A 50,291-nucleotide genomic window follows, 5' to 3' on the forward strand; every position below is an offset into this window, starting at 1 on the left:
GCCGCGGCTTGTTGCCGGTGGAGGGCGCGTTGATTGAACAGGTCACCATACGCCATCACGGCCTGCGCTGGCCGATTCCTGCCGACTTGCCGCAGCACCTGCAAGGGCAGCGCTTGCTCAAGCTGACGCGCCGGGCAAAATATATTCTGGCCGAGATCGGCACCGATGCGACCGCGGGCGTGTTGTTATTACACTTGGGCATGTCTGGCCGCCTGTGCCTGCTAGAGCGCGATTTCCCCGCAGAAAAACATGATCACTTTGATATCCGTTTTGCCGATGGCCGGGTGATCCGTTTGCGTGATCCGCGCCGCTTTGGTGCCGTGTTGTGGTTGGGGCAGGATCCGCTGCAACATGCGCTGCTGAACCGTCTTGGACCGGAGCCGCTTGAGGCTGGATTTAACGCCCAATATCTCTACAAGCAATTACGCACGCGCAATGCGCCGATCAAGACCACTATCATGGATGGACATCTGGTGGTGGGGGTCGGCAATATTTATGCGAGTGAATCACTCTTCCGTGCACGAATTCATCCCGAAACGCCCGCCAAGGCCTTGACCGAGGCGCAGTGTGCCTTGCTGGTACAAGAAATCAAGGCGACGTTGCAGTCGGCACTCGCGGCGGGGGGCAGTAGTTTGCGCGATTTTTTTGGCGCAGACGGCAATCCAGGCTATTTCCAGCAAACCTATACGGTCTATGGACGCACCGGAGAGCCCTGCCGTATATGCGCCCGCCCGATTCAGAATATCCGCCTTGGGCAACGTTCAACGTTCTATTGTGCGCATTGTCAGCCCAGACCAGCGGAGCTGGGCTTGATAAAGCCTTGATCAAGCAGCCTTAGGCTTCATCCGTATCTGGCCGGATGCAGTTGCGCCCGGCGCGTTTGGCGGCATACAAATGATGGTCAGCCCGTTCAACTACTTGTCCCAGCGTTTCATCATTGTGCATCTCGGCCAGGCCGGCACTCACCGTAATTTGCACCACCTGGTTGCTAAAGTGAAACTGCAATCCGGCCACCGCGGAACGGATCAACTCGGTGATGTCGCGCGCATGCTGCATATTGCATCCCGACAGCAACAGTAAAAATTCCTCGCCGCCCCAACGGCACACCACATCCTCTTCGCGCACATGCGATTTGATCAGTTGTGCCACGCGAGACAGCACACGGTCACCTGCTTCGTGGCCATAGGTGTCATTCACCTGCTTGAACAGGTCAATATCAATCAGAACCAGCGACAAGGCTTCATCGCGGCGCTTGCGGCGGGCCACGGCCTGCTTGAAGTAAAACTCAAATACCTGGCGACTGGTGACCCCGGTCAGTTTATCCTGCGTGGCCATGGTCTCCAGTTTGTCGTGGTAACCGCGTACTGCGACATGGGCGAGGAACAACACAATGGCACTAATCACCAGTGCCACGGCCAGGTTAATCATAAACGCGGTTTCAATACGCTCGGAACTTGGGTCGTTCACTTGCTCCACAATCAGATACCAGTCAAACTCCGGCACCAGACGGCTATTCAGATAAAGCATGCTGCCATTGTTGGCTTTGAATGAGAATGATGCGCTGGGCGAGGTCAGCACTTTCAAAAACGCTTTGTCCAGGCCAGACTTGTTTTGCAAGTGTAACTCGGAGTGGTAATGGCTGCTTTGCAGCATTACCTCGCCCTGGCGATTGACGAAATAAATTTCGCGCCCATAGCGTTTCTGGTAGTTTTCTATCAGTTCGACCACCGTCTGCAACGACAGGCCGACACCGATCACACCAATAAATTTGCCGGATTTATCTTCGATACGGTAATTGACGAAAATGCTGAGGCGTTTGTGATCAGCGGTATCGCGGTCAATATTGATGACATAAGGATGCGGTGAATCTTTGGCCGTGAAATACCAGCTGTCGTCCGGATTACTTCGTGAAACCCGCTTGATCACGCCGGTGGGGTGGTAGTAGTTCAGCGAACTCTCAGAGACAAAGAATGCCGTGATGGTGTTATATTTTTTCTGGATTTGTGCCAGGTAACTGGTCATTTTGCTGGCATCCTGCTCACCATCATTGACCCAGTCAAACACAAATACGTCATTCGCCATCAGCGAAGAGATCAGCAAGGGTTGCAGCAGGTCGCGCTGGATTTCAGAGTAGATATTGTCGCTGGTCAGCGGCAGCATTTCCTGCTCCAAGCGTTCAGTCAGCGAGTCCTTGGCCACGAAATAGCCGATCAGGCTGGTCGCCACAAACCCCGCCAGCACGATCGCGCTGAGAATAACGGTATAGAAACGCTTGTTTACGACCATAACGACCAATGACCTGAAGATGCTTGAACAGCCAAAGGCTGAGTTAACTGTGGATTATCACAAAATCCCCGTTCTACTGTTCGGCTGAATAGTCCGCTTTTTAATGCCGTATTCATACAATTGGCATGAATGATTCACCATGGTGCCTGGCGAGGCTAGTGCGGATGGGATCTGGCAGCATGTTCATGTAAGTAGCCAGCGGCAGGGGCAGGCGTGCCGCCCAGTTTTTGTGGCAACAGGGAGCCGATGACCATGGCGACGGTACTGACCATGAGACCGATCAATTGTGCCGGAATCAGGCTGTCCTTGACCATCACCTCTATCAGGATCCAGCTGGTAATGCCTAGTAAAATGGCAGCCAGCGCCCCCTGGCTGGTGGCACGCTTCCAAAACGCACCAAACAGCAGCGGCACAAAGGCCCCGGCCAGCGTCACCTTGTAGGCGCTTTCTACCATGCCAAAAATAGATAGCTCAGAGTTAAGGGCATAAAACAGCACCATGGCCGCAAAGCCGACCAGGCACAAGCGCATCACGCGCAAGAAGTGATGATCGCTCATCTGTGGCATAAAGCCCTTGACCACGTTTTCGGCAAAGCTGACTGAGGGGGCGAGCAAGGTGGCAGAAGAGCAGCTCATGATGGCAGACAGCACTGCCCCAAAGAAGATGGCCTGCGCCAGCAGGGGGGTATGCGTTAACACCAGTGTCGGCAGCACGCGTTGCGAGTCAGTGGCGACCAAGGTGCCAAAAGTCGCCGGGTCTATCAGTGTTGCGGCATAGGCAATAAACATGGGCACAAAGGTGAAGCAGAAATAAATGCTGGCACCCAGTAGCGAGCCCCACAAGGCGATTTTTCCGGTTTTTGCCGAGGTGATGCGTTGAAACACATCTTGTTGCGGGATAGAGCCCAGCATCATGGTCAGCCAGCCCCCCATAAAGGTCAGCCATACGCTCCAGTCTGTGCTTTGCGGGAAAAAATGCAACTTGCCCGCGTCACGCGCATGGGCAATGACTGGCGCAATGCCGCCGGTCTGGCCGGAAACCAGATAAGCGATAAACAGCAGGCCGCCAATGACCACGATCATCTGCACAAAATCAAGGATAGCCACAGACAACATCCCGCCCAGCGTGGTGTAGGTGAGGACAATGGCCGTCCCCAGCATCATGCCTGCCTGCTCTGAAATGGCGCCATGACTGATCAGGTTAAAGATCAGGCCCAGGGCTTTGATCTGTGCCGCTACCCAGCCCATGTAGGAGACGACGATGGCCAGGGTGGTCAGCACCTCTACGCTACGGTTGTAGCGCATGCGGTAAAAGTCGCCCAAGGTCAGAATGTTGAGTTTATACAGGCGGCTGGAGAAAAAAATCCCGGCCAGAATCAGGCACATGCTGGAGCCAAACGGGTCTGCGGCCACCCCGGTCAAGCCCTCACGCACAAAGGTGGCGGACACGCCAAAGACCGCTTCTGCGCCAAACCAGGTGGCAAATACGGTGGCGGTCACCACCGGCAAGGGCAGGTGGCGGCCAGCGACTGCATAATCCTTGGTGCTATGTACATTCCTGGCAGCGAACAGGCCTATCCCGATAGAGACAAGTAAGTACGCCACCACAAACCAGATCAGCACAGTCCGTTTCCCTTGAGTCAGTTGCAAAACGCCGATTTTAAAACAAAACCTGGCCTACACAGGGGTTCTCAATCTGGCTGTAGTAAAAAAGGCCTGAAAATCAGGCCTTTTTTACAAATCTGCACGTTTGGTTGCCACTATTCCACCCGTTTCCAGGTTTGCGAACGGCCAATCAGTGAAATCCCGATAAAGCCACGCACCTCCAGTTCGTTGCCATTAGGGCTCAATGTCATTTTACATTGGTAGGTTTTGCCGTTTTCCGGGTCCAGAATCTCGCCATTTTCATACACTTGGGGCTTGCTACCGGCTTTGAGGTGTTTGGCGATGGTCATGCCTATGATTTTTTGCCCTCTACGCTCGTCGGTACATTTGTCACACACCGCATCGCCGGTGTCTGTGGCTAGCAAGCCTTTTTCGACAACGGCATGGTATTCCCCGCCGGATTCGGCAATGCGAACCAGTGAGCGAGGTTTGCCGGTTTTATCGTCCGTCGTTTGCCATAGACCGCTCAAGTCGGCTGCCTGCAAGGCCATGGGTAACATCATCAATACTGCAACAAGTAGCTTCTTGGGGGATGCCATCATGTACTCCTTTAGTGAGTGAACAGTAAAAACAAGCTGGCAAATTGAAGCAATACCAGCACGAGAATGGCCATCGTCGCCCATTTTTGCCAGGTGGCCTGCTTGTGCTGGCTGTTTAGCAAGGTATCAATATGGGTTTGCTGTTTGGCCAGCTCGCTTTGATTGCGCAGATATTGCTCCAGCAGGCGTGGCATTTCTGCAGCATGGGCAAGTACGTAGGGGAGCTCGCGTTTTGCAGATTTAAGCAGGCTGCGCCAGCCGATCTGCTCGCTCATCCAGCGCTTGAGAAATGGTTTGGCGCTTTGCCACAAGTCGATATTCGGGTCCAGTTCACGGCCCAGGCCTTCAATATTGAGCAGGGTTTTTTGCAACATAATCAGTTGCGGCTGAATATTCACGCCAAAGCGGCGTGACATCTGAAACAGGCTGAGCAGGGTGCGGCCAAATGAAATTTCCTTGAGTGGCTTTTCAAAGATCGGCTCGCAAATGGCGCGCACGGCTGTTTCGAGGGCTTCTACATTGGTATCTGCCGGCACCCAGCCAGACTCAATATGCGCCACCGCGACATCCCGGTAGTCACGGTTGAAAAAAGCGAGGAAGTTCCGCGCCAGGTAATACTGGTCGGTAGGCGTGAGGCTACCCATGATGCCAAAATCCAGTGCAATGAATTTGCCTTTATCCGGCCCCTCTGTCACCACCTGGATATTGCCAGGATGCATGTCGGCATGAAAAAAACCATCACGGAATACCTGCGTAAAAAACACCTCTACACCTTCGTGAGCCAATTGGGTCAGGTTGATGCCATAGGCCTGCAACGTGGCGGTTTCGCGGACAGGCGTGCCAAACATACGCTGCATGGTCATCACTTGCTTGCGTGAATAGTCCCAGTAAACCGTAGGCACCAGCAGGCGGCGGTCACTGAAATTGCGGCCAAGCTGTGCGCACTGTGCAGCTTCCAGGGTCAGGTCCAGCTCGTGCTCGGTGTGACGGGCAAATTCATCCACCATTTCATCCGGCTTGAGGCGGCGCCCTTCACGGGAGAGTTTTTTGACCCACCAGGCCAGCGTGCGGAGTAAGGCGATATCTCTGTGAATAATGGCGGCAATATTGGGACGCAACACTTTAACAGCTACCTGTTCGCCACTATGCAGTTTGGCAAAATGCACCTGGGCCACCGAAGCGCTTGCGACCGGAACCGCGTTAAACTCGGCGTAAACCTTCGTCAGCGGGGCGTCAAAGGCCTGCTCAATAATACGCTCCACTTCAGCGTAGGCAAATGGCGGTACCTGATCCTGCAGTTTGGTCAGTTCATCGGCCACATCCGGTGGCAGCAAGTCGCGGCGTGTAGACAGCATCTGGCCAAACTTGACAAAAATCGGGCCGAGTTTTTCAAGGGCCAAGCGCAAGCGGACGGCCCGTTTCTCCGGCGCATGGCGCCAGAATAACAACCCGTTGAGCAGTCGCGAGCCCAGACCTGGTTGATTGTCACGGACAAAGAAAATATCCAGCCGATACCAGATCAGCATGCCGATAATGTGAAAAAAGCGTATCCAGTGCATCAGGGCTGACTTTCTGCGGGGGCGTTGGCGGCCAACAGTTTTTCTACGCGTTGCTGCAAACGGTCTGTGTCTTCCCTGAGCTGGTCGACGGCCTGGTTAAATTGCGTGATGCGGGTTTTTTTTGCCAGTAACGGCTGCTCTTCTTGCCAGTATTCCACCAGCATTTCTCCCAGGTTTTTGGCCTGGCCCTGCAAGCGCTGCATGGTTTGCTGACCGAGTTGGACGACTTCAAAAGCCGCCACATCGCCGACCACTTTACTCAAGTCTTCTTCGACATCCCAGCGGATGGCCGCCAGAATCTTGCCGATTTCCATGCCTAGCGCACTGTCGCCATCAATTTTAATCAGGCTATGCGCCTGCGGATCTTGCCTCAGTAGCCGCATGGCCAGGCTGGGCGGCAAGTGAATGGTGGCATCTGCTGTGGCGGTATCGCCTGCAACTGCCAGCTCACCATTGCTTAACACTGTCAGCATGACACGGGCCACTTTAAAGTCTAGACAAAGATGACTGTGCGCATACGGCTGTAACCTGGGAGCGGTCCAGCGGTTTTGCTGCATCAAGTGCTGCAGCACGAATTGAATCAAGGGCTTGAACATGGGGTTAGAGTTTGATGCCTTTGTGCAGCGCGACCACGCCTGCAGTCAGGTTGTAGTAATCGACTTTTTCAAAGCCTGCTGCATGCATCATCTGTTTCAAGGTTTCCTGGTCAGGGTGCATGCGGATGCTTTCTGCCAGATAGCGATAGCTGGGCTCATCGTTGGCGATCCATTTACCAAACTTAGGCAGCAGTTTGAAAGAGTAGGTGTCATAAAGTTTCTCCAGTGGTTGCCAAACCTTGGAAAACTCAAGTACCAGCAGGCGTCCGCCACGCTTGAGCACACGTTGCATTTCTTTGAGCGCAACGTCTTTATGTGTCATGTTGCGCAGGCCAAACGCCACAATGACACAGTCAAAGGTTTCATCGGCAAACGGCAGTCCTTCGGCATTACATTGGGTGGCCGGAATGGTCAGGCCGGCATCAATCATGCGGTCTCGGCCCACGCCCAGCATGGAGGCGTTAATGTCGGTCAAAATGACCGTGCCGGGATTGCTGGGAGACTGGGTCGCCACTTTTTTGGCAAACAGGCGCGACAGGTCGCCGCTGCCGCCGGCAATATCGAGTACTTTGTCACCCTGCCCAACGCCGCTGACATCCACGGCAAAGCGTTTCCACAGCCGATGCATGCCCGCAGACATGACGTCATTCATGATGTCGTATTTTTGCGCCACCGAATGAAAGACTTCGCCCACTTTTTTCTGTTTTTCCCGTTCATCGACGGTTTCAAAGCCAAAGTGGGTGGTTTTTTGCTGCTCAGTGTTGGATTGCATGCTTGGGTTCCTTGCGCGTATGGCCTGCCATGGTGAGTTTGGCGATGTAGTCTTGCCACAGGCTTTCATAATGTTGTGCCAGATAATACAGATAATCCCACGAATACAGCCCGGTATCATGACCATCATCAAAGATCAGTTTGATTGCATAGCGGCCAACCGGTTCAATGGCGCTGATGTTCACATCTTGCTTGTCCAGTTGCAGCACTTCCTGGCCTGCGCCATGCCCGCGGACCTCGGCAGAGGGCGAGTACACACGTAAAAATTCGCATGACAGCATGCATTCCGTCTGGTTATCGAAATGAATTTCCAGCAAGCGCGAGCCCTGATGCAGTTGGATCAGGGTAGGGATGGGGCAATCAGGATGTAGACCGCTCATATGATTGAAGAAAACCGTGTTTGGGGCCGTTAACTTGAATATTGCGCATGATAGCAGATGCACGCATCTACCGCATGGCAAGCAAATGTTTCATGTTAGGGTTGATAATTCATTTTATTTGTGAATTAATAGCTGTACTTGCATGATTTATTTGATCTTTTAACAATTCATGTTAGATTATAGAAAAATAACAACAAGTAGGTCACCTTAATAAAATTGCAGCAGGTCCTATGGAAAATAACCGACTGGCACAACAATTTGATTTGTACACACGCTGGCGTCAATCGATTGCTGATGTACTGGGAGAGTATCGACGCTGGATTGCGGACAAGCAGCTCAGTGATGTGCAGTTAGATGAGCGCATACAGCAGCAACTCAACCGCTTGCGTGAAGACAAGCTCAATGTCGCTTTTGTTGCAGAGTTCTCACGCGGCAAGTCAGAGCTCATCAATGCCATTTTCTTTTCAGGGTATGGTCACCGGTTGTTGCCATCCGGTGCAGGCCGTACCACCATGTGTCCCACCGAACTGCGTTATGACACCGGCAAACCCGTTAGCCTGTCACTGCTGCCGATTGAAACCAATACCCACCAGATATCCATTACTGAATATCGCCGCATGCCGCAAGCCTGGTCTGTGGTGGAGTTCGATGCCCATTCGCGCGACAGCATGGTTGAAGCCTTCAAGGAGGTCAGTCGTACCCGTCGCGTGACAGTGCAAGAGGCGCAGTCGCTAGGTTTGTATCATCCGGACAATTCTGACGATGCCATGTTGATCGGCGCAGATGGCCTGATGGAGATTCCATGCTGGCGCTATGCCATGATTAATTTCCCGCATCCCTTGCTCAAGCAGGGCTTGGTAATCCTTGATACGCCCGGCCTCAATGCCATCGGTGCCGAGCCTGAGTTAACCATGAGCATGCTGCCGAATGCGCATGCCGTGCTGTTTATTCTCGGCGCGGATACCGGGGTTACCAAATCCGAGATGGAAGTCTGGCGCCGTTATATTAGTGGCGCACGCTGGAAGCAAAAAGGCCGCATGGCGGTGCTCAACAAGATTGATGGCTTGTGGGATCCGCTCAAGACAGATGATGAGGTGGAGGCAGAGCTTTATCGTCAATTGCAACATACTGCTGAGTTATTGGGCTTGTCGCGCGACCAGATCTTGCCAACCTCTGCCCAAAAAGGCTTGCTGGCCAAGGTCAAAGGTGATGTGGCCTTGCTGCAAAAGAGCCGCTTGTTGCAGCTGGAGAAAAATCTCTCGGATGAGTTGATCCCGGCCAAACAGGAAATTGTGCGCGAGAGCCTGCAGGGTGAGATTGACGACATGATGCAGCAAACGCGGGTGACCCTGGAAACCCGACTGCAAAGCGTGCTAGACCAGTCGGACGAGTTGCGTTGCTTGCAAGGCAAAAATGAAGACGTGATTGCGCAGATGATGCGCAAGGTGAAACAGGACAAGGTCAATTTTGAAGTCGGCTTGCAACGCTACCAGGCTTTGCGTAGTGTGTTTTCCGTGCAATCCAACCAGTTATTTCACCATCTCGGCATGCCAGCACTCAAGAACAAGGTGCGTGAAACGCGTGAGACCATGATGAAAGCCGCATTTACCAAAACCATGCGTCAGGCCATGGATGACTTTTTCAGTGACCTCAAGCGCCGGATGATGGATGCAGATGTGCATGTGCTTGAGATCAAGAAAATGATGGAGGCCATGTATGAAAAATTCTCCAAAGAACATGGCCTGTTGCAAAAGTCGCCCCCCCCATTTTCCACTTCACGTTACCTCAAGGCCCTGAATAAACTCGAAGCGATTTACCGCGATCAGTTCAATACCACCTTTAACATGATTGCGCATGAAAAGCTGACGCTGACCAGTAAATTCTTTGAGACCCTGGCCAGCCATGTCATTATCGAGTATGAAGCCGCTAACCGCGATACGGAAAGCTGGCTTAAAGCCGTGATGGCGCCTATGGAAAGCCAGATGCGTGAGCATCATGTGCAACTCAAGCGCCGGGTGGAAAGTATTAAGCGCATTTACCAGGCCACAGATACCCTGGAAGAACGCATTGCTGATCTCGAACAATTAGAGTTGTCTATCCGTCAGCAATTGGCGGATCTAGAGCATCTGCATTCCAAAGCAATGGCAGCATTGATTCATGAAGAGGTGGTCGTGCAGGCGGCCTGAGTGGCGGTGCGTTAAGGCGGCGTGCTTAATACGGCTAGAAGGTGAATATAAAAAAACGGGTGCCTGGCACCCGTTTTTTTATTTGCTTTCCAGCATATAGGTTTTGATTTTTTGCATCGCCTTTTGCTCAATCTGGCGGATGCGCTCGGCAGAAACACTGAATTCTGCGGCCAGGTCATGCAAGGTAGCGGCATTGCCTTCGGTCAGCCAACGCGCCTGCAACACGCGACGACTACGTTCATCCAGTTGCTGCAAGGCCATACTCAAACCTTCTGTCTGCATGTGTTCGGTTTGCAGATTCTCCAGCAAGGTAGAAGGCTCAGGGCCTTCATCTTCGAGGAAGGCAATCGGGCTATACACTTCTTCGCCATCTTCATCCACTTGCGCATCCAGAGAGATTTCCTGACCATTGAGGCGGTATTCCATCTCGGTCACGTCTTCTGGTTTCACATTGAGTTCAGTCGCAATGCGTTGAACATCTTCCTGACTTAAGGTCTCAAACCCATTTTTCATGCTGCGCAAGTTAAAGAACAGCTTGCGTTGCGCTTTGGTGGTGGCGGTCTTGACCAAGCGCCAGTTCCGCACAATATACTCATGAATTTCAGCCTTGATCCAGTGCATGGCAAAAGAAACCAGACGCACACCGCGATCGGGATCAAAGCGTTTAACTGCTTTCATCAAGCCAATATTACCCTCTTGGATCAGGTCTGATTGGGGCAGGCCATAACCGCTGTAACCACGGGCAATGCTGGCGACCAGACGCAAGTGCGACACAATCAGCGCACGCGCAGCCTCAAGGTCCCCGCTTTGTTTCAGGCGGGTCGCATAACCGTATTCTTCTTCAGCGGTCAGCACCGGAAACTGCTTGATGGTCTGCAGGTATTTATCCAGGCTGTCTGCCGATGCAACGACAGGTAATGTAAAAGCGTTGATAACAAACTCCTTGGTATCAAAAGAGATTTAAAACAATTTTAGCACTCAATGTATGAGAGTGCTAGTCTCTGGCAAAGTTCCAACTGGCTATCGTATTTTATAAAGTAAATCCGGCTCGAAAAGCAGAATAAAACCCGGAATTCAACCTCAATTTTGGAGGGTCAATCACTGCCGGAAGGCGTTGGCAGGGAGATCGGGATAATGGGGGGATATTCATATGGCGGGCAGGCAATACTGACGTTAGCAAGGGCATGGGGCAGTGGGGTAAATATGTTGTGCAACTTATTGGATCCTATGCAACACAAGGCGCAGAACCGGTTGCATGAAGCTGAACCTTAATAGTTACCGCTTGAAGCCAGTCACTGCAATCCGTTGTGATGTTGGGTGGGGCATTGCCGCTTGTTACGCATGCGTGCTTTATCCTTCATCGCGGCACAGCAATGTGCTGAGCCTGATAAAGGATAAAGCATCATAATCGGTTTGGCTGACATTGTGCTTACAGTATCCGGTCTGTCATCAGGCTCACGGTATTGAATGGTTTCAGATTAATCCCTGCCGTGACCATGGCCACGTCCCGGGCCGCCAGGTCTGCCTCCTGGCCCTGGTGGGCCATCATGCCAGTGATCCCAACCGGGACCAGGCCCAGGTGGACCAGGATGTGCCCGGTAATGTGGCACATAAACATTCTGATACCAGCCATCCTGGACAAAATAGACCTGACGACCACAAGCGCCATAGCCGCCGCAATAGCGTGCCCAGCGCTTCATATGGCCGGGCGGTACATGCAGATACATGGGGGGCTGCACCACGGCCACCGGTGGTGGCTGGATAATCACGGGTTGCGGGTAGACCACTTGCGGCACTGGATAAGCATCACCGAGGACTATCTGGCCGTAAAAGCCGGGTTGCCCCACGCTGACCGCGACACCGGCTTCTGCGGTCGTGGCCAGGGCAATTGTCCAACATAATGCACCTGCCATGAGTATTCTGAGCATGGTTACCTTCTTTCTATCTGTTTCAGAAAAATGCAGATTGATTTGCATAGGCGGATTTTAGAAAGGCTATGCCCCGCAGAGCAGTCTTATTATTCTGATAGCGTTGTCAGAGGGTGCTGACAGTCATTGCCTGGGGCGGATCAACAGGCTCAGGTCAGGGCACCTGGGCAGGATGAGATGGTTAAATCAATAGCTTGTTAATTTCTGGCTTGTGATACTTCTGTCTTGGCGCGTGTGTAAAGTGGTCTCCATTGACAGCCTCGCGTGTCTGCCAATGACGCCATCCGATTGACGGACGGCGACTGGCAAGCAATTTATTACTTCACATTGCGTACGGCCATCCAGCCCAAGTCATGCATACAGGAGACAAACGCACGTTTAAAAGTCTGTGTCTTGTAATCAGGCAGGTAGTTTTCTCCCAGCTTTTTCTCACAGCTGGCTTGGTCACGAGATAGCTGGTTGGGGAAAGCCCCCATTTTCCACCATGAATTGATCGAATACGCTACATCGGGACCGTCATTCACGGTGCTGTGTGGCGCAGCAGGGGCTGATTCAGCTGCGTCGTCCGCTGGCGTTAACGGTGCCGAGCTGGCTGGGGCCGAGGCAGCACTGGTTGCTGCCGGGCTCGCTTGTGGTTTTTTTGCAACAGCTGCAGCTTGCGCTTTCGCGGCATTCTCTTTGGATAAGTCTATAAAAGGACTGGGCTTGCTTTGCATGCCACCGCGGTTATCCGAAGCCTCTATGGTTGCAAATAAAGGATCAAATGCATCTAGCTTGGGTTTTTTCCAGCCATGCTCGGCCAGGCATGCCGAGAGCTGATCGCCGCTGCCACGGCAGGCTTGATGCGCCCTTTCGATGTCCTGCTGGTTGCCGCCTTGCTTGTAAGAAATCTGGCCGCATCCTGCCAATACAGCGGTCATGAATAGGTAAGTTAAAAGACGCATTGCGAGTCCTGTTCGTGATTTGTTATGCGCAGTCTAGCGGGCTTTTCACGCCCTCGCCACTACGCAAATTGACGTATTTGTCCTACAACCCCCTCTCGTTAAGCTGAGCGCAAGTTTTGATCAACTGTGATTTGAATTTAACGAGAAAGGGAACTTAGATGATGAACTTGAAAAAATGTGCCTTGCATACTGCGGTAGCAATGGCTTGTGGCCTGGGTGCACAACTGGCAAATGCGGGTGCAACAATCAACTTTGGCGAAGATAAATATATTGGCCTTGGGTTTGGCTTTATCAGCAGCTATAACTCAAAAGAGGACGCTGTGAATCAAGGCAGCGATCGTTCAAACGACTTCGCTCTGGATAGTGCTCGTATTTATATCTCTGGTTCTTTTAACAAGTATATCAAAGGCATGCTGAACACTGAAAAATCAGGTGGCGGCTCTGCAGGCTCTAATGTTGAAGTGATTGATGCCAACGTGCAATTTCAGTTAACCCCTGAAGTGGCCATCTGGGCAGGTCGTTTCCTGTCTCCGAGTGACCGTGCCAACATGGCAGGTCCTTACTACTCCATGGGTGGTGGCTACTGGGCCAACATTGCTTCACGTTATGGCTGGAACGGTGGTGTGATTGGTCGTGATGACGGTGTGGCTATGGTTACCAGCTTTCTTGAGGATCATCTTAATGTTTCATTCGGTGCCTTTGAAGGTAACCAGATTTTCCGTTTTAGTGGGGTTGGCGCGCAGTCACAATCTTCAACACATAAAGATAACCTGATGTATGCCGGTCGTGTGCAATACGATTTCTGGGATGCAGAACCAGGCTACTACGGTACAGGCAACTACTTTGGTGCTAAAGACATTCTTGCCATCGGGGTTGCTGGACGTTACAAAAAAGATGGTGTTGTCAGCCCTACCAATGTGGTGGGTGATTACAAAGCTTACAGCGTGGACTTCCTGTTAGAGAAAAAAGATGTGGGTCCTGGTACCTTTTCTGCTGAAGCTGCTTACTACTACTACGGCACCGATGGTGTGTTTAAAGGTGAGCAAGGTCATGCATACTCCGCTGGCTTAGGCTACCTGTTCCAGGAACAAGTAGGCTGGGGCAAATTCATGCCTATCATTCGTTACCAGAAATTTAACGCCGATGGTGTGACAAGCTACAACTCGACAACGACAGCTTTTACCAATACCACCGGCGGTGGCGCAAGCAAACGCTTTGAAGTGGGCACCAATTACGTGATTGCACCTTACAACGCGACTTTGACAGCCACCTACGGCAAAGAAGATACCGCGACGGCTTCTAATAAAGATTTCGTCCGAGTCGCCCTGCAGATGCAGTTCTAATCAACACCTTATAACCCTTTTCCACAAAGGAGATGAGCGTAATGAAAACAATAGTGAAGTTGGATTTGGATAAAAAACCATGGGAGCAGGACGGCCAGATTCATAACCGCTGGCACCCCGACCTGCCGATGATTGCCATGGTCAAGCCAGGGGATGAGTTCCGTGTTGAGTGTATGGACTGGACCGGTGGTCAGATCGGTAATAACGATAGCGCCAATGATGTGCGTGACGTTGATCTGACACAGGTGCACTACCTGAGTGGCCCGATTGGCGTGGAAGGTGCTGAGCCGGGTGACTTGATGGTGGTGGATATTCTGGATGTGGGTACTTTTGATGAGTATCAATGGGGCTTTAACGGTTTGTTTGCCAAGGAAAATGGTGGGGGCTTTCTGACCGACCACTTCCCTGAAGCGAGCAAAACCATCTGGGATTTCCACGGCGTGTATACCACTTCCCGTCATGTGCCTAAGGTGCGTTATGCCGGCATTATGCACCCGGGTCTGATTGGTTGCCTGCCATCCAAAGAACTGCTCGAAACCTGGAACAAGCGTGAAGGCGACCTGATTGCAACGGATCCGGATCGTGTCCCGCCACTGGCTTGCCCTCCGACTTCACAATCTGCCGTCATGGGCCGTTTGAGTGGCGACGCTGCCAAAAAAGCAGCGGCTGAAGGCGCGCGTACCGTGCCACCACGTGATCACGGCGGTAACTGCGATATCAAGAACCTGACCAAAGGCTCAAGGGTGTACTTCCCGGTCTATGTGAAGGATGGCGGTCTCTCCATGGGTGACCTGCACTTCTCACAAGGCGACGGTGAAATCACTTTCTGCGGTGCGATTGAAATGGCCGGTTACCTCGATATCAAGGTTGGCCTGATCAAGGATGGTGTGAAGAAATACGGGATTAAAAACCCTGTGTTCCAGCCCAGCCCGATCACACCGACTTACCGTGATTACATGATTTTTGAAGGCATTTCGGTTGACGAGGCCGGCAAGCAACATTACCTGGATGTGCATATTGCCTACCGCCAGGCTTGCCTCAACGCGATTGAGTACCTGAAAAAATTTGGTTACAGCGGCGAACAAGCGGTATCCATACTGGGGACTGCGCCGGTAGAGGGGCATATCAGCGGCATCGTCGATATCCCTAACGCTTGCGCCACCTTGTGGGTCCCGACCGAGATTTTTGAGTTTGATATCCGACCTAACGCGGATGGACCGAAGATCATGGTGCCGCCAGGCATAGATGTGTCTACTTGCACATAAATGAGTGTTGATCGCGTGCAGTTTATTTGATCAGACTTGATAGGAAACCAAGATGCCTCTTTACGAATATGAATGTGACAGTTGTGGCGTGTTTACTGCGCTACGCAAAATGAGTGAGTCGAGTTTGCCTGCCTACTGCGATTGTTGCGGGGCAGAGAGTCCACGGATTTTATCTGTGCCCAAACTGGCCATCATGGACAAAATGCAACGGTCTGCGCATGAACGTAACGAAAAATCTGCCAACGAGCCGCGTACAGCCAGACGTTCCAGCTGTGGCTGTACCGGATCACACACGTGTAAAACCAAGCCTCCGGTCAACCAGGATACAGGTAAACCGGGCTTGCAAATGCAGACCAAGAAAACGGCACGGCCGTGGATGGTCGGGCATTAATCAGCGACATCAATCCCTTAATTATTGATTTTATTGATTTATCCATAAAGGAGAAGAAGTAATGAGTACCTCAAACAGACGCGGTTTTATGAAGGGCGCATTGGTCGGTGCCATGATGGCCGCAGGCCTTATCAGCGGTCATGCATTTGCAGCGGATTATCCGACTGCAAAAGTGAATACGACTGGCTTGGCAGTGACTGACTCCACAGTAAAAGTAGGTATTCTGCACTCTGCCACCGGCACGATGGCGATTAGTGAAACCGGTTCTATCCAGGCTGAAAAGCTGGCGATCGAACAGATCAACGCCATGGGCGGTATTCTGGGCCGCAAGATTGAAATTATCCAGGAAGACGGTGCGTCTGACTGGCCAACTTTCGCAGAAAAAGCGAAGAAACTGCTGGAAAAAGACAAAGTGGCTGCTGTGATGGGCTGCTGGACTTCTGCTTCACGTAAGGCGGCTTTGCCAGTGTTTGAAAAAGACAATGGCTTGTTGTTCTACCCAACCTTCTACGAAGGTCTGGAGCAATCCAAAAACGTGTTCTACACCGGTCAAGAAGCGACACAACAAATTCTGGCAGGATTGGACTGGATCGCTAAAGAGAAAAAAGCGAAAACTTTCTACCTGATTGGTTCTGACTACATCTGGCCACGTACTTCCATGAAGATTGCCCGTAAACACATCGAGCAACACTTGCATGGCACTGTGGTGGGTGAAGAATACATCGCCTTGGGTGACACCCAGTTCGGTTCTGTGATCAACAAAATCAAACTGAAGAAACCTGACGTGATCTACGCAGCGGTGGTGGGCGGTAGTAACGTGGCATGGTTCAAACAATTGAACGCTGCCGGTTTGAACTCCAGCAAACAAACCATGTTGACCATCTCCGTGACCGAAGACGAAGTGTTGGGTATTGGTGGTGAAAACCTGGCTGGTTTCTACTCTGCGATGAAATACTTCCAGTCTCAAGACAATGAGGCTAACAAGAAATTTGTAGAGGCGTTCAAAAAACGCTGGGGTGAGAAGTCTGTGATCGGCGACGTGACACAAGCTGCTTACCTGGGTCCATGGTTGTACAAGGCAGCCGTTGAGCGTGCAGGTAGCTTCGATGTAGACAAAGTGCAAGCAGCATTGCCAGGCTACACTTTCAAAGATGCACCAGAAGGTCCTGTTACTGTGGAAGCCAACCACCACCTGACCACCAAACTGCGTATTGGTCAGTGGGGTAAAGATGGCCAGGCCAAAGTGGTATACACCTCTGATTACATCAAACCTGATCCATTTCCAAAAGGCTATCAATAAGCTAGTCCTGTCGTAAATGCTTAAGCGGTAGCCGGTTACTCCGGCTACCGTTTGGCGCAAACAGCATTCAAGTTGTAAACAATTTCAAGCAGTCAGCAATTTTGAGAAGTTGCATTTTAAGGAGACCGATATGTTTGGTTATTCGATGGCAGATATAGGCAATATTGTGGTGATGCAAGGCTTTTCCGGCCTGAGCATGTTTACAGTGTTGCTACTCATGGCACTGGGTCTCGCGATTATTTTCGGGCAGATGGGTGTGATTAACATGGCGCATGGTGAGTTTATGACCATTGGTGCCTATACCACAGTCATGCTATCCAAGGTGGCTGCCACTTACGGCTTCACCAATTACTATTTTTTGTTTGCCATCCTCATTGCGTTCGGGCTGGCATTCGCGGTCGGCTATGTCGTTGAATACGGCATGATCCGTCACCTGTACAAGCGGCCACTGGATACCTTGCTGGCGACCTGGGGGCTAAGCCTGGTCATGCAGCAGATATTCCGCTCCACCTTTGGCGCCAAAGAAGTGAGTGCCGAGTTACCTGAGTGGATGTTGGGCTCTTTCAAGCCGACGCCAGACATTGATATCCCGATCAACGGTGTTTTTGTGATGGCCCTGGCTGCGCTGGTGACCCTCGGTGTCTATATGTTTATGTATAAATCACGCTGGGGCCTACGTGTGCGTGCCACCGTGCAGAACCGTACCATGGCGGGTGCAGTGGGCATTAACACTGCAAAAGTCGACCGTGTTACTTTTGCCTTGGGTTGCGGCATTGCCGGGATCGCGGGCGCTGCGTTTACCACGATTGCTTCTACCGGCCCAACCACGGGTACGCTCTACATCGTAGACAGCTTTATGGTGGTGGTGTTTGGCGGTGCAGCCAGCATTGTGGGGACGATTGCCTCAGCCTTCGGCATTGCCCAGGCGCAATCTATCCTGCAGTTCTTTATGACCAGCTCCATGGGCAAAGTGTCCACGCTGCTCGCCATCGTCACGATCTTGATGATGAAACCTGAAGGTTTGTTTGCCTCCAAACTGCGTAAATAACAGATACGGCAACGTGTGAGCATGCTTCTCACGCGTTGCCATAAGTAAATAGACGTATTAGTACTTTGTATCTGTCGCACTAGAATCAACGCATCAATAGAGGAGATTTTTGATGACATTATGGGAAAAAATGAAAGCCAGTCCTGTGCTGGGTGGTAAGGAAGGCGTGATCGGCCTGGCTGCGCTGGCCGCCCTGATCTTCGTCGTGTTGCCACTGGGGGTAGATATTTTCCGCCTCAACCTGATTGGTAAATACCTGACCTACGCCTTTGTCGCCGTCGGCCTGGTGATGTTATGGGGGCATGGCGGTATTTTGAGTCTGGGCCAGGGCATCTTCTTCGGTCTGGGGGGGTATGCGATGGCGATGTTCCTCAAGCTGGAAGCGTCCGATCCAGAAACCACTAAAATCCAGTCTACGCCAGGTATCCCTGACTTTATGGACTGGAACCAGCTCACGGCCTTGCCATGGTTCTGGGAGCCGTTCAAAAGCCTACCCTTCACGCTGATTGCCGTACTCACCGTGCCAGCCATCTTTGCCTACATCATCGGTTATGCCATGTTCAAGCGTCGTGTGGGTGGGGTGTATTTCTCCATCATCACGCAAGCGATTGCCCTGATCCTGAGTATCCTGATTGTTGGTCAGCAAGGCTATACCGGTGGTGTGAACGGCATGACAGACCTGCGTACCATGTTGGGCTGGGATATTCGCACCGATTCTGCGAAATATATCCTGTACTACGTGAATGGTTTGTTGCTGTTCGGGGCGATCTTCCTGTCCAAATACATCATGAGCAGCAAGTTCGGTATGTTGTTGCTAGCCATGCGCGACAAAGAAGAGCGGGTGCGTTTCTCTGGTTACGACGTTTCCAACTTTAAAATCTTTATCTTCTGCCTGGCGGCGATGATGTCTGCCGTTGGTGGTGCAATGTTTACCTTGCAAGTGGGCTTTATGTCACCGTCCTTTGTCGGCATTGTGCCTTCGATTGAAATGGTGATTTTCTGTGCCGTGGGTGGGCGTGCCTCGCTGATTGGCGCCGTATATGGCACCTTGCTGGTTAACTACGGTAAAACCGTGTTTTCAGAAACCTATCCAGAGTTGTGGTTGTTCCTCATGGGTGGCCTGTTTATCTCTGTGGTGATGTTCTTCCCGAATGGCCTGGCTGGTATCTGGGACAACCTGGCGACCAAATATGGCTGGTTCAAAGACAAGGCTGACGCAAAAAAGCCTGAGGTAAGTACTTCTGAGGTAGAAGCACAAGCAGTACTTACCGAATCTTCAACCACGGGCGCCGTAACCTCTACCGAAGCGGGCGTCAAGAAAACATCACGTAAGAAAGCGGCGGCCAGCACTGATCAGCCGTCCGCGATCGAAAGCAACAAAATGAGAGGAGCAGAAGCATGAGTAATACCGACTTCGTCTTGGCAGTAGAAGACCTGACCGTCTCCTTCGATGGCTTTAAAGCGGTGGATAGCCTCACCATGTATATCGACAAAAACGAGTTGCGTGTGCTGGTGGGCCCTAACGGCGCCGGCAAGACCACGGTGCTCGACCTGATTTGCGGTAAAACCAAATCGACAGCCGGTTCAATCAAGTTTAAAAACACTGAGTTAACCAAGCTGTCCGAGCACGAAATTGTACGTTCCGGCGTCGGCCGCAAGTTTCAGAACCCGTCCATTTATGAAAACCTCACGGTTTACCAAAACCTGGAAGTGTCTTACCCCAAAGGCCGCGGCGTGTTTGGCAGCCTGACCTTCAAACGGACACAAGAGGTGGAAGACCGTGTACGCAAAGTGGCGGCAGACATCATGTTGACCGAGTTTCTTGAGATGGAGTCTGCCTTGCTCAGTCACGGCCAGAAACAATGGCTGGAAATCGGCATGTTGCTCATGCAAGAGCCTGAGCTGTTGATGCTGGATGAACCTGTGGCAGGCATGAGCGCCAAGGAGCGCGACCAGACCGCCGATTTGCTCAACCGCATCTGCCAGAACCGCTCGGTGATTGTGATCGAGCACGATATGGAGTTTGTGAAGAAAATTGCGCACAAGGTGACAGTACTGCATCAGGGCAAAATCCTCGCCGAGGGGCCGATGGAGAAAGTCCAGGCAGACGAAAAAGTCATTGAAGTTTATTTAGGACATTAATTGGATTAGGCCATTCAAGGAGCACAGCATGTTTGAAATTGAAAATTTGCAGGTGAGTTATGGCCAAAGTCAGGTCATTCATGGCCTGAATTTCAAAGCCAACAAAAACGAAACACTGGCCATCATGGGCCGCAACGGCATGGGTAAAACCACGCTGTTCAAATCGCTGATGGGCATTTTGCCAAGCAAAGCCAGTAAAGCCACCGTCGATGGGGTCGATCTGCAAGGCTCAGCCACCCATGAACGCGTCATGAAGGGGCTGGCCTATGTGCCACAAGGCCGCTGGATTTTTCCGAACATGACCGTGCAGGAAAACATTGAAACTGGTCTCGAGAAGTCAGCTTCAGGCGAGATCCCGGATGATATTTTTGCGCTGTTCCCGGTGTTGCATGAAATGCGTAAACGCAAGGGCGGTAACCTGTCTGGGGGTCAGCAACAGCAATTGGCGATTGCCCGTGCGCTGGTGACCAATCCAAAAGTATTACTGCTGGATGAGCCGACCGAAGGGATTCAACCGTCCATCATCAAGGACATCGCCAAGGTCCTCAACGAAATCCGCAAAATGCGTGAAATCACCATCATCGTCTCCGAGCAGGTGTTGAGCTTCACCATGGAAGTGGCAGACCGCATTATCGTCATTGATAAAGGCCGTTTTATCCATGAGGATACGCGCGACAACGTGGATGCAGCTAAGGTAAAAAGTTATTTGTCTGTATAAGTGCTTTTTTAGCCACAGAGGACACGGCGTCCACAGAGCAAAACGAATTTGCAGTTCCTCTGTACGCACTGTGTCCTCTGTGGCAAGCATTAAAAAGTAATATTCCTGATTTGTCTGTGGCATGATGCCGTTATGGATGATTTAAAGCATACGCCACCATCGCTAGCGCAAACGATCGCAACAAAACACTGGCAAGCCCGATTAGAGCTTGGCTTTGCCAAGCGTGAAGCACGTTCTTACCTGGTACACCGCTTACATAAAGGCCCGTTGGTGGTGCAAAAAAGCCTGCATCCTGAAGGCGAAGCTGTCTGTCATGCAGTCATTGTGCATCCGCCTGGCGGGGTCGCAGGGGGCGATGCGCTGCATTTGCAAGTGCACGTGGGGGAGGGCGCAAACGCCTTGCTGACCACCCCCGGCGCTGGCAAGTGGTATAAGGCCAACGGCACGATCGCTACACAAACGTTGCATTTTCAGCTGGCGTCCGGCAGTGGCCTCGAGTGGCTGCCGCAAGAAAATATCCTGTTTGATGCCGCTGAAGTTGGTTTTAATGCCGAGATTGAGCTGGCGGGCGATGCCACCCTTGCGACGTGGGACATCGTCTGTTTGGGCCGTCAGGCGCAGCAGGAGGTCTGGCAGACCGGCGCCTATCAGCTCAATCAGCGCATCCGTCGCGATGGCCGCTTGATCTGGAATGAACGTGCCTGCATGCACGCCAACGACCGCTTAAAAAGCAGTCCTGTTGGCCTGGCTGGGTCGGTGGTGTTCGGTACTTTTCTGGTGTGTGCCGGGGCCGTGCCTGCAGAGGTGCTGCAAGCTTGTCGCGAGATTACTTTGCCTGATGCCAACACTGGCGTGACCGCTTTGCCAGAGGTGTTATGTATCCGTTATGTTGGCCAGGCTTCACAGCAGGCCAGGCAGTATTTTGAGCAGTGCTGGAAGTTACTGCGGCCATGGTATTATCAAAAAGACGCAGTCAGACCGCGGATTTGGAATACATAAGCTGCGTGCACAAAAATATAGTCAGAGAACAATCCTATGGAATTAACTCCCAGAGAAAAAGACAAGTTATTGATATTTACCGCGGCCTTGCTGGCTGAACGGCGCAAGGCGCGTGGCTTGAAACTGAATTATCCTGAGGCGGTGGCATTTATTTCCGCCGCCATTATGGAAGGTGCGCGTGACGGTAAAACCGTGGCCGAGCTGATGAGCTATGGCACCACGCTATTGAACCGCGATGAGGTGATGGAAGGCGTGCCGGAAATGATCCCGGATATACAAATCGAAGCCACCTTCCCAGACGGTACCAAGCTGGTGACGGTGCATCATCCGATTCCCTAATAGATACAAAAAATTAAACCGCCGATAAACGCCGATGCACGCCGATAAAATCAATATCATCTTTGGCCAGCACTGGTTTTGGGCCAGCACTGGTTTTGGAGTGGTGGGTTTGTGTAAACACCCTGTCGAAACCGGATGCACAAAATATCGGCGTTTATCTGCGTGTATCGGCGGTAAAAAAAGGTATTAAGAATGCATATTAAAAACGAGGAAAGCATATGATTCCCGGAGAAATGCAGGTCGCAGCAGGCGACATCGAATTAAATGTTGGGCGTGAAACGGTCACGCTGGATGTGGCCAATACCGGCGACCGGCCAATACAGGTCGGGTCGCATTACCATTTTTATGAGACCAACGATGCCTTGTCGTTTGACCGGGCGCTGGCCTATGGCTATCGCCTGAATATTGCGGCGGGCACTGCGGTGCGGTTTGAGCCGGGACAGACCCGTACCGTGCAATTGGTCAAACTGGCGGGTGCGCGCAAAGTGTATGGCTTTGCTGGCCGCGTAATGGGCGCCTTAAAGTAGGGAGTAGCAATGACAGTGAAAATGGATAAACGCGCATACGCGGAAATGTTTGGCCCCACCGTGGGGGACAAGGTCAGGCTGGCCGACACCGAGCTGTGGGTAGAAGTCGAACAGGATTTCACCATTTATGGTGAAGAGGTCAAGTTTGGTGGCGGAAAAGTCATCCGTGACGGCATGGGCCAAGGCCAGGGGCTGGCCGCCGAAGTGGCGGATACCGTCATCACCAACGCGCTGATTATCGACCACTGGGGCATCGTCAAGGCCGACATCGGAATCAAGGGCGGTTATATTTCTGCCATCGGCAAAGCCGGTAACCCGGATATCCAACCCGGCGTGACCATTGCCATAGGCGCGGGCACCGAGGTGATTGCCGGCGAAGGCATGATCATCACGGCCGGCGGCATTGATACCCATATCCACTTTATTTGCCCGCAACAAATTGAAGAAGCCCTGATGTCTGGCGTCACCACCATGATAGGCGGCGGCACCGGGCCTGCAACCGGCACCTTTGCGACTACCTGTACGCCCGGCCCCTGGCACATTCACCGTATGTTGCAGTCAGCTGATGCTTTCCCCATGAACCTGGGCTTTTTGGGTAAAGGCAACGCCAGCTTGCCTGAGCCTTTGCGCGAGCAAGTGCGTGCCGGGGTCATTGGCCTCAAGTTGCATGAAGACTGGGGCACCACGCCCGCCGCGATTGATAACTGCCTCAGTGTGGCGGATGAAATGGATATCCAGGTTGCGATCCACTCCGATACCCTGAATGAGTCCGGCTTTGTTGAGACCACCATAGGCGCGTTCAAGGGCCGTACCATCCATACCTTCCATACCGAAGGCGCGGGCGGTGGCCATGCGCCAGATATTATCAAGGCGGCCAGCCAGCCCAATGTGCTGCCATCCTCTACCAACCCGACGCGGCCATTTACGGTCAACACCATAGATGAGCATCTGGATATGCTCATGGTATGTCACCATCTGGACCCGGCGATTGCCGAGGATATTGCCTTTGCCGAAAGCCGTATCCGTCGTGAGACCATCGCCGCCGAAGATATTTTTCATGACCTGGGCGCGTTTTCCATGATGTCCTCAGACTCACAGGCCATGGGCCGTGTCGGTGAGGTCATTATCCGCACCTGGCAGACCGCGCACAAAATGAAAATCCAGCGCGGGCCATTGGCTGAGGATGCGGCGGGCAACGACAACTTCCGCGTCAAACGCTATATCGCCAAATACACCATCAACCCGGCGCTGACACATGGTATTTCACATGTGGTAGGTTCGGTTGAAGTTGGTAAGCTGGCGGATTTGGTGGTGTGGAAACCCGCCTTCTTTGGCGTGAAGCCATTTACCATTATCAAGGGGGGCATGATTGCCGCGGCTGCGATGGGCGATCCTAACGCCTCTATCCCGACGCCTCAGCCCGTGCATTACCGCCCTATGTTTGGTGCCTATGGCGGCGGCCTCAAAACCGCCCTGACCTTTGTCTCGCAAGCCGCGCTCGAAAATCCTGAAATTAAAGCCCTTGGTTTGCAAAAGCCATTGGTAGCGGTCAAAGGCACGCGCGACGTCAAAAAGTCGGACATGGTGCATAACACCTGGATGCCCAAGATAGACGTGGACCCGGAAACCTATGAAGTGCTAGCGGACGGGATGCCGCTGGTGTGTGAACCGGCAGAGGTGCTGCCAATGGCGCAGCGGTACTTCTTGTTTTAATCAATGGCTGTGCGGGCAAATTGATTGTGATTGAAATTAAAAAATGATTCATTTAACCGAACGCATCGCCCTCAGTGGCCATATTGACGACACGCTGGAGCTGCCGTTTGACCAGCGCCAGAAAAGCCGTTTGCGCGTGAACCTGGCTTCAGGCCGTGAAGCGGCGCTGTTTTTATCGCGCGGCCTGATTCTGCGCGGGGGCGATTTGATCCAGTCTGAAGACGGCAGTGTGGTGGTGCAGATCGTGGCGGCGCAGGAGCCGGTGTATAACGTCATTGCACCGACGCCGCGCGACTTGATGCGCGCCGCCTATCATCTGGGCAACCGCCATGTGCCACTGCAAATTGGCGATGGCTGGCTACGGCTGGAGCAAGATTACGTGTTGCGAGACATGCTGCTTGGCTTAGGCATGCAAGTGAGTGAAGTCCAGGCGCCGTTTGAGCCGGAGGCCGGAGCCTATGGCGGCGGTCACCGGCATGGGCATGATGAGGATAGTTTGCAAGCGTTGCGCCCACGCGTGAAAAGCGGGCAGGGCAGCGAATGAGTGTCAGCCCGTTAAACGCGAGTCTGGCCTTAAGCCGCTTGCTGCAACTGGCCAGCCCGTTGCTCCCTGTGGGGGCCTATTGTTACTCGCAGGGGCTGGAGTGGGCGATTGAATCCGGCCAGGTCAAGGATGTGCCGAGCGCACAAGCCTGGATAGGCGATAGCTTGCAGGTGTATCAGGCGCGTTTCGAGTTGCCCGTGCTCTACCGCTTGTATCAAGCCTGGCAAGCCGATGACCTGGCGCAAGTGCAGGCGTGGGATGATTTTTACCAGGCGGGCCGCGATACCGCCGAAGGCTATGCTGAAACCCGGCAAATGGGCTATTCACTGCGTCGCCTGCTGACAGAACTCAAAGATATCCCGCCCGCATTGGTGGCAAAACTCAACACCCTGACGAGCCCGGCGTTCCCCACCATGTATGCCGCTATCGCCCAACAATGGCAGATTGCGCCAGAGCACATGCTGCATGGCTACGCCTGGGGCTGGTGTGAAAATCAGGCCAGCGCCGCCATGAAAACCGTGCCGCTGGGCCAAGTGGCCGGGCAGACCATTTTACTGGCGCTGGGCGAACAGCTGCCGCAAGTGGTCGCCAGCGCCATGGCCCTGCAAGATGAAGAGATGAGTAACTTTAATCCATTACTGAGTATCGCGGGCTGTTTGCACGAGACCCAGTACAGCCGTTTGTTCAGGTCATAACCTGTTTGTTGAAGAGCGTTTAACCCATGATGAAAATACATACCCAATTTGATAGCCCCATGCCTGAAGTCACCGAGTTCAAAGAGCCGCTGCGCGTGGGCATTGGTGGCCCGGTGGGCTCCGGCAAAACCGCGCTGACCCTGGCGCTGTGCCAGCGTTTGCGCGAGGTATATAACATTGCCGTGGTCACCAACGATATTTACACCAAAGAAGATGCCGAATTTTTAACCCGCAACGAAGCGCTGGTGCCAGAACGCATCATTGGCGTCGAAACCGGCGGTTGCCCACATACGGCCATCCGTGAAGACGCCTCCATGAACCTCGAAGCGGTGATGCAACTCAGCAAACGTTTTCAGACGCTGGATATCGTGTTTGTCGAAAGTGGTGGCGATAACCTGGCCGCCACCTTCAGCCCAGAATTGTCCGACCTCACCATTTACGTGATTGATGTCGCCGCCGGTGAAAAAATCCCGCGCAAAGGTGGCCCCGGCATTACCAAATCCGACCTGCTGGTAATCAACAAGATAGACCTGGCGCCCATGGTGGGCGCCTCGCTAGAGGTGATGGACCGTGACGCCAAAAAAATGCGCGGCGAGAAACCGTTTATTTTCAGTAATTTGAAGACGGGGCAGGGGTTGGAAGAAATTGTCAGGTTCATCGAAAAACAAGGCCTGATGCTTTAATCAAGCAAATGCTATGCGTCCGTGGCGGTGTTGCGCGGGCTTGCCGTACTAGTTTGTACTGTCTGCGCCCGCACGCCTTGCCACAAACGCATATCATTCGCTTGAACACTTGAAGGTAGTTCATCTTGAATTGGGTTGAAATACCAAATGCAGACTAAAGTGGTTTAGACCACAAGTATCCCGAAATTAAAACGGAGAAGATTCAATGAAAAAAAGTATTCTTTTATTTTTAGGTGCGCTCGCAGCTTCAACCAGCGCGGTAGCTCACCCCGGCCACGGCCTGGAGTCTGGTTTTGCCGCTGGCTTTATGCATCCATTCAGTGGTTGGGATCATCTGCTGGTGATGTTCGCGCTGGGGATCTGGGCAGCACGCCGTCCAGCCGCACAAGGTTGGCAGTTGCCAGTGCTCTTTGTGACTGTGATGGCCTTGTCGGCTTCACTGGCGATGGCATGGGTGCCGGTCTCCTTGGCTGAAGCCTTGGTGGCGGCCAGCGTGGTGGTCATGGGCTTATTGCTGGTGAGCAATGTAACAGTGAACCGCGCAGTGCAGATCGGCGTTGTCAGCATCGTTGCCGCGGCGCATGGCTATTTGCATGGCATGGAAATCGGCAACCAATGGTCAGGCCTGGCGGGCATGGTGCTGGCAACTGCTGTGCTGCATGGCTTAGGCTGGGTATTGGGCCGCCAGACTCATCCGCAATTGCAAAGAGTCACGCAATTACTGGGCGGTGTGATGCTGGGCTTGGGCGCTGTGTGGATGTTGGCTTAAAACATATTTGATCAATGAGTTCATGTATAGGCTTGATTCTGGCTCAGTCAACATCAAGTCTATCAATCGGTTGAGCTTATTTCGGCTGGATGTATGTATGATGGAAACGTCACAAGCTCCAGTTTTCAATGCTTAAACCAGACACTCTTTCAAACTCGCTCACATTGTTTGTGACTAAGGTTGCATTGATTGCGAGCGCATGACATGCAATCCATAAATCATTTCCACCAATCGGCGTACCACGTGATTTAAGCGCTGTAAAATGAACCGCATAATGCTGGCAAATTTTTGCATCCAGCGCATATTCCACTGGGATACTCAGCGTGAGTTGTTTGATCTGCTGTAACACTTGTGACTTGCGCACACTACGCTCAGCACCTTTTAATAGTTCGGCATAAGTCACAAAAGACATACACAACGTATCAGCATCACTTAAAGCGTTAACCCGCTCCGCGACAGAGGCTGGCTTGTTTTTGAGCAAATAAATGATGATGTTTGTATCCAGTATATACCTCATAAGGCATCTCTATCTTGCATCACTGGCTGGGTTAAAACGTCCTCTGATAATGCGTCAATAAAATCATCGTCAAATTGATTGAGTGCTTCCATCAGCATATCCCCACGCTTAGGTTTGATGGGATGGATCACGAGATCACCATTGTCTGCACGGCTTATTTCAACTTGTTGAACATCCAGTTGAAACGCTTGTGGAATGCGCACGGCCTGGCTATTCCCATTATTAAAAACACGCGTTTTTAAGGTTTGCATGAACGTTCCCCTCGTTAATTTTGAAGTGTGTACAATATTGTATGTATTTTATGTGGCGTTCGGTGATAATGCAATCTCTAGTTGTGGAAGCTTGCCAAGGTTTTGGCATAAACCGACCCTCTTGCCAGAGCAGAAATCTGCTCAGGATTAAAAAGATTGCAGTAACATAGCGCATCCATAAACCGCATTGATTGTGATGACACCCACCCCAGCGCCAGACGACACCCTCGCTCAACTCAAGGCAGGCAAACTTCAAGGTGCCAAACAGCTCAAGTTAAGTGCGCAGTTAACGCAGTTCCCCGCTGAGATTTTTGACTTAGCCGATAGTCTCGAAATTCTGGATTTGTCCGGCAATGCGCTGACTGATTTGCCCAGTGATTTATATCGCCTGAAAAAACTGCGCATTCTTTTTTGCTCAAACAACCAGTTTACGCACCTACCAGAGGTGTTGGGGCAATGCGAGAACCTAAGCATGATTGGTTTTAAAGCCAACCAGATCAAACACATCGCTGAAAGCGCCATCCCCACCCACACCTTACGCTGGTTTATCGTCACCGATAACGCATTAAGTAGGGTGCCAGATGCATTGGGCGAGTGCAGTAAGCTGCAAAAACTCATGCTGGCAGGTAACCAGCTCAGCAGCTTGCCCGCCAGCCTGGCAAATTGCCACGCCTTAGAGTTATTGCGGATTTCTGCCAACCAGTTTGAGACCTTGCCCGAATTTTTATTCGACCTACCCAAACTCACCTGGCTGGCCTATGCTGGCAACCCTTTTTGTAACGCCATCGAGCAAGCGTTAATCAGCCAACATCATATACAGCATATCGATTGGCAAACCCTCACGCTGCAACAGGTCTTAGGTGAAGGTGCCTCTGGCGTTACCTACCAGGCGGTAATGCAAAATAAAAACGTGCAAGAGTCTGTGGCAGTAAAACTCTTCAAGAGTGGCCTCACCAGCGACGGCCTGCCACGCTGTGAAATGCACGCCAATATGCTGGCTGGCGAGCACCCCAATTTAGTCGGCGTTAAAGGCGTAATACACAATCACCCGCAAGGCGTTGATGGCTTGGTCATGCCGCTACTCGACGCCCATTTAAAAGTGCTGGCCAAGCCACCCAGCTATGAAAGCTGCACACGCGATGTCTACGCGGATGACTTAACACTCACGCCGCAACAAGCCGAGTTTATTTTAAAAGGCATCACGCAAGCCGCAGAGCATCTACATGCCCATGGCCTAATGCACGGCGATTTATACGCACATAATATTTTGTGGGGGCCTGAAAAAGTGGTGTTAAGTGATTTGGGCGGCGCCTCATTTTTACCTGTAGATAACCCAGCACTTACGCAAAAAATACTTAAACTGGAGGCTAGGGCATTAGCGGTGTTGGCTGAGGAGTTGGTAGCGGTTGTGATTGGCCGCGGTGAACTAAGCACTTGTTTAGCAAACTAAACTACATTAATATCCGGTCCTGACGGGTAATTCCTGTTACGTGCCTTAGGTGTTTCCTTCCATCGGCTGGCGATAAACCTAGGGGTAAGAGCGTAATAGGGGCCGTTTTTTGAGATTATTAGCTAAGTGGATTGGGAGTGCCCGGTCGTCGCTTATGCCCTCGGTGAGATCATCGGGGGCTCGCTATATTGAACTGCTAATTAGTAACTTTCTAGCAAATAACTTAAGAAACTTATTGTCAAACCGATAATCTTAATTGCAGATAATGGTTTTTTACCTGTATAGTTCAGTTTGTTCCTTTGCCTAAGGCTTTGGTACGTGGCAGCGCCTCAGTCGCCATAAGACTGGGGCATTTTCATATATAGCGCTTTGGTTTTCTTGTCTCGAGTAAAACGCTCGTCTGCTTAAGTCTTGTCAGATAATCTAGATCAGTAATAGCATAAGCAGTTAAAAACTCTAAAGGCTTTCCTTGCTTAGCAGGGTCATCCAGCACAACGAGGTAGTTTTCTTCATTGACCAAAAAAGTACGTCTCTTGAGTGTTTGGCCACGATCACTCCGTCTAGTTGAGCCAAACCTGTAAATGGTACCAGCACTAGCGCACAGCACTTGCTCAATCCACAACATACGCTTTGCACGCTCTATTGAAAAATGCTCATGGTCTAAACCTTGCCTATAGCTTTGCGTGTCAGTAAAAGCATGATCAAAACGAAAGCTTGAGAACTTTATATGAGCCCCTGTCCAGTCTGTCCATATTCTCGGTTGCCCACCTGCATCATTTACATAGTGTGACAAATAGACCTCCCGATACTTAGCTACTAAAGCATCGCCTTCAAGCCCTTCAAATTCAAGAAAAGGCCACAATGGTTGGTAAACCAAAACTAGCTCCCAATCCACTGAAAGATATTAAATTTTGGCTCGGTCTTTGCGGTTGAAAACCTCAAATTTGCTTTTCCTAAGCCTTCAGCTAATTGCTGGCAGAATTGTAATTTTGCTTGGCTAGCATCTCGCTTATTCCACTGATAGCCAACGGCACCAATCAACAAATCCACCAGTTGCGTCAATGGTTGCTCTTGAGAGTCGACTGGCTCAAGGCACTCAATGCGCGCGCGCCCACTTAACTTTCTCTTAAGCATTTCTCTTAAATTGGCAAAACAGCTTCTATCCGAGTTTTGCTGCCAATCTAAATACAGGTAATAGGCCTCTTGGGGCTCTAGCCAATGCACAAGTAGTTGATAATAGAGTTTATAGAACCCAAGCTCCTTATCCCCCTCATTAAACCTGTCGTGGTCTAGCGTTGTTCTATCAATCACAATGCATCTAAAACTTAAATCTTGGCTATTGAGAAAGTAATCAATCAATTCTAAATAAAATGCCAATTTATTAGGTGAAACCTTGCTCCAACCAAATTCGCCTTGGGTTGAATATTTTTTTTTCAGAAGATGAATATCGTGAATAATTTCACGCTTTTTTTCTCGCGGACAACACAAAGCACCAATCACCGCATATCGATCAGCTTTATCTGATGTGTGTCTACTTTCGTCACAATAGACGTTAAAAACACTTTGTTGCGCTGGTTCCATAAAACGCTCCTAAGCTACCGCCTGCGCCACCAAAGCATCGGCAATAGCTTGTTTTTGCTGATTGGCTTGTTGAATACGGGTTTTGAGTTGGTCGCACAACGTCATGAGTGCATCGACTTTGGCGACGATGCGGTGTTGTTCTTTTATTGGTGGCAGTGAAATTAAGGTACTAGCAAGTTTATTTAATGCCATTTTTTGAACGCCAACTTGCTTCGTACTGTCAATAAATTGATTCTGACTTATAGAACTTTCTAAACATAAATATAAATAATTTTTTTGTATATCAAGTATTGGAGTTAACCTCGCTGCATTTTCAGTCAAATTCATTTGATCAAACTTAACTGGTACCAATCCACATTTACCAATTGTCGCACCAACAATTGTCATATAAATATCATCTTTAGTTATTATGTAATTTTCAATTTTTTTTCTCATTTCATTATCTATATAACGCAGGTCTGAATCATCGATTGACCCATTTTTCATATCACTAACTCGTATATAGATGTAGGGAGTTGGTTGCGTTAAAAAGACATAGCCATTTGAAACTCTCTTTCCTCCTCGTATAGTTGTTATTGAACCCAGTCTCACCCACTCCCAGCCCTCCGGTAATTCATAGGGTTTTTCATCCTCACCAATCGGGGCAAGCGGTTTTTCTTTTTTGAGTTTTCCTTCCGAAATCAATTTTGCTTTTTCGGCTTGGATGCGTTTGAGTAGTTCGCTGGCGGGTTCGTCGTTGGGGTCTTGCGGGACGAGTTTGCCCATGACGGCGAGTTGTAGCAGGGTTTGTTTGAGGGCGTCTATGCTGGCTTCGGTGGTAAAGAGCACATCAAAATGCGCGTAGATGCGTTTCCAGTTGGCGTTAAATTCTGCGGCGTTTTGGCTTTGGGTGAGCGCAGCGAGCAGTTGGCCCACTAAGGTTTCATGCGCTTCTTGTGCGTTGCTGTGTTGTTTTTCTAAATGGTCGCATAGCGCCATCAGTTCATCGACTTTGGCAACGATGCGGAGTTGTTCTGCGAGGGGCGGTAGCGCAAATAGCACTGATGCCAACGCTTTACCTGACATATTAGAAATACCAACGCCTTTGCGATATTGTTCAATTTCACCAGTTGCGTTTAGCTTTTCAAAATAACGATATGCATAAAATGGACTTATGCCTTCATACAATCTTGCTCTATGAACGTGATTTTGAAAACAAACCTCCTTATCGTATGTCCAAACAGCTGCTCTTCCTGCCTCTCCGCCCTCACAAATAAGTAAGTCATTCATTCTTGCAGAGCATCGCTCTAATTCACTTTCTTCAATGGGCATTTGTTTAATGCTATCAAGCTCAAACTTACCCCAATAGAGATTTGATGTTGTTATGTAATCGCGAAGAAGGCCCGAGTTTCTTCCTTTATCTAAAGTTTTTCCTGAGTTGTGTTGAGCAATTTCACCGAAATGCACCCACTCCCAGCCTTCTGGTAATTCATAAGAGTTTTGATTAATTAGCGTCAATGGCTTATCTGTTTTAGCCTTAATGCGTTTAAGTAGTTCGCTAGCTGGTTCATCATTCGGGTCTTGTGGAACCAATTTGCCACGCACCGCCAACTCTAAAATCAACTCTCGCAGTTTTTTTACACCATACACACTGCCAGCATTGCCACTGGCTCTGCCACGGCCTGATTTTTTCTCGGTATCCGCCGCTGTCCAAATAGCTATATGCTCGGTGAGCAGGTTTGCAATATTGGTCATGCTTAGTTGCCTTGTGTGCTAGAGGCTAGGGCTTCGCCCAAGATATTTTTGAGCTGGCTGCGCAAGCCTGCAATGTCTTGTTGCATGGTGTGGTATTGCGCTAACAGCACTTCAGGGTCGTGCGTGATATGTTCGCCCACATGCGGGTTTTTACAGTCGAGGTTGTAGTTGCGGGCTTGAATATCAGCTAGGCTGACTTTCCAGGCTTGTTGGTTTTCTTGTCTGGCACTAAAGCCGTCACTCTCACTGCCCCACCAGTTGGCAAGGGTTTCAAACTCTTCAACCTTCATGGGTTTGGTTTTGTTGTAGGCTTTTACGCCTGCGGGCAACGGTTGCTCGTAAAACCAAATATGTTGCGTGGGCGTGCCTTTGGTGAAAAACAGCAGGTTGGTTTTAATGCTGGTGTAAGGCGCAAACACGCTGTTGGGCAGGCGCACGATGGTGTGCAGGTTGCAGTCTTGCAGTAGCTTTTCTTTGATGCGGGTTTTAATGCCTTCGCCAAACAAAAAGCCATCGGGTAACACCAGTGCGGCACGGCCACCTGTTTTAAGTAGCTGCATAATCAGCACTAAAAACAAATCGGCGGTTTCGCGGGTTCTAAACGTGGCGGGGAAGTTGGTTTCGATGCCGTCTTCTTCCATGCCGCCAAACGGTGGGTTGGTAATCACCACATCCACACGGTCTTTCGGCTCCCAGCTAATCAGTGGGCGTGCCAAGGTGTTGTCGTGGCGGATATTGCTGGGCACCTCAATGCCATGCAATATCATATTGGTGGTGCACAGCATGTGTGGCAGAGGCTTTTTCTCGATGCCGTGAATGCTGGCTTGAAGCTTGGCTTCGTCTTCTACTGTTTTCACATCTTGCTTACGGACATGCTCGATGGTGCAGCTTAAAAAGCCGCCTGTGCCACAGGCCGGGTCCATCACTTTTTCACCCAAGCGAGGGTTGGCCATACGCACCATAAACTCGGTGACTGCACGTGGGGTGTAAAACTCACCTGCATTTCCTGCGGCCTGCAAATCACGTAGCAATTGCTCGTACATATCGCCAAACAAATGGCGCTGTTGGGCTTTGTTAAAGTCTACGCCTTCTTGGATTTTATTAATGACCTGGCGCAGTAGTTGGCCGGACTTCATGTAGTTGTAGGCGTCTTCAAACACAGAGCGAATCACATAGGCACGTTGGTCGTTGCCTTTGGCTGGCAGGTTTTGCAAGGCAGGGAATAAGTCGTTATCGACAAATAACTTTAAGGCTTCACCGGTGATTCCTTCCGCATCTGCAGCCCAGTTACGCCATCGATATTTTTCCGGCAATGGTGACTGGTAATCATCGTGAAGCAATTCCCACTCCCGCTCACGATCGTCAAAAATCTTGAGGAATAACAGCCAGACTAACTGCCCCAAACGTTGTGCATCGCCATCCACACCCACGTCTTTGCGCATGATGTCTTGGATAGATTTAATGGTGCTGGAAATGCTCATAATGTACTGCTTTATGCGTAGAGTTGTTGCTCAAGTTCTTTTAAGGCATTGAGATAGCCTTGTTTGCCGCCAAAGGCTGCAATAAGTTCGGGAGTGCTACCCATCGTCCTGAATGGATCAAGGGTCAGTATTTTAATATCTTCGATGTTTTCAACACCAGTATCGGCGTATTTATCCAACAAAGCTTCTAGTACTTGCTTTGCTTGCTCGCCGTATTTAGCAAAGTAGTTGCGCTTTTTTACCTGCTCGGCACGCTCTTTACGGGTGAGTGGTGGTTGGTCAAAAGCAACGTGGCATACCAAGTCAAATGGGTCAAAATCTTTGCCTACTTCCTCAGCCAATGCATCGAGCAGAATACCGTGTGATTCAAACTCTTGGATGAGTGCAGCTTTACGCTCAGCATTTGTCCAAGTTTTCAAAAACTGGTCCAGGCTTTGGTAGTCTTTTTGGACTTTAGATTTGGTGTAATCCCGAATTGACTCAGTTATAAGTTTGCCTTCTGGGCCATAGTATTGCACTCTTTGCGCCACCACATGCACGGCCACATTATCTACCACGTACCTAACCCGACCTTTTGGCTCGTCATCACCACCCGTTATGTCAGGTGTATCAGGATTAGGTAATGGCAAAGTCGGATCTTCAATTTCGTCAGGCGGCACTGGTGATTGACCATCTTTAGGTTCAAAAATGACAACGGGCTCACCATCAAACTTTTTATCCGCAAAAAGCTCGGTAGCTTTTTTGAAGTCCATGATCGTGAACCAAAACTTACCGTAATCTTCATTGATGCGCGTGCCGCGGCCAATGATCTGCTTAAACTCAGTCATGGATTTAATATGCTGATCGAGCACGACTAGCTTACACGTTTGGGCGTCCACTCCAGTGGTCATCAGTTTTGATGTCGTTGCAATAACCGGATAGCGCTCCTCAGGATTGATAAAGTTATCCAGCTCGGCCTTGCCTTCGTTTTCATCCCCAGTAATACGCATCACGTATTTGCGATTTTCTTTAACACGGTCTGGATTCAAATTTACCAATGCCTGACGCATACGCTCGGCATGATCAATATCATCACAAAACACGATGGTTTTGGCGTAAGGGTCGGTTTCACGCAAAAACTCTGTGATTTTTTGTGCCACAAGTTGGGTTCTTTGTTCCAGAACCAGCGTTCTATCCATATCAGACTGGTTGTAGATACGGTCTTTAATAAGTTGGCCTCTTTTATCGGTCTGCCCAGCAGTAGGCCGCCATCCTTGTAAGTCTTTATCCAGATCGATCCGGACCACTTTGTATGGAGCCAGGAAGCCGTCTTCGATACCTTGTTTAAGTGTGTAGCTATAAACTGGCTCGCCAAAGTAAGTGATGCTGGAAACCTCTTTGGTTTCTTTTGGAGTTGCGGTTAAACCAATATGCGTCGCTTTATTAAAGTATTCCAGGACTTCGCGCCAAGCTGAATCCTCAGCGGCGCTACCTCGATGGCACTCGTCAACCACAATTAAATCAAAAAAGTCTGGGCTGAATTGCTTGTAGATATTCTTGTCTTCTTCGTTACCCGTAACCGCTTGATAGAGTGAAAGGTAAATCTCATAGGCTTTATCAATTTGGCGCTTACTGATTTTGGTCATCGCCGCGCCAAATGGCTTAAAGTCATTATTTTTGGTTTGATCCACCAGAATATTGCGATCAGCCAAAAAGAGAATGCGTTTCTTTGCACCGGATTTCCATAAACGCCAAATGATCTGAAACGCGGTATAAGTTTTACCAGTGCCGGTTGCCATGACTAGCAATACACGTTGTTGCCCTTTGGCTACGGCCTCAATTGTTTTATTGATGGCATTGGCTTGGTAATAGCGTGGTGCTCTACCTGTTCCATCATCGTAATAAGGCATTTCAACGGTGGCTTTAGCCTCTTCGGTGACAATCCCTTTCCAATCACAATAACGCTGCCATAAATCTTCAGGACTTGGAAATTGATCTAATGTGAGTTCTTGCTCTAGCGATTGAGCATTTCCGGTTCTGTCATGCATCAAGAATGCATCACCATTACTACTAAATACAAATGGGATTTCTAAAATTTCGGCATAGTTAAGCGCTTGCTGCATGCCAGCACCAACACTGTATGAATTGTCTTTTGCTTCGATAATGGCGATGGGGATGTTAGTTTTGTAGTAAAGAATATAGTCAGCGCGTTTGCGCTCTCCGCGACTATGAAGTTTTCCACGGACAATAATCCGACCATTAGTAAAACTTACTTCTTCACGTACTTGCGTTTGAATATCCCAGCCGGCTTGTTGAATAGCAGGGGTGATGAATTTGGTACAAATGTCGCGCTCAGACAGCTTTTGACTCACCTTATCCCCCTTGCTTGATTTTTTTGCATCTTAGCAAAATTAAAGGTGATTGAGGGCTAATGTATGGGGTTTCATGCCTTAGTGTAAAGCGACCGGGCAGTTTTAATGGATGGTGACGCAGGCATCTGTGGGTTTGCATTTTGATTCCTACGTCAATTAACGTAGTGATTGCATGAGCGAACTCTCCTAGTATATGCTCGGGAAAAGCTGGCCTTGTTCCCCGCTTGGCTATTGATACTAAGGATTGTTGATTGTCTAACCCGTCCGTAACCGGATTTACCACCGAACCAGAGACCGCTACACGCGCTGAGCCGATTCAGCGGATCGTGAAAATTCGTCGCGACTATAACAGTTGGGTCGCGAATGAAACCATTGAGGATTATGCCTTGCGCTATACGCCGCGGGCGTTTCGTAAGTGGTCTATTCTGCGTGTCTCTAATACGGCGCTGGGGGCGATTTCGTTTTTGGTGCTGGAGGCGATTGGCGGCACCATTACCATCAACTATGGCTTTCAGAACGCCTTGTGGGCGATTATGGCGGTGGGCCTGATTATCTTTTTAACCGGGTTGCCGATCAGTTATTACGCGGCCAAGTATGGCCTGGATATGGACCTGCTGACGCGCGGGGCGGGCTTTGGCTATATTGGCTCGACCATCTCGTCGTTTATTTATGCCTCGTTCACCTTTATCCTGTTTTCGCTGGAAGCGGCGATTATGGGCTATGCGCTCGAATTGTATTTTCATTTGCCGCTTTATCTGGGGTATCTGGTCAGTGCGCTGATTGTGATTCCGTTGGTCACGCATGGGGTGACGCTGATCAGCCGCATTCAGATGATCACGCAGCCGCTGTGGATTGCGCTGATGCTGCTGCCTTTTTTTGCGATTTTCAAGATGGATCCGGGCGTGATTGACCGGTTGAGTCATTTTGCCGGGATCTCGCCTGAGGGCGGGCATTTTAACTGGGTGATGTTTGGTGCGGCGACGGCGGTGGGCGTGGCGTTGATCCCGCAGATTGGCGAGCAGGTGGACTTTTTGCGCTTTATGCCGATGCGCAATAAAGAAAACTACTGGCGCTGGAATCTGGGCGTGCTGATGGCGGGGCCGGGCTGGGTGGTGCTGGGCATGCTCAAAATGCTGGCGGGGGCCTTGCTGGCTTACCTGGTGTTTAACCGCGATATGCCTTTAAGTTCGGCGGTGAATCCAACGCATATGTACTGGATTGGCTTTGAGCATGTGTTCAGCAATCACCATGTGGCGCTGGCGGTGACGGCGCTATTTGTTTGCGTGTCGCAGCTTAAGGTGAATATGACCAATGCCTATGCCGGCTCGCTGGCGTGGTCTAACTTTTTTGCCCGGCTGACGCATAGCCACCCTGGCCGCATTGTGTGGGTGGCGTTTAACGTGATGATTGCAATTGTGCTGATGGAGCTCAATGTGTTTCAGGCGCTGGAAGAGATTTTGGGCCTGTATGCCAATGTGGCGATTGCCTGGATTGCGGCGGTGGTGGCGGATCTGGTGATCAATAAACCGCTGGGGTTGAGCCCCAAGGGCATTGAGTTCAGACGCGCTTATTTGTATGACATTAACCCGGTGGGTGTGGGCGCTATGTTTATTGCCTCGGCGGTGTCGATTGCGGCGTACACCGGGGCGATGGGGGTGGTAGCGCAGTCCTTCTCTACATTTATTTCGTTGATCACTGCGCTGGTGATGTCACCGTTGATTGCCTGGTGGACCCAGGGCAAGTATTACCTGGCCAGACCGCGGCCCAAGTATTTGCAGCCAACCAAGACCCAGCGCTGCGTGATTTGCGAGCGTGAATATGAAATGAATGACATGGCGCATTGTCCGGCGTATGGCGGGGCCATTTGCTCGTTATGCTGCTGCCTCGATGCACGCTGCCATGACGCGTGCAAGCCGCAAGCGCGGCTCAGTGCGCAGTGGGAGGCGTTAAACAAACGCTTTTTGCCGCAGCGCTTGTGGCCACACCTGAATGGCGGCGTGGCGCATTTTCTGTTGTTGATGGTGATTGCCGTGGTGCTGTTTGGTGCCACCATTGGCCTGATTTACCTGCATGATGCCTTGACCATCGGCCGCGAATATCCCGAGCTGATGCGTCACTTCAGGTTGGGCTATTTGAAGATTTTTGTCGCCTTGCTGTTTTTGGGCGGCATTGTCGCCTGGTGGCTGGTGCTGACCTCGGCCAGCCGCCGGGTGGCACAGGAAGAGTCCAACCGGCAAACCGGTTTGTTGCTTGAAGAGATCGAGTCGCACAAAAAAACCGATGCCCAGCTACAAAAGGCGCGCCGACTGGCGGAAGAAGCCAACCAGGCCAAGAGCCGCTACATTACCGGTATCAGCCATGAGTTGCGTACACCGTTGAACAGTATTCTGGGCTATGCGCAGTTACTCACTAACGATGCCAGCATCCCCGAGCATCGCAAGCAGGCGATTAAAACCATCAGCCGCGGCGGCGAGCATTTGCTGTCATTGATCGAAAGTACGCTGGACATTGCCCGCATTGAAAGCGGCAAAATGACCTTTGATGTCAAACCGCTGCATTTCCCGGAGTTTATCGACCAGATTGTCAGCATGTTTGAGATTCAGGCGCAAAACAAAGGCCTGGCATTTGTTTTTGAAAAGCAAGGCAACCTGCCTGAGTACGTGCGGGCAGACCATAAGCGCCTGATGCAGATTCTGGTCAATATTGTCGGGAACGCGGTTAAGTTTACCAGCAAGGGCAGTGTGACATTCAAGGTGAGTTATGCGCGCGAGATTGCTCAAATTGATATTGCCGACACCGGGCCGGGTATCGCCCCTAATGAGGTAGAAAAAATCTTTGAGCCGTTTGAGCGCGGTAGCGCGGCCGATGTGGTTGGTATAGGCGGCACCGGCCTGGGACTGACCATTAGCAAGTTGTTGACGCAGTTGATGGGTGGCGAAATGCAGTTTGAGAGCGTGCTCGGCCACGGCACGCGCTTTGAAATCCGGTTGTTCTTGCCGCAGATTCGTGAAACTGCGCATCTCCCCAAGAAAACGGTGCGCCAGCGCCTGGGTTATGAAGGTCCCGTGAAAACCATCCTGGTGGTGGATAATGAAGAGGTGGACCGCGAGTTGTTGCGCAACACCTTGCAGCCGCTAGGCTTTATTGTGCATGAGGCCGCCAATGGCCAGGCCTGCGTCAATCAATACCAGATGCTTAAGGCGGATGCGATTTTAATGGACTTGGCGATGCCGGTGATGGATGGTTGGGAGGCTGCCTACATCATCCGCCAGGTGCATCACGCACAGTTGCCGATTGCGATTGTGTCGGCCAATGCCTATGACCGTAACCTGGATAATCAGGCCAAGATTCCGGCGCGCGACTTTTTTGTGAAGCCGGTGAACCTCGAAGAGGTGCTGGACTGGATAGGCCATCAGTTAAACCTGACCTGGCGCTATGAAGCTAGCCAGGGCACTGCACCGGCGTTAGCCGCCCCTGTGCTGGCGCCGCAAGCGAGTGCTGAGGCTGCGGCCACGCCTGCGGAAGCGATTCCGCAGGTATTACTGGATAACCTGGTGCAGTTTGCCCGCATGGGCTATGTCAAAGGCGTGCGCGAGGTGCTGGCCACACTGAGCCGCGAGCATCCGCAACATCAAACATTTATTTACGCACTGCAACAGGCCATGGAACGCTTTGATTTTGCTAAACTGCTGCGCTTGATTGAGGAGTATGCCAAATGACCAGTCCCAGCCATACCGTGTTAATTGTGGATGATGTGCCAGAAAACCTGGCCTATCTGCACGACGCGCTGGATGAGTCCGGTTATCAGGTGCTGGTGGCCAACTCTGGCGAGATGGCCTTGCAAATCGCGCACCTGATGCAGCCGCAAGTGATTTTCATGGATGCGATGATGCCGGGGATGGACGGCTTTGCCACCTGCAGGCGGATTAAAGCTGCGGCAGAAACCCAGCATATCCCGGTCATCTTTATGACTGGCTTGACCGAAGTGGAGCACGTGACCATGGCGTTTGATGCCGGTGGCGTGGATTATGTCACCAAGCCGGTCAGGCCGGCAGAAGTGTTGGCCCGCCTCAAGGCGCATGTGCAAAATGCCACCAGAATGCATCAGGCCACCTCGGCGCTGGATGCCTTTGGTCAGGCGACCATTGCCATCTTGCCCGGCGACAAACGCCTGATATGGCAAACCCCGCTGGCCAAGCAATACCTGGAGCAGTATTTTGCAGAATGGGCCGCCAAAGAGGCTTATCATGCCGTACAAACCTTGCCGCCCATGATTTACCAATGGCTGGAAAACTGTGTGCAACAGTTATCCGAAGGCCAGTCCATGCAGACGCTGAATGTGAATCAGGGCAACGCCCGCCTGAGCCTGACTGTGGCCAATACCAGCGAAGAGCAATGGGTGGTAGTGTTGCGCGAGTATTCTGACGATGCGCAGATCGAGTCCTTGGGCAAGTTGTTCCAGCTCACCAAACGGGAATCCGAGGTGTTGTACTGGACGGTAAAAGGCAAAACCAACAAGGATGTGGGCGAAATTTTGGGCACCAGCCCGCGCACGATCAACAAACATCTGGAGCATGTGTTTCAGAAGCTGGGGGTTGAAACCAGAACTGCAGCTGCTTCGCTGGTCGCCTCAAAAATCAAGTTTTAGCGGGCTGGCAGGCGAGTCATCGTTGCCAGCCGCATGCCAGCTCAATATCAGAAGTTGTAGATAAGACCCACCGTACCGACGTTGGTATCAAAGCCTTTACTGCCCCCACCAGTCACATCCACTTCTGCTCGGTAGTGATCCCAGCCTACGCGCATGGACAAGGTTTTATCGTAGTGATATTCCGCACCCAGGCCATAGGTGGCCCCGGTGTATGTGGCATCGTTATAGGCGCTCAAGCCAGAAGAGACTTTGCTTTTGGTGGCGGCGACACCGAGTTTGCCGTAAAAATCAAAGGATTCATTGAGGGGTATGCTGCCCACAGCCGTCAAGCTGAGTGCATCGGCCTTGGCGCTGCCGCTGAGGTTATCCGTCACCTTACCTATCCCGGTATATTGGCCTTCGACAGCAATATATTGATTGAATCGATAGCCGCCGACGACACCAGCGATCGCCTGGTTCTCCTTGTCCACGCCATTTGGCGTGCTGAGGTTGTTGTTGGCTACACCGACATTAAAGCCGCCATAAAAGCCTTCGGCATGCCCAAGTAGAGGGGCTGTCAGCAATAGGCTGCTGACCAACAGATTGAAAACAGATTGACGCATCAGTGCTTCTCCAAGTGACGTTATTTCAAATTCGGTTATTTCAGTTTGCTTTGTGCCAGGCGCAGGCCTTCTTCAATCTCCTGCTTGCGGCCAGCATCGGCATCTTCGCGACCTGGGCGGGCAGGGGCTTGCAGTGCTTTCTGGTAGTAGGTCACGGCCTGGCTATAGTCGCCCTGGGCACGTAAAAAATCTGCATAGAAATAGTTGCTGTCTATGCCGGTCGGGTTCAGTTGTAGGGCTTTCTCTAGGTACTCGCGGCCTTTTTTCTTGTCACCAAAGCCAATCGGCCAGCCTGGGACGCGGAAGTAGAGTGAGCCCAGTGTGGTATATGCGGAGCCATGCAGCGCTTGCGGGTTGGTTTTGATGCTGGCCAGCAACAGGTCGCGGGCTTGTTCAGCTGCTTTCAAGGCATTCATCGGATGCAGTGGCCCCATGCTCTTCGCGTAACCGCTTAACACAATCGCCTCCCAGATCATGGCTTCATTGGCGTCAGGATGCTGGGTCGTGAGTTGATGGGCTTGCTCTGTCAGGGCTTTGAAGGCGGGTTCTTGCTGGTCTTTGCTAGTTTGATAGGTCGCTTTGGCCCAGGCATGCTGCAGCGTGGCCAGTTCGTTGTCTAACATTTCATCGGCAAAAGCAGCACTGGTCAGCATTGCCAGGCAGGTATAGATCATCCAGCGTTTCACAATCACTCCTCGTAAATTATTGAATTAAATGCAGTTGAGTCATCCCATTTTTGCAAAAACGATGCCAGTCTGCGCCGCTGATTGAATAGGTATAAAAATCAAACAGTTGCTGTTTTGTCCTCGCGCGCTTGAAAGCTGGCTGTAAGCTAGGGTGCGCGAACTCTGCTTTTTTTGCAGGGTCGGACAGCGTGACACTGCAAAAAATGCATGCTAAGGTCCTCTTTCTTGTTAGCCCACTCAAGCCATCCACCCCATGTCCCTGCACCTGTTGCCACATTCTTTTGAAGCCTTGTCCCTGCGGTATGGGGAGCGCTACAAATGGATGGTCTTATTGATCATTGGCGTCGGCACGATGGCGGGGGTGTTATGCACGTCCAGCTTTAACGTGGCAGTGCCGGCGTTGACGCGCACGTTTCATTTGGGGCAGGATCATGTGCAGTGGGCCATGACGGCATTTTTGGCGGCGATGACCATAGGCATGTTGCCTGCCGCCTGGTGGTTGCAGCGCTTTGGCTTGCGGCGCGTGTTTATGTGGACGCTGTGGCTGTTGGTGGCGGCCAGCGTGGCGGGCTTTTATGCGCACAGCTTTGTGCAGGTGGTGATTGCAAGGCTGCTGCAAGGCCTGGCTGCAGGCGTGCTGCAACCGCTGGGGGTGATGGCGCTCATGCGTCTGTTTCCGCCAGACATTCAGGGACGCGCGTCGGGGATATTGATTGTCGGAATTGCGTTTACGCCTGCCATCGCGCCCTCCATCAGTGGCTGGTTGCTGGATCAGTTTGGCTGGCAGGCGATTTTTCTACTTGGCGTGCCGTTTGCGCTGATCGCCCTGCTGTGTGCCTGGCGATGGTTGCCTGCGCCCAGGCAGCAGCCGGTCAATGCGTTTGACTGGGCGGGCCTGGGCTGGTTGTCGGCGGCGACCATCGGCTTGATTGAGTTTGTTTCCAGCTTGCATCACAGTGGGCTGTTTGCGCCGTGGACCTGGGGACAGGCCTTGCTCACGGTAGGGTCGCTGCTTTGTTATATGCGGCATGCCCGGCAATTACCGCATGCCATCATACAGCTGCATCTGTTCCAGCGGCCCACCTTTAGCCGCGGCACCTTGGTGGCCTTTGCCTATGGCTTTGGCCTGTATGCCTCCACTTATCTGATCCCGGTATTTTTACAAAATGCCATGGCTTTTTCGGCCACAGAGGCTGGGGTGTTGCTGTTGCCTTCAGGCATTGCCCTGGTGTTGACCATCCCGATCGCTGGCCGGATGGCTGATCAACTGTCTCCGCGGCGGATTACGCTGGCTGGCCTTGTCATTTTCGGCGCATCTTTTATCGTATTTGCCGTGGCGGCCGATCAGGTGCGCTACTGGGAAATTGTTGCGGCGACCATTGTGGGCCGCATCGGCTTGGGCCTGATCCTGCCGGCATTAAACCTGGCGACCTTGCATGAAATGGAGCCGCAGCATTTGGGTCAGTCTTCGGTGGTGGTCAGTTATGCCCGCCAGTTAGGCGGCGTGGTGGGGGTGGCCATGATGGCGGTATTTATGGAGTGGCGCGAGCGTATTTATGGACAGCTGCCGCCGGGTATTTTCGAGGCCTATGCACAGGGCTTTCTGCTGCTATCTGCCGTGATTGTGTTGGCGATCATGGTGGCACTGGGCATGCAGGACCGCAAGCGCTAACGACATAAACCTTTACAGGATCAGGCGCCAGACTTGCATGCCTGACGGTTGAAAGCCATGTTTTCTGTAAAGGTGCTGGCCAGCCTGATTATCCTGGTCGGTGAGCAGGGTCAAGCGCTGGATAGCCTGCTGGCGCGCGTGCACAATCGCAAAAGTCAGCAATTGCGAGCCAATGCCTAAGCCGCGACAGGTCTGATCGACCACCATATCTTCGAGCAATGCCACGCGGCCGCCTAATGCGGTCGAAATCGTAAATAGCAGACTTACCATTGCAATCACTTGCCCTTGTTGCCGTGCTACTAAAATATGGCCGATGTCAGGGTGTTGCAGAATGTGGCTCAAGCCTTGCTGCTGGGCAGCGTGGTCAGGGGAGAATTCGTGTTCCTGGGCAAACAGCTGCGCGAGCAGCGCGCATAAGGCGGGCAGGTCAGCCAGGGTGGCAGGTTCAAACTGAAGCGTGACATGGGCTGTCATGCGCGTGTGCTTTCATGACAGCCGAACATGCAATGTGCCTTAACCCTTATTTTTCAACAAAGGCTTTTTCAATCACGTAGTCACCCAGTTCGCCGATGCGCGGCGAGACTTTGAAACCACGCTTGTCCAGCATGGCGGCCGTGTCGACCAGCATGGCCGGGCTACCGCAGATCATGGCGCGGTCCGTTTCCGGATTCAATGGCGGCAAGCCAATATCGGTAAACAGTTTGCCATTTTCCACCAGGTCTGTCAGGCGGCCCATGTTTTTAAATGGCTCGCGTGTGACGGTGGGATAGTAGATCAGTTTATTGCGCACTTCTTCGCCAAAAAACTCGTTATTCGGCAGTTCTTTGGTGATGAAGTCTTCGTAGGCCAGTTCATTGACGTAACGTACGCCGTGAATCAGGATGACTTTTTCAAAGCGGTCATAGACTTCGATGTCCTGAATCAGGCTCATGAACGGCGCTAAACCCGTGCCAGTCGAGAAGAAGTACAGGTGTTTGCCTGGCTTGAGGTCTGAGGTAATCAGCGTACCGGTTGGCTTGCGGCTCACCAGCAGCGGGTCGCCCACTTTCAGGTGTTGCAGGCGTGAGGTCAGCGGGCCATTAGGCACCTTGATGCTGAAAAACTCCAGATGCTCTTCGTAGTTGGGGCTGGCGATACTGTAGGCACGGGTCAATGGCAGGCCATCGACTTCCAGGCCTATCATCACAAACTGGCCGTTTTCAAAGCGCAGGCCAGGATCACGGGTGGTTTTGAAACTGAACAGCGTGTCATTCCAGTGATGCACGCTCAACACCGTTTCGGTGGAATATTTTTTACTCATGAGATGAACAGGTTTCTGAATTCAAAAGGTTAATTGGTAAACACTTAATTATAACGCAGCCGTCAATTGCGGCACGGCTTCAAACAAATCTGCCACCAGGCCGTAGTCGGCAATCTTGAAGATTTGCGCTTCCGGATCCTGATTGATGGCGACCACGACTTTACTGTCTTTCATGCCATAGGCATGCTGGATGGCGCCGGAAATACCAACGGCGATGTACAGCTCTGGGGCGACCACTACACCGGTTTGGCCGACTTGCAGGTCGTTGGGGGCATAACCGGAATCGACCGCGGCACGGCTGGCACCAATGGCGGCATGCAGTTTGTCTGCCAGCGGGGCCAGCACGTCTTTAAATGCATCCGCACTGCCCAGCGCACGGCCACCAGAGACCACCACTTTAGCGGCGGCCAATGGGGGGCGCTCGGATTTGTTAAAGGCTTCTGCCACCCAGCGGCTGCCTTCTGGTGCAGCTGGCGCAGTCACCGATTGAATGGCAGCATTGGCGCCAGTCGCAGCGGCAGAGAACTTACTGGCACGCACGGTGAGTACTTGTTTGGCATCACTGCTTTGCACCGTTGCCAGCACGTTACCAGCGTAAATGCCACGCACATAGGTGTTGCTATTCACGATCTCGATCACGTCAGACAGCATGTTGACATCGAGCAGCGCTGCGACACGTGGCAAGACGTTTTTGCTGAAAGCGCTGTGCGCAGCCAGCACCACGCTGTAATTGGCCGCCAGCGGCACAACCAGCGCAGCCAGGTGTTCTGCGGTTGGGTGTTGCAGGGCGGCATCGGTCGCAACCAGCACGGTGCTGACGCCTTGCAAAGCGGCGGCTTGTGCGGCCAGGCCGTCAGCTTGTACAGCAGCAATCAATACATCCACTGGTTGCTGCCAGTGTTGGGCCGCAGTCACGGCGCGTGCCACTTGTTCGTTTAAATGTTGGCCGTCGTGTTCGGCAATAATCAATGTTCTCATGGCAGCAGTCCCTCGTGCGTACGCAGTTTGCTCAATAATTCATTCACGTCTTTCACCATCACGCCGGCTGGGCGCTCTGGTGGGGCGGCGACCTTCAGTTGTTGCACACTATGAGTGAGTGACAGATTGAGCGAATCAAGCGGGAGGGTCTCAATGGGTTTTTTTCTGGCCATCATGAGGTTGGGCAGTTTGACGTAGCGTGGCTCGTTCAGGCGCAGGTCAGCAGTAATCACAGCTGGCAGGCTCACGGACAAGGTTTGCGTGCCGCCATCAATCTCGCGCACCACGGTCGCCTGATTTTCGGCAATGGTGATCTGAGAGGCATACGTAGCTTGTGGCAGGTTGAGCAGGGCCGCCAGCATTTGGCCGGTCTGGCCGGCATCATCATCAATGGCTTGCTTGCCCAGCAGGATCAATGCAGGCTGTTCACGCTCGACCACGGCTTTGAGTACCTTGGCGACGGCCAGAGGGGCCAGGCTGTTTGCTGTTTCAACCAGCGTCACACGGTCCACGCCCATGGCCAGGGCATGGCGCAAGATATCCTGATGCGTCGCGGCACCAATGGTGACGGCGACGATTTCTGTGACAATGCCTTTTTCTTTGAGGCGGATGGCTTCTTCGATGGCGTTTTCATCAAATGGATTGACTCCCATTTTCACGCCCTCGATATCCACATCCGAACCGTCCGCTTTGACGCGGACTTGAATGTTATAATCAACGACCCGTTTGATCGCTACCAATGCTTTCATAAAACGTTTGCCTTTGTTGGGGGTATTTACTCGTAACCGGGCATTTTAAGCCAGCTTGTAATATTTATTAAATTGATTATTATAATATTATATATCTATTCTGTAGATTGATTTTGACGCGGCGCAACTCCCGGCCACGCAGCCCCCTCCATGAAATACACCCTCAGGCAACTGGAAATCTTTGTCGCGATTAGCCGCACTGGCAGCGTCTCCCGTGCCTGCGACCAGTTGGCCTTGTCGCAATCAGCCGCCAGCACCGCTCTGATCGAGCTGGAAAAACAGTTTGATATCCAGTTATTTGACCGGGTCGGCAAGTCTTTACGCATCAATGAAGCGGGCCAGCAGCTGTTACCCAAGGCGGTCGAATTACTGGACCGCGCGCGTGAAATTGAGCGCATGCTGCAGGGACAGCAGGGCTACGGCCACCTCAAGATTGGCGCGACGCTGACCGTGGGCAATTATCTGGTGACCTTGCTGGTGGCCAAGTTCTTGCAGCAGTCTCCACAAAGCCACATCCAGTTGCAGGTGCAGAATACGCGGACCATCGTCGAGCAGATTGCCAACCACACCCTGGATTTGGGTATGATAGAAGGCGAGTGCAATCATCCCGATATTGCGGTGGCGCCCTGGATCGCCGATGAGCTGGTCATTTTTGCCGCGCCCACGCATCCGTTGGCATTGTGGGCACAAAGCGGCAAACCCATCCACAAAGCGGATTTACTGCTACAGCCCTGGATCGTGCGCGAGAAGGGCTCAGGCACGCGCGAGACCTTTGACCGCGCCTTTAAACAGGATTATTCAAAACTCAATATTACGCTGGAGCTGGAACATACCGAGGCGATCAAGCGCGCGGTAGAATCCGGCCTTGGCATTGGCTGTATTTCGCGGCTGGCCCTCAAGGATGCATTCAGGCGCGGCAGCCTGGTGCCGATTGAGAACCACGGCTTGCAATTTCACCGCAATTTTTATTTTTTATGGCACAGGCAAAAATACCAGACCGGTGGCATTCGACAGTTTCTGGCGTTCTGCCAGGCGTTTACCCAAGGGGCGACGCGTAGCGACCTGATCGATATCCCGGCCATTGCCTGACGAAGGAGCAAAGATGGAAAGAGATGTCATGGAGTACGATGTGCTGATTGTGGGGGCAGGCCCGGCGGGCTTGTCCGCAGCCATCCGTCTCAAACAACTGGCGCAGGCGCAAGGCCAGGAGCTGGGCGTGTGTGTCCTAGAAAAAGGCGCCGAAGTCGGTAGCCATATTTTCTCTGGTGCCGTGCTGGACCCGAAAGCCCTGCAGGAGTTGTTCCCTGACTGGCAGGCCTTGGGCGCGCCGCTCAATACCGCCGTCGATAAAGATACCTTTGTTGTGCTGGGTGAAGAAAATGCCTGGGCCATGCCGGAGTGGTCACTGCCGCCCTTGATGCGCAACCATGGCAATTACATCATCAGTCTAGGCGAAGTCTGCCGCTGGCTGGCGACGCAGGCAGAAACACTGGGCGTAGAAATCTATACCGGGTTCTCTGCACAAGCGCCCAGTTATGACGATCAAGGCCGCATGACTGGCGTGATTACCGGCGATATGGGCCTGGACAAGCAAGGCAACCCCACAGCCAACTACACCCCAGGCATCGAAATCCGCGCCAAATACACGCTGGTGGCCGAGGGGGCACGTGGCTCACTGACCAAGCAGCTTGAAGCCCGTTATGGCTTGAGGGCAACGTCCAGCCCGGCCAAATACGGCATCGGCTTTAAAGAGGTTTGGCGCGTGAAGCCCGAGTTGCATCAAAAAGGCCTGATCGAGCATACCTTGGGCTGGCCACTGGATGCCAGCACCGGTGGCGGTGGCTTTATTTATCACCATGGCGAAAACCTGGTGTCCGTGGGCTATGTGGTGCATCTGGATTACCGCAATCCGTATTTGTCCCCCTTTGACGTGTTCCAGACCTATAAAACCCATCCCAAGCTCAAGGCCTTGCTGCAAGACGGTAAACGCTTGAGCTATGGGGCGCGTGCCATTTCAGAGGGCGGGATACAGTCCTTGCCGGAAATGGCCTTCCCCGGCGGAGCCTTGCTGGGCTGCAGTGCAGGGCTGGTCAATGTGCCCAAAATCAAGGGCACGCATTACGCCATGAAGTCCGGCATGCTGGCGGCGGAAGCCGTGTTTGATGCCATCGCACAAGGTAGTCCAGAAGTGTTGAGTGCTTATCCGCAAAAACTGCGCGACTCCTGGGTCTGGCAAGAATTGTCTGCGGTGCGCAACGTCAAGCCTTATTTGTCCCGCTTTGGCACCTGGGGCGGCACCATATTGGGTGGCGCCGAAATGTGGCTGTCCAGTTGGGGCGTGACCTTGCCGTGGACGCTCAAGCATGGCAGCGCAGACCATGCGACTTTGGCCGAGGCTGCCAATAGCCGTCCGCCCGTGTATGCCAAACCAGATGGGGTGCTGACGTTTGATAAACTGAGTTCAGTCAGCTTATGCAATATTTCGCACGATCACCAGCAACCGTGCCATTTGAAACTCGGCGTTGCGGATAGGGCAGTGCGCGTGAATCTGCCGAAATATGCCGGCCCGGAGCAGCGCTATTGCCCGGCGGGAGTATATGAGTTTGTGGAGCAGGCCGGAGAAAAGGCCTTGCAGATCAACGCGCAGAATTGCATCCATTGCAAAACCTGTGACATTAAAGACCCAACGCAGAATATTAATTGGGTACCGCCGGAAGGGGGCAGTGGGCCGAATTATGTTTCGCAGTAATTAAGCGAAGCTACCTTACCTGAATGGATCCTTGGATGGCTTATACGACATCAAGTGGGCTAGGGTCGGATAGGATAGGTAAACTCAGCTAGTAACGTTTTTTTTCGCCTCTCGGCGAGTTACTTTCTGGTGCTTTTCCCCCAGAAAGTAACCACAACTAACGGAGTGTTGCGGCGTAGGCTAACCTTTAGGTTAAGCCACAAAGTGGCGGCC

47 protein-coding genes (1 of these 47 running past the window's edge) are annotated in these 50,291 nt (G+C 51.9%); 24 read left to right on the forward strand and 23 right to left on the reverse strand.

Annotated features, from left to right (window positions below; translation table 11 throughout):
* A protein-coding gene (gene mutM / locus ACT53G_RS09730) for a bifunctional DNA-formamidopyrimidine glycosylase/DNA-(apurinic or apyrimidinic site) lyase (RefSeq protein WP_338654977.1) crosses the window boundary here: on the forward strand, positions 1-824 show its 3' portion. The gene continues 31 nt to the left of window position 1, outside the view; the window shows 824 of its 855 coding nt (coding positions 32-855); its start codon lies off the left edge, out of view; the stop codon is at positions 822-824.
* 10 nt (positions 825-834) lie between these two features.
* On the opposite strand, the gene ACT53G_RS09735 is transcribed toward mutM, so the two are convergent.
* The 7 genes from ACT53G_RS09735 to ACT53G_RS09765 form a co-directional block, all read right to left on the reverse strand.
* Entirely contained in the window at positions 835-2,286 is a 1,452-nt protein-coding gene (locus tag ACT53G_RS09735) for a sensor domain-containing diguanylate cyclase (protein WP_476169287.1), read from the reverse strand.
* Positions 2,287-2,441: 155 nt separating this feature from the next.
* The gene (locus ACT53G_RS09740; RefSeq protein WP_194748382.1) at positions 2,442-3,908 is read right to left on the reverse strand and encodes a high affinity choline transporter 1; all 1,467 of its coding nucleotides are present in this window, start codon (positions 3,906-3,908) and stop codon (positions 2,442-2,444) included.
* A 137-nt stretch (positions 3,909-4,045) separates the two neighbouring features.
* Entirely contained in the window at positions 4,046-4,492 is a 447-nt protein-coding gene (locus ACT53G_RS09745) for a DUF2147 domain-containing protein (RefSeq protein ID WP_476169288.1), read from the reverse strand.
* 8 nt (positions 4,493-4,500) lie between these two features.
* Entirely contained in the window at positions 4,501-6,048 is a 1,548-nt protein-coding gene (ubiB, locus tag ACT53G_RS09750) for a ubiquinone biosynthesis regulatory protein kinase UbiB (protein WP_476169289.1), read from the reverse strand.
* Positions 6,048-6,605 carry a ubiquinone biosynthesis accessory factor UbiJ gene (locus tag ACT53G_RS09755; protein WP_476169290.1) on the reverse strand — a complete coding sequence of 186 codons (558 nt, stop codon included), beginning with the start codon at positions 6,603-6,605 and terminating at the stop codon, positions 6,048-6,050. The genes ubiB and ACT53G_RS09755 overlap by 1 nt, the downstream gene beginning before the upstream one ends.
* Before the next feature lie 43 nt (positions 6,606-6,648).
* On the reverse strand, positions 6,649-7,416 hold the full coding sequence (gene ubiE, locus ACT53G_RS09760; protein WP_194748378.1) for a bifunctional demethylmenaquinone methyltransferase/2-methoxy-6-polyprenyl-1,4-benzoquinol methylase UbiE: 768 nt from the start codon (positions 7,414-7,416) through the stop codon (positions 6,649-6,651).
* Entirely contained in the window at positions 7,400-7,795 is a 396-nt protein-coding gene (locus ACT53G_RS09765; RefSeq protein ID WP_194748377.1) for a gamma-butyrobetaine hydroxylase family protein, read from the reverse strand. Before ACT53G_RS09765 ends, ubiE begins: the two co-directional genes overlap by 17 nt.
* Before the next feature lie 230 nt (positions 7,796-8,025).
* Between ACT53G_RS09765 and ACT53G_RS09770 the strand changes: the two genes are divergently transcribed.
* Positions 8,026-9,981, forward strand: coding sequence for a dynamin family protein (locus tag ACT53G_RS09770; protein ID WP_476169291.1), 1,956 nt, complete (start codon positions 8,026-8,028; stop codon positions 9,979-9,981).
* A gap of 78 nt (positions 9,982-10,059) precedes the next feature.
* On the opposite strand, the gene rpoH is transcribed toward ACT53G_RS09770, so the two are convergent.
* From rpoH to ACT53G_RS09785, 3 genes are all read right to left on the reverse strand, one after another.
* Entirely contained in the window at positions 10,060-10,914 is an 855-nt protein-coding gene (gene rpoH, locus ACT53G_RS09775) for an RNA polymerase sigma factor RpoH (protein WP_476169318.1), read from the reverse strand.
* 545 nt (positions 10,915-11,459) lie between these two features.
* A complete protein-coding gene (locus ACT53G_RS09780) occupies positions 11,460-11,909 on the reverse strand; it encodes a hypothetical protein (RefSeq protein ID WP_194748375.1) in 450 nt (149 codons plus the stop codon).
* A gap of 317 nt (positions 11,910-12,226) precedes the next feature.
* A complete protein-coding gene (locus tag ACT53G_RS09785; protein ID WP_476145427.1) occupies positions 12,227-12,853 on the reverse strand; it encodes a hypothetical protein in 627 nt (208 codons plus the stop codon).
* 158 nt (positions 12,854-13,011) lie between these two features.
* Between ACT53G_RS09785 and ACT53G_RS09790 the strand changes: the two genes are divergently transcribed.
* The 16 genes from ACT53G_RS09790 to ACT53G_RS09865 all read left to right on the forward strand — a co-directional run bounded on the left by ACT53G_RS09790 (position 13,012) and on the right by ACT53G_RS09865 (position 27,329).
* The gene (locus ACT53G_RS09790) at positions 13,012-14,196 is read left to right on the forward strand and encodes a porin (RefSeq protein ID WP_194748373.1); all 1,185 of its coding nucleotides are present in this window, start codon (positions 13,012-13,014) and stop codon (positions 14,194-14,196) included.
* A gap of 41 nt (positions 14,197-14,237) precedes the next feature.
* Positions 14,238-15,461 (forward strand): formamidase, encoded by a 1,224-nt coding sequence (gene fmdA, locus ACT53G_RS09795; RefSeq protein WP_194748372.1) that lies wholly within the window; start codon positions 14,238-14,240, stop codon positions 15,459-15,461.
* Positions 15,462-15,513: 52 nt separating this feature from the next.
* A complete protein-coding gene (locus tag ACT53G_RS09800; protein ID WP_275356083.1) occupies positions 15,514-15,852 on the forward strand; it encodes an FmdB family zinc ribbon protein in 339 nt (112 codons plus the stop codon).
* Between the two features lie 61 nt (positions 15,853-15,913).
* Positions 15,914-17,152 (forward strand): urea ABC transporter substrate-binding protein, encoded by a 1,239-nt coding sequence (gene urtA / locus ACT53G_RS09805; RefSeq protein ID WP_194748370.1) that lies wholly within the window; start codon positions 15,914-15,916, stop codon positions 17,150-17,152.
* A 130-nt stretch (positions 17,153-17,282) separates the two neighbouring features.
* Complete coding sequence (gene urtB, locus ACT53G_RS09810; RefSeq protein WP_194748369.1) at positions 17,283-18,200, forward strand: urea ABC transporter permease subunit UrtB; 918 nt, start codon at positions 17,283-17,285, stop codon at positions 18,198-18,200.
* A gap of 112 nt (positions 18,201-18,312) precedes the next feature.
* Positions 18,313-19,602, forward strand: a complete 1,290-nt coding sequence (gene urtC, locus ACT53G_RS09815) for an urea ABC transporter permease subunit UrtC (protein WP_194748368.1) — start codon at positions 18,313-18,315, stop codon at positions 19,600-19,602.
* Positions 19,599-20,342, forward strand: coding sequence for an urea ABC transporter ATP-binding protein UrtD (gene urtD, locus ACT53G_RS09820; RefSeq protein ID WP_194748367.1), 744 nt, complete (start codon positions 19,599-19,601; stop codon positions 20,340-20,342). The genes urtC and urtD overlap by 4 nt, the downstream gene beginning before the upstream one ends.
* Before the next feature lie 28 nt (positions 20,343-20,370).
* Positions 20,371-21,060, forward strand: a complete 690-nt coding sequence (gene urtE / locus ACT53G_RS09825) for an urea ABC transporter ATP-binding subunit UrtE (RefSeq protein WP_194748366.1) — start codon at positions 20,371-20,373, stop codon at positions 21,058-21,060.
* Positions 21,061-21,192: 132 nt separating this feature from the next.
* The gene (locus ACT53G_RS09830) at positions 21,193-22,059 is read left to right on the forward strand and encodes an urease accessory protein UreD (RefSeq protein ID WP_476169292.1); all 867 of its coding nucleotides are present in this window, start codon (positions 21,193-21,195) and stop codon (positions 22,057-22,059) included.
* Positions 22,060-22,095: 36 nt separating this feature from the next.
* The gene (gene ureA, locus ACT53G_RS09835) at positions 22,096-22,398 is read left to right on the forward strand and encodes an urease subunit gamma (RefSeq protein ID WP_018985924.1); all 303 of its coding nucleotides are present in this window, start codon (positions 22,096-22,098) and stop codon (positions 22,396-22,398) included.
* 218 nt (positions 22,399-22,616) lie between these two features.
* Positions 22,617-22,925, forward strand: coding sequence for an urease subunit beta (locus ACT53G_RS09840; RefSeq protein ID WP_275356077.1), 309 nt, complete (start codon positions 22,617-22,619; stop codon positions 22,923-22,925).
* 9 nt (positions 22,926-22,934) lie between these two features.
* Complete coding sequence (gene ureC, locus ACT53G_RS09845) at positions 22,935-24,638, forward strand: urease subunit alpha (protein ID WP_476154045.1); 1,704 nt, start codon at positions 22,935-22,937, stop codon at positions 24,636-24,638.
* A gap of 43 nt (positions 24,639-24,681) precedes the next feature.
* On the forward strand, positions 24,682-25,182 hold the full coding sequence (gene ureE, locus ACT53G_RS09850) for an urease accessory protein UreE (protein WP_476169293.1): 501 nt from the start codon (positions 24,682-24,684) through the stop codon (positions 25,180-25,182).
* The gene (locus tag ACT53G_RS09855) at positions 25,179-25,877 is read left to right on the forward strand and encodes an urease accessory protein UreF (RefSeq protein ID WP_476169294.1); all 699 of its coding nucleotides are present in this window, start codon (positions 25,179-25,181) and stop codon (positions 25,875-25,877) included. Before ureE ends, ACT53G_RS09855 begins: the two co-directional genes overlap by 4 nt.
* A gap of 29 nt (positions 25,878-25,906) precedes the next feature.
* Positions 25,907-26,560 (forward strand): urease accessory protein UreG, encoded by a 654-nt coding sequence (gene ureG / locus ACT53G_RS09860; RefSeq protein WP_194748484.1) that lies wholly within the window; start codon positions 25,907-25,909, stop codon positions 26,558-26,560.
* A 205-nt stretch (positions 26,561-26,765) separates the two neighbouring features.
* Entirely contained in the window at positions 26,766-27,329 is a 564-nt protein-coding gene (locus ACT53G_RS09865) for a HupE/UreJ family protein (protein WP_476169295.1), read from the forward strand.
* A gap of 109 nt (positions 27,330-27,438) precedes the next feature.
* Here the strand turns inward: ACT53G_RS09865 and ACT53G_RS09870 are convergent, their stop codons facing one another.
* Both ACT53G_RS09870 and ACT53G_RS09875 read right to left on the reverse strand, forming a co-directional pair.
* On the reverse strand, positions 27,439-27,846 hold the full coding sequence (locus ACT53G_RS09870) for a type II toxin-antitoxin system VapC family toxin (protein ID WP_476169296.1): 408 nt from the start codon (positions 27,844-27,846) through the stop codon (positions 27,439-27,441).
* A complete protein-coding gene (locus tag ACT53G_RS09875) occupies positions 27,843-28,097 on the reverse strand; it encodes an antitoxin (protein ID WP_476169297.1) in 255 nt (84 codons plus the stop codon). The genes ACT53G_RS09870 and ACT53G_RS09875 overlap by 4 nt, the downstream gene beginning before the upstream one ends.
* 196 nt (positions 28,098-28,293) lie before the next feature.
* On the opposite strand from ACT53G_RS09875, the gene ACT53G_RS09880 reads away from it, so the two are divergent.
* Positions 28,294-29,547, forward strand: coding sequence for a leucine-rich repeat-containing protein kinase family protein (locus ACT53G_RS09880; RefSeq protein ID WP_476169298.1), 1,254 nt, complete (start codon positions 28,294-28,296; stop codon positions 29,545-29,547).
* Positions 29,548-29,902: 355 nt separating this feature from the next.
* On the opposite strand, the gene ACT53G_RS09885 is transcribed toward ACT53G_RS09880, so the two are convergent.
* The 5 genes from ACT53G_RS09885 to hsdR are packed head-to-tail and all read right to left on the reverse strand — an operon-like array spanning position 29,903 to position 36,694.
* Positions 29,903-30,424: a hypothetical protein gene (locus tag ACT53G_RS09885; RefSeq protein ID WP_476169299.1), complete on the reverse strand. Its 522-nt coding sequence runs from the start codon at positions 30,422-30,424 to the stop codon at positions 29,903-29,905.
* A gap of 2 nt (positions 30,425-30,426) precedes the next feature.
* Positions 30,427-31,128, reverse strand: coding sequence for a DUF3800 domain-containing protein (locus ACT53G_RS09890; protein WP_476154055.1), 702 nt, complete (start codon positions 31,126-31,128; stop codon positions 30,427-30,429).
* Between the two features lie 9 nt (positions 31,129-31,137).
* Positions 31,138-32,862 (reverse strand): restriction endonuclease subunit S, encoded by a 1,725-nt coding sequence (locus ACT53G_RS09895; RefSeq protein WP_476169300.1) that lies wholly within the window; start codon positions 32,860-32,862, stop codon positions 31,138-31,140.
* Between the two features lie 2 nt (positions 32,863-32,864).
* Positions 32,865-34,343 (reverse strand): type I restriction-modification system subunit M, encoded by a 1,479-nt coding sequence (locus tag ACT53G_RS09900; RefSeq protein ID WP_476169301.1) that lies wholly within the window; start codon positions 34,341-34,343, stop codon positions 32,865-32,867.
* A gap of 11 nt (positions 34,344-34,354) precedes the next feature.
* On the reverse strand, positions 34,355-36,694 hold the full coding sequence (gene hsdR, locus ACT53G_RS09905; protein WP_476169302.1) for an EcoAI/FtnUII family type I restriction enzme subunit R: 2,340 nt from the start codon (positions 36,692-36,694) through the stop codon (positions 34,355-34,357).
* Between the two features lie 251 nt (positions 36,695-36,945).
* On the opposite strand from hsdR, the gene ACT53G_RS09910 reads away from it, so the two are divergent.
* Positions 36,946-40,413 carry a hybrid sensor histidine kinase/response regulator gene (locus ACT53G_RS09910; RefSeq protein WP_476169303.1) on the forward strand — a complete coding sequence of 1,156 codons (3,468 nt, stop codon included), beginning with the start codon at positions 36,946-36,948 and terminating at the stop codon, positions 40,411-40,413.
* Positions 40,410-41,342 (forward strand): response regulator transcription factor, encoded by a 933-nt coding sequence (locus ACT53G_RS09915; RefSeq protein WP_194748352.1) that lies wholly within the window; start codon positions 40,410-40,412, stop codon positions 41,340-41,342. Before ACT53G_RS09910 ends, ACT53G_RS09915 begins: the two co-directional genes overlap by 4 nt.
* 47 nt (positions 41,343-41,389) lie before the next feature.
* On the opposite strand, the gene ACT53G_RS09920 is transcribed toward ACT53G_RS09915, so the two are convergent.
* Both ACT53G_RS09920 and ACT53G_RS09925 read right to left on the reverse strand, forming a co-directional pair.
* Positions 41,390-41,944, reverse strand: coding sequence for an outer membrane protein (locus tag ACT53G_RS09920; protein WP_476169304.1), 555 nt, complete (start codon positions 41,942-41,944; stop codon positions 41,390-41,392).
* A 35-nt stretch (positions 41,945-41,979) separates the two neighbouring features.
* Positions 41,980-42,630, reverse strand: coding sequence for a hypothetical protein (locus ACT53G_RS09925; protein ID WP_476169305.1), 651 nt, complete (start codon positions 42,628-42,630; stop codon positions 41,980-41,982).
* A 253-nt stretch (positions 42,631-42,883) separates the two neighbouring features.
* Between ACT53G_RS09925 and ACT53G_RS09930 the strand changes: the two genes are divergently transcribed.
* Positions 42,884-44,302, forward strand: a complete 1,419-nt coding sequence (locus tag ACT53G_RS09930) for a DHA2 family efflux MFS transporter permease subunit (RefSeq protein WP_476169306.1) — start codon at positions 42,884-42,886, stop codon at positions 44,300-44,302.
* A gap of 12 nt (positions 44,303-44,314) precedes the next feature.
* Here ACT53G_RS09930 and ACT53G_RS09935 read toward each other — a convergent pair whose 3' ends face one another.
* From ACT53G_RS09935 to ACT53G_RS09950, 4 genes are read right to left on the reverse strand one after another with little or no spacing between them, the layout of a single operon-like run.
* Positions 44,315-44,776: a GNAT family N-acetyltransferase gene (locus tag ACT53G_RS09935; protein ID WP_476169307.1), complete on the reverse strand. Its 462-nt coding sequence runs from the start codon at positions 44,774-44,776 to the stop codon at positions 44,315-44,317.
* A gap of 46 nt (positions 44,777-44,822) precedes the next feature.
* Positions 44,823-45,602 (reverse strand): ferredoxin--NADP reductase, encoded by a 780-nt coding sequence (locus ACT53G_RS09940; protein WP_194748348.1) that lies wholly within the window; start codon positions 45,600-45,602, stop codon positions 44,823-44,825.
* 48 nt (positions 45,603-45,650) lie between these two features.
* Positions 45,651-46,580, reverse strand: a complete 930-nt coding sequence (locus tag ACT53G_RS09945) for an FAD-binding protein (RefSeq protein WP_476169308.1) — start codon at positions 46,578-46,580, stop codon at positions 45,651-45,653.
* Positions 46,577-47,329, reverse strand: coding sequence for an electron transfer flavoprotein subunit beta/FixA family protein (locus tag ACT53G_RS09950; RefSeq protein ID WP_194748346.1), 753 nt, complete (start codon positions 47,327-47,329; stop codon positions 46,577-46,579). Before ACT53G_RS09950 ends, ACT53G_RS09945 begins: the two co-directional genes overlap by 4 nt.
* Positions 47,330-47,479: 150 nt before the next feature.
* Here ACT53G_RS09950 and ACT53G_RS09955 point away from each other — a divergent pair, with 150 nt between their 5' ends.
* Positions 47,480-48,418 (forward strand): LysR family transcriptional regulator, encoded by a 939-nt coding sequence (locus ACT53G_RS09955; RefSeq protein WP_476169309.1) that lies wholly within the window; start codon positions 47,480-47,482, stop codon positions 48,416-48,418.
* 13 nt (positions 48,419-48,431) lie between these two features.
* Positions 48,432-50,078, forward strand: a complete 1,647-nt coding sequence (locus ACT53G_RS09960) for an electron transfer flavoprotein-ubiquinone oxidoreductase (RefSeq protein ID WP_476169310.1) — start codon at positions 48,432-48,434, stop codon at positions 50,076-50,078.
* Positions 50,079-50,291: the final 213 nt, after the last annotated feature.

Source organism: Methylophilus sp. DMC18, assembly GCF_056314005.1.

Coding starts and splice junctions, on each gene's coding strand:
- ACT53G_RS09735 (WP_476169287.1), bottom strand. CDS start 2,286: ATGGTCGTAAACAAGCGTTTCTATACCGTTATTCTCAGCGCGATCGTG.
- ACT53G_RS09745 (WP_476169288.1), bottom strand. CDS start 4,492: ATGATGGCATCCCCCAAGAAGCTACTTGTTGCAGTATTGATGATGTTA.
- ubiB (WP_476169289.1), bottom strand. CDS start 6,048: ATGCACTGGATACGCTTTTTTCACATTATCGGCATGCTGATCTGGTAT.
- ACT53G_RS09755 (WP_476169290.1), bottom strand. CDS start 6,605: ATGCAGCAAAACCGCTGGACCGCTCCCAGGTTACAGCCGTATGCGCAC.
- ubiE (WP_194748378.1), bottom strand. CDS start 7,416: ATGCAATCCAACACTGAGCAGCAAAAAACCACCCACTTTGGCTTTGAA.
- ACT53G_RS09765 (WP_194748377.1), bottom strand. CDS start 7,795: ATGAGCGGTCTACATCCTGATTGCCCCATCCCTACCCTGATCCAACTG.
- ACT53G_RS09770 (WP_476169291.1), top strand. CDS start 8,026: ATGGAAAATAACCGACTGGCACAACAATTTGATTTGTACACACGCTGG.
- ACT53G_RS09780 (WP_194748375.1), bottom strand. CDS start 11,909: ATGCTCAGAATACTCATGGCAGGTGCATTATGTTGGACAATTGCCCTG.
- ACT53G_RS09785 (WP_476145427.1), bottom strand. CDS start 12,853: ATGCGTCTTTTAACTTACCTATTCATGACCGCTGTATTGGCAGGATGC.
- ACT53G_RS09790 (WP_194748373.1), top strand. CDS start 13,012: ATGATGAACTTGAAAAAATGTGCCTTGCATACTGCGGTAGCAATGGCT.
- fmdA (WP_194748372.1), top strand. CDS start 14,238: ATGAAAACAATAGTGAAGTTGGATTTGGATAAAAAACCATGGGAGCAG.
- ACT53G_RS09800 (WP_275356083.1), top strand. CDS start 15,514: ATGCCTCTTTACGAATATGAATGTGACAGTTGTGGCGTGTTTACTGCG.
- urtA (WP_194748370.1), top strand. CDS start 15,914: ATGAGTACCTCAAACAGACGCGGTTTTATGAAGGGCGCATTGGTCGGT.
- urtB (WP_194748369.1), top strand. CDS start 17,283: ATGTTTGGTTATTCGATGGCAGATATAGGCAATATTGTGGTGATGCAA.
- urtC (WP_194748368.1), top strand. CDS start 18,313: ATGACATTATGGGAAAAAATGAAAGCCAGTCCTGTGCTGGGTGGTAAG.
- urtD (WP_194748367.1), top strand. CDS start 19,599: ATGAGTAATACCGACTTCGTCTTGGCAGTAGAAGACCTGACCGTCTCC.
- urtE (WP_194748366.1), top strand. CDS start 20,371: ATGTTTGAAATTGAAAATTTGCAGGTGAGTTATGGCCAAAGTCAGGTC.
- ACT53G_RS09830 (WP_476169292.1), top strand. CDS start 21,193: ATGGATGATTTAAAGCATACGCCACCATCGCTAGCGCAAACGATCGCA.
- ureA (WP_018985924.1), top strand. CDS start 22,096: ATGGAATTAACTCCCAGAGAAAAAGACAAGTTATTGATATTTACCGCG.
- ACT53G_RS09840 (WP_275356077.1), top strand. CDS start 22,617: ATGATTCCCGGAGAAATGCAGGTCGCAGCAGGCGACATCGAATTAAAT.
- ureC (WP_476154045.1), top strand. CDS start 22,935: ATGACAGTGAAAATGGATAAACGCGCATACGCGGAAATGTTTGGCCCC.
- ureE (WP_476169293.1), top strand. CDS start 24,682: ATGATTCATTTAACCGAACGCATCGCCCTCAGTGGCCATATTGACGAC.
- ACT53G_RS09855 (WP_476169294.1), top strand. CDS start 25,179: ATGAGTGTCAGCCCGTTAAACGCGAGTCTGGCCTTAAGCCGCTTGCTG.
- ureG (WP_194748484.1), top strand. CDS start 25,907: ATGAAAATACATACCCAATTTGATAGCCCCATGCCTGAAGTCACCGAG.
- ACT53G_RS09865 (WP_476169295.1), top strand. CDS start 26,766: ATGAAAAAAAGTATTCTTTTATTTTTAGGTGCGCTCGCAGCTTCAACC.
- ACT53G_RS09870 (WP_476169296.1), bottom strand. CDS start 27,846: ATGAGGTATATACTGGATACAAACATCATCATTTATTTGCTCAAAAAC.
- ACT53G_RS09875 (WP_476169297.1), bottom strand. CDS start 28,097: ATGCAAACCTTAAAAACGCGTGTTTTTAATAATGGGAATAGCCAGGCC.
- ACT53G_RS09880 (WP_476169298.1), top strand. CDS start 28,294: ATGACACCCACCCCAGCGCCAGACGACACCCTCGCTCAACTCAAGGCA.
- ACT53G_RS09890 (WP_476154055.1), bottom strand. CDS start 31,128: ATGGAACCAGCGCAACAAAGTGTTTTTAACGTCTATTGTGACGAAAGT.
- ACT53G_RS09895 (WP_476169300.1), bottom strand. CDS start 32,862: ATGACCAATATTGCAAACCTGCTCACCGAGCATATAGCTATTTGGACA.
- ACT53G_RS09900 (WP_476169301.1), bottom strand. CDS start 34,343: ATGAGCATTTCCAGCACCATTAAATCTATCCAAGACATCATGCGCAAA.
- ACT53G_RS09915 (WP_194748352.1), top strand. CDS start 40,410: ATGACCAGTCCCAGCCATACCGTGTTAATTGTGGATGATGTGCCAGAA.
- ACT53G_RS09920 (WP_476169304.1), bottom strand. CDS start 41,944: ATGCGTCAATCTGTTTTCAATCTGTTGGTCAGCAGCCTATTGCTGACA.
- ACT53G_RS09930 (WP_476169306.1), top strand. CDS start 42,884: ATGTCCCTGCACCTGTTGCCACATTCTTTTGAAGCCTTGTCCCTGCGG.
- ACT53G_RS09935 (WP_476169307.1), bottom strand. CDS start 44,776: ATGACAGCCCATGTCACGCTTCAGTTTGAACCTGCCACCCTGGCTGAC.
- ACT53G_RS09940 (WP_194748348.1), bottom strand. CDS start 45,602: ATGAGTAAAAAATATTCCACCGAAACGGTGTTGAGCGTGCATCACTGG.
- ACT53G_RS09945 (WP_476169308.1), bottom strand. CDS start 46,580: ATGAGAACATTGATTATTGCCGAACACGACGGCCAACATTTAAACGAA.
- ACT53G_RS09950 (WP_194748346.1), bottom strand. CDS start 47,329: ATGAAAGCATTGGTAGCGATCAAACGGGTCGTTGATTATAACATTCAA.
- ACT53G_RS09955 (WP_476169309.1), top strand. CDS start 47,480: ATGAAATACACCCTCAGGCAACTGGAAATCTTTGTCGCGATTAGCCGC.
- ACT53G_RS09960 (WP_476169310.1), top strand. CDS start 48,432: ATGGAAAGAGATGTCATGGAGTACGATGTGCTGATTGTGGGGGCAGGC.